A 56,591-nucleotide genomic window follows, 5' to 3' on the forward strand; every position below is an offset into this window, starting at 1 on the left:
AGTCACCCGAGCCTTCAAGCCAGTCAGAGACGTTGTCGTAGGCCAGCTTCGCTTTCGATTCAATCGTTGCTGCGAAGAAGGTGATATTGTCTTCGATCGTACCGTCAGCAGTGATGCTCATGCGACAGGCCAGAACTGGGCGAATTTCGTTAGCGCGCAGAGAACACAGATCGTCAGAAAGCTCGCGCGGCAACATTGGGATGTTGAACCCCGGCAGGTAGTTGGTAAATGCACGAATTTTTGCAATGTTATCCAGCTTACTGCCTTCAGCAATCCAGGCGGTAGGATCGGCAATCGCGACGGTTAACTGCAATTTACCATCCGTTTGTTCTTCGGCGTAAAGTGCGTCATCCATGTCCTGCGTACTGGCGCTGTCGATGGTGACGAAGTTCAGTGCGGTTAAGTCCTCACGCACCAGGCCCTCATCCAGCATCTCAGTGGCAACGCCATCGGGTGCTTCTTTTTCCAGATTATGGCGAGCCAGTGTGACCCACCACGGAACGAAGTGATCGTCAGCGAAGGTAATAAATTGGGTTAATTCGGCGTAGAAGGTGCGGTCGCCTTTTAGCGGGTGGCGGCGCATTTCTGCTACAGCCCAGTCACCTTCTTTAAATTCATGTTCAACGCCACGCGCGGCGCGGCAGGGAATCGCATCTTTCAGCAGCGGATGATCCGGCACAATGGACAGGCGGTCATTCTTCCCCTGAACTTTACCCACGAAGCGCGTCAGGAACGGCTCGATCAGTTCTTCCGGTTCGGCAGATTCGCGATCTTTTTCCGTATGGATAACCGCCACAATGCGGTCGCCATGCATCACTTTTTTCATCTGCGGCGGTGGAATGAAATAGCTTTTTTGTGCATCGACTTCCAGGAAGCCAAAGCCTTTTTCCGTGGCTTTTACCACCCCTTCAGCACGTGGCGTCTGGGAATGTAGTTGCTGTTTAAGCTGCGCTAGCAGCGGGTTGTCCTGAAGCATAATTGTCTATTTTCGTGGCTGAAAGAGCGGCTGACAGTTTTACGCGAATCTGCCAGTCGCAGCAAGCGCTCTTTCAGCAAGTGGATCGGTTAATACGTCTCGCCCAACGCGATCTTCAAACGATTTAGCCATCCGCACAATCCGCTCCAGGCCAGTACGTTTATTGCCTGTTCTGAAGGTATACCCTGATCGAGCAACGGGGTAAGCAGTGCGGCGCTAAAGCGATCGGGCGCCCGGGTTAGCCATTGTACCGCCTGCAGGGTGACGCGCTCAACCGGATGTCGTTGCTCCCAGCGCTGTATTTGGCGCTCATCCTGGCGAAGTACGCTAATCATCTCACTGAGTTCAGTGGCTGAGAGGGCATACTCATTGAAGCAGGACACGCTACCGTTAATCCGCGATGTGAGCAGCGAGGCCAGAGAAAATATCCGTGAGTGCACATCGCTGTGTAATGTGCTGGTAAAAAGCGCTTTAAATAACGGCAGTTCGTCAGGTGAGTGTTGCAATAATGGCCCCAGCGTTTGCAACACAGTGGGAGTATGGCTGACATGTGTTTCTGCGCTGGCAAGATGTTTTTCAAGCGGCAGGTCGGCGGTGTGCCACTGTGCTTCTTCTGCACTAAAGGGGGATGCCTCGGCAAATCGCTGAATATCAAGGCCTGGAATGTGGCGCACAGGATGGCCAAACCAGGCCTGAAACAACGCAACGACGCGGGCCTGAAAGCCGATAAAGCCAACGATTTGATTCATCAGAACAGTGTCGCTGGTCGTGAGGCCAACCGCCTCCAGATGCTGGCGATCGCGTGAGCCGATGACGTCCGGAGAGCTGGCGAGCTGGCGAGCATATTGGGTGATTTGCGCCAGTCGATGGTTGCTTTCCCTGGATGAATTAGGGCCAGGAAGGGGGGCCAGACGTGCAGCATAATGATTACATAAACGCTGTACGCCACAAACCTGTGCGACGGTTAAAGCGGTACTCATACGCTCATAGGCGCTGAACGTGTGCATTGAGTCCAGAGCAACATGCACTGGGAAGAGAAGTTGAGCAAGTTTACGGGCAGGTTCTAACCAGGACTGAAAGGGTAAAAGCACAACGGCAGGTATCGTCAGATCCAGCAAAAATTGGTCCTCTACGTGTGCGGCTTCGGGCACCAGAGGTAGAACATCTTGCGGATATGTACTGGACTGTGTCTCATGATACCAGTGGCTTTTGCCTTCAATTCGGCGTTGTTCCATGGGCGTTCCTTGATCGAAAAAGTGGCGACCCGGATACGTCGTCATACCTGTACGCCGGATCGTTTGCGCTGCGATATCCTGACGTAAGCGAATGAGGTGATGAAAGATTGTTAAGTGATAATAAATATCAGAAAAGCATATATAGCGACGAGCGAGGGAGAAGGGAGAGAAAAATAATGGGCGACGGAGCGTCGCCCATAGAGGAAGTCTGAAAGATTATTTCAGTTCCAGCTCGTTCATTGCGGCGATGCTGAAGCCGCCGTCAACGTGAACGACTTCACCGGAGATACCGGCGGACAGGTCTGAGCACAGGAATGCCGCAGAGTTGCCCACATCTTCAATGGTAACGGTACGACGAATTGGCGTAACCGCTTCGCAATGTGCCAGCATTTTACGGAAATCTTTGATACCGGAAGCCGCCAGAGTACGGATTGGGCCGGCGGAGATTGCGTTCACACGCACGCCTTCAGGACCCATCGCGTTAGCCATATAACGAACGTTGGCTTCCAGAGAGGCTTTCGCCAGACCCATTACGTTGTAGTTCGGGATCGCGCGCTCTGCACCCAGGTAGGACAGCGTCAGCAGTGCAGAACCAGGGTTCAGCATGGAACGGCATGCTTTTGCCATTGCAACAAAGCTGTACGCGCTGATGTCATGAGCAATTTTAAAGCCTTCGCGGGTGACCGCATTCACGTAGTCGCCATCCAACTGGTCAGCAGGTGCGAAACCGATGGAATGTACGAAACCGTCGAATTTCGGCCAGACTTTGCCCAGTTCAGCGAACATGGTGTCGATGCTGGCGTCTTCAGCCACATCACACTGCAGTACGATGTTGGAACCCAGCTGAGCGGCAAATTCTTCCACGCGGCCTTTCAGTTTGTCGTTCTGGTAGGTGAACGCCAGTTCAGCGCCTTCGCGGTGCATCGCCTGAGCGATACCATAGGCGATGGACAGTTTACTGGCAAGACCGGTCACCAGAATGCGCTTACCGGAAAGAAAACCCATAGCTTTAATCCTTATAGTCATTACTTATTTTTTTAGCAATCAATGAGTTATGATTGCAATTTCAAGGTCACTCGAAATTGGTGTGAAATTATATCCCACTCTTTGCCCCTTGTGTCACGATCTTTCTCTGCTATTCACCAGACGGGGAGCAGCAGTAATCGGCATTTCAGAGGGCAGGGAATCGTTGTCAGCACCTGGTGGCCTGTCACTATTCATTGCACGTGAGGAGTATATCACTCCCCCCTGGTTCTGCCTCATCCAACCAGAGAAGAGCCGGGGGATAAGGTGAAAATACAAGGCGTCAGAGGGTTAAAATGGTATGATCTGACCTCTAGTCGATGTTTTAAAACATATCAATGTAAGAACATTCTTAAAACAAAAAATGTGACCATATTCATTTAGTTATGATATATTGTTTTTATCGATCAATATCGATTCATTGATCGATATTATTGATTGATTATGATTAGAAGTGCATTATCAGGACGTTATGATCAATTGGAGTGGTCTTATGCACTATCATTTCATCGCGGAACCGATGAGAGACACAACAGATAAGTTGCTGGGTGTTGAGATGCTCGCCCGCTTCACCTCTGAGACGGTTCATCCGTTACATGCAGATTCCATCATTTCGGCATGGAGTAGCGAACAAAAACGTAATTTCATGCTTGAACAAATTCGGTTAATTGCAGAAAAACGTGATTGGTTCGAGAACAATAATCTGCTCTGTACGCTAAGCCTTATTGATGAAATGGCGCTATTAGCCATTGGCGATCCCGTCATTAAGTCGGCCCTACATTCCATGCCCTTTATTGCGCTGGAACTCTCAGAGCGCTTTCTGTCGAATACAGTTTGCCTGAACAACCTGCTGATTAATTCGCTGAGTGATGGCCCAAATGCCTTGTGGCTGGGCGATCTCGGCTCTGGCAGCATTGGCGCGAGCCCGCTGGTGTGCGGCCGTTTTGACGTTGTGAAAATGGATCGCGACTTCTTCCTGTCACAGGTAGAAAAAACAATATTCCCGGTGTTGATTAAAAATATCAGGGGGTATTGCGACCGCGTTGTGGTTGAGGGGGTAGATACGACCCGTCTTATCGAGGAGCTCCGCACCGCCGGCGTTTGGGCGATGCAGGGTGAAATTTTCCCGTCAGTCACGTTCTCTGAGGTTGACGCGCTACTCTTGCCCCGGTTTTGTCACTGATGACTGAACGGATAGCCCTCCCGTCCTGGTGGGCTATTATTTCATTAACGATCTTTCCGCCAGGCATCGGCGGTAAGCGCCTCGCCAAAATGCCCTGCAATCAGACGACGGGTCAGTTCATGCAGCGGAGAGGCCAGCACATCCGCCGTACTGCCGCGCTCGACAACTTCGCCCTGATGCATGACTAACACCTGGTCGCTGATGTGTTTCATCATCCCAATGTGTTGGGTCACATAGATATACGAAATCCCCTGTTTTTCCTGTAATTCCAGCATCAGGTTGATGAGCTGCGATCGCATCGACATATCCAGAGAGGCCAGCGCTTCGTCGGCGATAATCACTTTGGGGCGCAAAATCAGCGCACGGGCAAGCCCTAGGCGTTGTTTTTGCCCTGGCGCAAGCATATGCGGATAGTAGCTAACATGATCAGGTAGCAGACCCACCATACGCATGGTTTCCACAATCTGTTTGCGGCGCTGTTCTGGCTCCAGATCGGTATTCAGGCGTAACGGAAAATCGAGGATCTGCGAAATACGTTGGCGCGGATTAAGCGACGTGGACGGATCCTGGAAAATCATACGAATACGCTGACTACGAAATGAATAATCGCCATATTTTAGCGGATGATCGTCAATCAGCAGCTCGCCGCTGCTCGGCTCAACCATCCCAGCCAGCATTTTTGCCAGCGTAGACTTGCCTGAGCCGTTCTCGCCAATAATGGCGAGCGTCTGGCGTTCACGCAGCGTAAAGCTCAGCGGTTTAACGGCTTCGACGGTCTGGCGGCGAAATAATCCCGTCCGGTAGCGAAAGGTTTTGCTCAGATTGCGAACTTCGAGCAGGGTTTCTACCATCTCACTCTCTCTCCATGTTCAGGGGGAAATGACAGGCGTAGAGATGATTCTTTGCTCCGGTCAGTCTTGGGGTTTCAATGCATTCGCGCTGCGCATAAGGGCAACGTGGCCCCAGACGACAGCCGATAGGCAACTGTTCTAACAACGGAATTGCTCCTGGCATGGTATTCAGGCGGCTTTTATGCGGCATTGCGCTACCAAAATCAGGAATGGCGCGAATCAACGCTTGCGTATAAGGGTGATGGGGTATCGTCACCAAATCTTTACTGGGCGCGGTTTCCACCGTTTGTCCGCAGTACATTACGTTGATTTTGTCTGCCCATTGGCTGAGCATTTGCAGGTCATGGCTGATCAACAAAATGGTGGTATTGCTGTTTTGATTCAGTCGGGTCAGCAGACGAAAAATTTGCGCCTGGGTTGTGGGTTCCATCGCATTAGTGGGTTCATCAGCGATCAGCAGGCGAGGTTGGTTTGCCAGTGCGATGGCGATCATGACCTTCTGGCACTCGCCGTCGGTCAGTTCATAAGGGAAACTGCGCATTGCATCTTTATGATCTTTTATCCCGACGCGGTGCAACAGTTCAATCGCGCGGCGTTTGCGCCAGCCAATACGTTGCCACCAGCGCCCTTTGTAAGTCCAGGCGGGAATGTTTTGCATCAGTTGGCGTCCAATACGTTCGGACGGATCCAGACAAGACTGCGGCTCCTGAAAGATCATGGACACGTTATGGCCGACCAGCTTACGTCGCTCGCGGGCGGAAAGGCGCAACAGGTCGATATCATCAAAACGCATGCGGTCCGCGGTAACGCGCCAGTTATCTTTGGCGACGCCGCAGATGGCCTTAGCGATCAAACTTTTACCTGAACCCGATTCACCGACCAGTCCACGGATCTCACCTTCGTTTAGCGTCATGCTGACGCGGTCAACCGCTTTCACCCAGTCGTCACCGGTCCTGAATTCGATAGTCAGATTGCGGATATCCAGTAATGGCATTATTCCACCCCCGCAATAATTGCGCGGCGTACGCCGTCACCTAACAGGTTTACCAGCAGCACACTTATCATAATTGCCGCTCCGGGCAGCATGACTGTCCATGGCGCAACATAGATCAACTCCAGCGCATCGCCGAGCATGGCGCCCCATTCAGGCGAGGGCAGTTGTGCGCCGAGATCAAGGAAGCCCAGGGCGGCGATATCCAGAATCGCCATTGACAGTGATCGGGTGATTTCAGTGATAAGACCGGCAGTGATATTCGGCAGAATCGCAAACCACAGGATATTGAGCGTGCTCGCGCCATCCAGACGAGCGGCAATGACATACTCTTTTTCCAGCTCGTCATGCACCATGCTGTAGACAGAGCGCACCATACGCGGTAGCAAAGCCAGCCAGACGGCGAACATCGCATGCGTCAGATGTGGCCCGGCAAAAGCCACCACAATAATGGCCAGCAGTAGCGATGGAATTGACAGCAGGGTATCCAGAATATGGTTCAGCACCGCTGAGCGTAGCCCGTGCGTTGCCCCGGCAACCACGCCCAGCAACAGACCGCAGAGTGTGGCGGCGAGGGTAACGACAAACGCGCCGCCAACGGTCGGGGCCGCGCCGCTGAGCAGTCGGCTTAATACGTCGCGACCCAGATCGTCGGTTCCGAGGAAGAATGACACTTCGCCATAGCGTGACCAGGACGGTGGCAACAGTTGGTAGCCGAGAAATTGCTGATCGATGCCGTAAGGGGCAAACCAGCCACCAAACACACACAGAATGACCAGTCCCGCACAACCGTACAGACCCACCATCGCAGAAGCATCGCCATAAAAATTACGCCATGCGGTGCGTAGCGTTCCGGGCGGGCGCTTCTCGCTATATACGCTATCGTAGGGCATACCATTCCTTATGTTTCAGAGGGTTAGCCATGGCACCCAAAATATCAGAGATGACGTTAACGATAATAACCAGGGAGCCAATCACCATCACACCAGCCGAAATAGCGGCGTAATCTTGCTGGCGAATCGCGTTAATCAACCAACGCCCCAGCCCTGGCCAGCTAAAGACCATCTCGGTGATCATCGCCAGCGTCAGCATGGTGGAAAACTGTAATCCAAGACGAGGAATGACCGGCGGAAGGGCGTTGTGCAATACGTGGCGACGCAGAATGGTGAAGCGTGACAAACCGCGCGTGGCTGCCGCTTTAACATAGTTCTGATCGAAGACCTCAATGGTGCTGATACGCATCAGGCGGATGACCTCCGTCGTGGGCGCGACGGCAAGCGTCAATACCGGAAGCACCATATGACGGATTGCGCTGACCAACATTTCGTCGCGCCAGGGGGAGTCAGAGATCCACGCATCAATAATGGCGAAACCGGTCACCGGTTTTACTTCGTAAAGCAAATCGAAGCGTCCCGAAACGGGTAACCAGCCGAGAGTCAGTGAGAAGAGGAGCGTCAGCAGTAGCGCCAGCCAAAAAACGGGAATAGAAAACCCCATCAGAGCCAATGCGCTGATGCAGCGATCCTGCCATTTATTACGTGTGATGCCGGCCAGCATGCCGATAGGGATCCCGACCATCAGCGCAAACCCAAAGGCCAGAATACACAGTTCCATCGTGGCTGGGAAAACCTCTTTCAGCTGTTCTGAGATTAACTGACCGTTAATGCTGGAAACGCCAAAATCCCAGTGAATCAGACCGTTGAACCAGAATATCCAGGCGTTCCACAGCGATGCGCCTTGTAACGGCGCATGGGGGGTGAAGTAGCTCAGGCTGAACCCAATGAATGTCAGGAAGAACAGGGTGACCAGCAGCAATAAGAAGCGACGCAAGGTGAAGATAATCATGGTTTTTTCACCTCATCAGTCTTTTCCCTGGAAACCCCGGCAAAGGAGGCATTCCCGAACGGACTTAGCACCAGACCTTTGATGTCATAGCGGTAAGCCTGTAGACGCAATGATGAGGCCAACGGCAGGATTGGCAACTCTTGCGCCAGGATATTTTGTGCTTCGTCATAGGCGTCAATACGTGAGGAGAGCTGCTGCGAAGACAATGCTTTGCGCAGTATGTTGTCGAACTGCGGATTACACCAGTGCGCGAAGTTGGTCTGTGAGTTGATAGCGGCACAACTGAGCAGCGGTCGGAAAAAACTGTCAGGATCGTTACTGTCCGTCGCCCAACCGGACAACGTCAGATCATGGTTCATATCCATTAATCGCGCCTCCTGAAAACGACCTTCAACCGGGATGATCTTCACTTTCACACCCACCTGCGCCATATCTGCCTGGATCAGTTCCGCTGTTTTCAGCGGACTCGGGTTCCAGGCCTGAGAGCTGGTCGGGACCCACAGTTGCAACGTCAGGTTCTCCAGTCCCAGTGCTTTTAACTGCTCACGGGATTTAGCCGGGTTGTATTCAGTAATCTTAGCTTCGTTGTCATAAGCCCACGAGGCGCGGGGTAAAATAGATGCCGCAGTTTCTGCTGTACCGTAGTAGATAGACTGCATCAGACGCTGGTTATTAATGGCCAGCGCCAGCGCATGCCGCACGGCAGGGTTATCCAGCGGCGGTTTATTGGTGTTGAATGCCAGATAGGCAATGTTCATTCCAGGACGCAGCGTCAGGCGCAGACGAGGGTCATCACGTAATATGGTGAGCTGACTGGCCGCGGGCCAGGCCAGAACGTCGCACTCCCCGGTCAGAAGCTTTGATAACCGTCCGGTTCCGCCTGAACCGAGATCCACAACGACCTGTGGCATCAGAGGCGTGCCGCGCCAGAATTTCTCGTGGCGTTGTAGCCGAATATATTGTCCCGCGCGGTTTTCTGAAAGCAGGAACGGTCCGGTGCCGACGGGCTGCCTGTCGAGTAATTCCTGGCGATCCTGTTTGGCCAGTTGTGTGGCATATTCAGCCGACATTACGGAGGCATAGTGTGTCGCCAGATGCCACAGGAAGGAGGCATCTGGCTGAGTCAGACGAAATTCAACCGTGTTGTTATCCAGCTTGCGCACGCTTTGCACGTTGTCAGCGAATTGCAGACTATCGAAGTAGGGAAAGCTGCTGCCATTGACGTTGTGCCACGGATGGTGGCGGTCAAAGATGCGCTCGAAGGTAAACACCACATCATCTGCATTTAGCTTACGGGTAGGCGTAAACCAGGCCGTCTTTTGAAACGAGACGTCGCGGCGCAAGTGGAAACGGTAGGTTGCGCCGTTGTCCAGCACTTCCCAGCTCTCAGCCAGTTCTGGCACCAGTCGGTAGGTGTACGGGTCCACATCAAGCAGCCGGTCATAGAGTTGGGCAGCCAGGGTGTCGACAATCAGGCCGCTGCTCGCTTTCTGTGGGTTGAATGTATTGACTTGCCCGCTGACGCAATAGACAAAGCCGCTGTCACGGATATCAGCGTGCGTGGTCTGCAGAGGCGCGGCAACAGCCTGACCACTCAGAAGTCCAGCCATCACGATCAGAGTTGATAAAACCAGGCGCATAATTTTAAGGGACTATGAATAAAGAAGCTATCTTACTAATATTTAATGACATTCGCCATTACCGTTTGAGTTTGGGGGCAACCATACCGTTAGTTGCAAATTCAACGTTGCGGCCTGGTCAATATTCATACCAGCGCTCCACTTTGAATATAACTCATAAACTATCTTAGCATTTTCATGCCTCATCTGACCCATAATAAACGAAGCGCGAGCCTCGTGAGGGTATAGCTATGCCAAATTTATGTGCTGGAGTGGCGTAAGTACCGAACCTTAAGGAAGGGATAGCGTTAAAGAGAATCAGGAAGGGGACAGAAATCATATGCATGCTGAACTATAATCATTCAGGTAGTGGTGTATGTTAATTACAGAGCAACAATGCCAAAATATCTAATTATTTCATCGTATTACTTATCCATTTTTTCTGACGTCTTTATTTTCTACACCCGGCGTATGTTAATGGTTTCTATTGGTTATTACAGGTGATTTGACTATCCGGTTATCAATGACCTTCTTGTGGCCATCTAACCATTAATGGAATGATTACTATGAAGAAATTACTTGGTTTTGCCGTTTCACTGATCTTTTTATCGGGCCCCGTTTTTGCAACGACGGCTCCAGAATGTGTGAAGGTGGACAAAGCACAAATCGAAGCACTATTCGACAAGTGGAATGAATCACTGAAAACGGGTAACGCGAAGACGGTCTCCGAAAATTATCTTAGTGATGCCGTATTACTGCCCACAGTATCGAATAAAGCCCGGTTAACAGATGCTGAACGTGAGGATTATTTTGAACATTTCCTGGCGAAGAAACCGACCGGGAAAATTGACAGTCGAACTATTCGCCTTGGCTGTAATAAGGCGATTGATGCTGGTACTTATACCTTCACCTTCGCAGATAAATCGACCGTTTCGGCCCGGTATACGTTTACTTACGCGTGGGATGGGAAGGCGTGGAAAATTTCCACCCACCATTCTTCAGCAATGCCTGAGGGGTAACAGAACAGATACACAGGGGCGGGGATTCACCGCTCCCTGGTGTATTGCGGGCTTGCTTAGCCAGGGCTAACCGATAATGGCAATCCCAAGCCGTTCCATGATCAAAGAGGCCTGGTAGCTATCTATCTTAACGCCTTGTAAATCGACGCCCCGAACATCTAAATCACCCAGTTCAGAATTGGTCAGATCGCAATGCGTGAAGTTCGCAGCTCGCCAGTCGAACGACGTAAACTCACCACCAGAGAGATCGGAGCCGCTAAATGTTGCGCCGAGTATCTGCGTGCCAATCCAACGGTTTTCCCACAGCTCACACTTTTCTAACACGACTTTTGAAAAATTGGCGTAACTCAGGTTGGTGTTGGTGATGTATGCGCTGCAGAACCAGGTGCGCGTGGTTATCATATTCATAAAACTTGCGCCGCGAAAATCCGCACCTTGAGCGCGGCATTCGCGGATTTCAACACCCAGTGCGCTGACATTTCTGAAGTCTGCCATTGATAAATCACAGCTTTTAAAGATGGCATCCTTCAGGATAGCTCGGCTGAAATGACACCCTTTTTGGCTCTCACGGTCGTAAAACTGACAACCGATAAATTCAGTGCCACTAAGGTCGGTGCCAGAAAAGTCGCAGTTAAAAAACGTGCTGTTTTCAATTTTCGCCCCGGTAAAGCGATTCCTGTCAATTTTTTCGCCTACTAACGCTAGAGTCATAATGCTAATCCTGTTTTTTTATACAGTATTTGCATCATGGTAAACTGATTACAGTCCTCGCGTCAAACGACCAACTTATTCGCCGATAGCGTTAGCCTGACGGGCGTACAGGTAGGCGGTTGCTCTGGACACGCCCAGATGCTGCGCCACCGTATCCATGGATTTTCGTACGTTCAGTAAACCTTCTTTACGCAATTGTTGAATCAGTACCTTTCTGTCTTCTGTTTTCAGCGCTCTCGCCGTTGTTGCGCGTTTAGCTGCAAAATCATCAATACGCTGGCGAATCACTTCATTACTGCCAGGGTCGAGGTGTTCGCTGACAGGTGAGCACTCGGTTTCAGTAAACCGTGCCAGCGCACTCTGCATCCCGCGAAATAGCGTCATATCAACATTCAGGCAAAGCGCCGCGACGTATTTGCCTTGTTCGTCCTTGATGCCAATAGAGGTACTTTTTACCGGGCGACCATCCGCAAACTGATTGCTGTAGTTGGCAACAATGTTGGGAAAATCAGCTGATGCGATCCGTGCCAGGCCAAGCTCCGTTGCGGGCTGGCCAGGTTTGCGGCCGGACAGATTATTGTGTATGGATAAGATCGCATGCTCAGGGTTCTTGAGGTCATGAACCACAACCTCGCAAAACGGAGAGAAGGTGTCGCTCAGTCCTTTGGCGATGATATCAATTTGATTGAGTAGCGAGTTATCGTCGGTTTTTGGCATGCCAGTCTCCTGCAGTGATGCCTGTTGCCATTATGGCGGCCAGTTTACAGCGTCCTGGGGCTTATTTTCCAGACTGGAACAGGCGCATAGCGATAAGGTATCCGCATCGCAGATACCTTAATGAGATTACCCGGCAAGGAATTCACTGTAGCGGCTGATATCAACATTGCCGCCACTGATGATAATGCCGATTTTCTTTCCACGAAGGTCCGATTTTCGCGCTCTTGCGGCGGCAAAACCAAGACAGCCCGTTGGCTCCACGACCATTTTCATTCGTTCCGCGATAAATTTCATTGCGGCAATTAATTCATCATCTGAAACCGTCAGAATATCGTTAACATGTTTCTGGATCAGTGGAAAGGTATGCTGTCCAAGATGTTGGGTTTGCGCGCCATCAGCAATGGTTTTCGGCGTATCGATATGCACAATTTTGCCACTGCGAAACGACTGTTGACCGTCGTTGCCTGCCTCAGGCTCTACACCATAGATAAGACAATCAGGGGACAAGTGTCGCGCGGCCAGTGCGGAACCCGATAGAAGACCGCCACCGCCCAGACAAACAAAAAGGGCATCCAGAGCACCAACTTCTTCAATCAATTCTTTCGTGGCGGTACCCTGGCCTGCAATAACGTGCGGGTGATCGTAAGGTGGGATCAGCGTCAGTCCCTGTTTTTCTGCCAGATCCCGGCCAATTTTCTCACGATCTTCAGTGTAACGGTCGTACATCACGACATGTCCGCCATATCCTTTCGTGGCCGCAACTTTAGCGGCTGGCGCGTCGTGTGGCATGATAATTGTCGCCGGAATACCCAGCAATTTTGCGGACAGGGCAATTGCCTGAGCATGGTTTCCGGATGAAAAAGCCACGACGCCGGCTGCGCGCTGCTGTGGCGTAAACTGGCGCAAAGCGTTCATCGCGCCGCGAAACTTAAATGCCCCCATCCGCTGGAAGTTTTCGCATTTAAAGAAAACGTCAGCGCCAAACTCTTCATTCACCGTTCGTGATGTCATAACCGGTGTCTTGTTAGCATAATCTGCGATGCGCTCAGCGGCCGCGGCAACATCGTGGTAATCAGGTTGTGTCATTTCAGTCATTGTTGTTCACCTGTAGCAGTTAAAAGTCACACTTGTTGTGCTAACGCGATGGCTTCAATTTCTACGGCAAAGCCATAATGAAGCTCTGCAACGCCAGCGACAGCACGGGCTGGACGGGAATCACCGATCCATTCGCCGTAGATCCGATTAAACGTCGGCCACTGGTTAATGTCCGTGACATAGACGCGTACCGATACCAGTTGCTGACGAGAAACACCGGCTCCTGCCAGACAAGCATCAACATTCTGTAGAGCCAGTCTGGTCTGTTCTTCAAAAGACGCATCCGCTTTTCTTTCGCCATTAGCGGTGACAGGAAGCTGTCCGGAAATGAAAACGAATCCTCCGGCAGTCACACTATGTGAGTAATGGCCCGCTGGCGGGAAGCTATCCGTCGTTGTGTTCAGGGTAATATTGGTGGGCATGGTTTAATCTCCAGCTTAAGTAACGATGATTCATTTAGTATAAAATAATACTGTTTGTATTATTTTATACACCATCGACATTAAGGCATCCAGTCTCTTTTTTCAGCGACGCACCCCTGTGGGGTAAGAATGATGAAAGCGCAGAAATAATTTTTTGCTTTTACTCGTGGTCGGGAGCTCAGCTGCAATTCACCATTAATTGTATAAACTGATACGTTATGTATTGATTGTGTTGATGTCCGCAATACCCACTTCTGGCGCGAAGTGGGCAAGGGAAAGATCGGAAAGTAGGCGAGGGAAGTGTTTTATTTGAGCAGCTTTGACATTAAATCAGGGAACGCTGGCACATCTGTGGCCAATGAGAACGCAGGGTTAATAGCCTTACGGGCAATCAGCCCGTCAATAAATGCAAACAGAATGATGGTGATAGCTTCCGGGTCAATATCCCGACGAAACTCTCCTGCGGCGATACCTTGCGCAATTATTCCCGCAATGCTTTGCCGCATGATGTTATCACTGGCGATAAACGCTTCCCTGAGCTCCGGGTTGCGTGCCGATTCGGCCATGATTTCTACCCAAAGGTGGTGCGTGACAGGGTAACCGACATCGCTAATGCAAGAAACGACCTGCTTGCAAAGACGATCAAAAAACGATCCGCTACAGGGCTCATTATGGGCAGCCAGCGCAGTGTTTTGCTCTTCCAGAACGATTGCCCGTATAAGCTCATCCTTACTTTTGAAGTAAGTGTACATGGCTCCCTGGCTGATACCTGCACGCGTGGAAATTTCGCGCACGCTGGTTGCACTGAATCCTTTCTCAGCAAAACAGGCTGCAGCAGCGGTAATCAGCTTATGGTAGGTTTCAGTATTCTTTAGCATATCGACCTTTATCTTTGAATCTATAGCGAAACTTTACCGCGCTTTAAGGCCTGGAACCAGCGATGAGATTTATCGATATCTTGCGTTACTTCATGAGAGGTAATGCGCTGAGCATATTCTTGAGGTTCACCATATCCCACGGCAGATGTTCAGCAATGGTAAGCCCGACGGTCTCGGCGTTTGCCGTGGCAAGATTAACCAGTTTAAGCACATCTTCAATAGTCAGTTTACCCTCGGCCACATCGCCAAAATCATGTTCCCCTCGGCCTGGTTTGGCGAACAAAACAGAACGGAAAAGTGACGGGTCCAGAACATCCAGATCAAGATGAATCGCCAGATATTCAATGTGCTCGCGGGCAATCCACGCCATAACCTCGTTGGCACCGTTTTTGACATCATCAGGGCCAGCCGTCGCAATCCGCTGATGCGCCAGATAGTCGCTTTCGTATTTAAGCGGATCGTGAATACCGGCAATCATAATTTTTGACGGAGAAACCTTGTGTGTGACGTGGTCCACTAAATCTTTATCGCCCGTGCCGATCAGCGCGCCAAGAACATGGGCATGCGCATTTGGATACTGTTCAGCCGTCTGCACGTCGGGGTGAGAGTCGATCCACAGCACGCCCAGCTTATCACCGTACTTATGCAGCAGATGCGCGAAGGGCACCAAAGAAACCAGGCAGTCACCGCCCAATACGACAATCGCGTCGGGATCGTGTTTTTCAATACGCGTCGCGGCATCGTTCAACTGTTTAAGGATCTGTGGTTTACCAGTAATGCCATCGATTACACCCAGCGGTTCACTTTCTGGTAAAGCAACGGGAACATCCTCGACGGGGCCTTTTGCTTCAGGCGAGAGAAAGGACAACAGAAGTGATCCGAGATGATAGGGGGGATTGTTGCCTCCCTGCCACTGGGGGAATGAAAGTCGAAGCGTTTTTTTGGCCATAATTTACCTGCCGTCAGTTTCTAAAGAGGAGCGTCAAGGCGTATCCGTGTTGGTCGCCTTGTGATGATTATATGAATGAACGTTCATTCATTGCAAGGGCAGTATGAAACTTATGCAAGAATGGTGATATGCGGGAACCGTTAAACGGTACTATTTCAATGTGCGTTGTGGAGGATTTTGCACATGAAGGCGCTTAACGGTCGGTAATGCATCGCTAAATCTGGTGTTTTTTAAGCAACGCACGTAGCTGATGGTACGTCAGCCCCAGCAGTTCGGCGGCCTTTTTCTGGTTGAATTTTGCCTGTTGTAGGCTGGTTTGCAGAAACGTCTTTTCTTGCTGCTGCTGGAATGCGCGGAGATCCAGCGGTAACGTTGCCGCTATAGGGTGGGTTTCCTGCTGCTGAACGTCTGTGGTGTGGCGCTTAAACGGATCTATCACTACCTCGTCCAGCGGATATTCGCTGGTACCATGGCGGTATACCGAGCGTTCAACAACGTTTTTCAATTCACGGATATTGCCCGGCCAGCGATAGTGGAGAAGTGTTTCTCTGGCTTGTGTGCTAAAACCGGGAAACAGCGGTAATCCAATCTCGCGGCACATTTGAATCGCAAAATGTTCGGCCATCAACATGATGTCGCTTTTTCGCTCCCGTAAAGGCGGAAGTTGCACGACATCGAAGGCCAGTCTATCCAACAGGTCTGCGCGGAAAGTACCTTCACTGACCATTCTCGGTAAGTCGGCATTGGTAGCACAGACCAGGCGCACGTTAACCTGTAGCGGCTGGCTACCGCCTACGCGCTCGAGTTCTCCATACTCAATAACGCGCAGTAATTTCTCCTGTACCAGCATCGGCGCAGTTGCCAGTTCATCAAGAAAAAGTGTGCCACCGTCGGCACGCTCGAAGCGACCAGGATGGCGTTTTTGCGCCCCGGTAAAAGCGCCAGCTTCGTGGCCGAAGAGTTCTGAATCGAGTAAATTTTCGTTGAGTGCCGCACAATTAAGTGAAATAAACGGTCCTTGCCAGCGCGTGGAAAGGTAGTGCAGACGGTTGGCGATTAACTCTTTTCCCGTGCCACGCTCACCGATAACCAACACGGGTTTTTCCAGGGGGGCCAGATGGGAGACTTGTTCCAGCACTTCAATGAAGCTGTTTGCTTCTCCCAGAAGGGTATCTTTGTATCCTGCCATGATGAAATTCACCATTTGTTAGTGTTATTCACCAATTTACCCTAATTATCTCGTCAGGTAAAATTAGATATTATATTTAAAATCAACAATATATAAAGTTGGCACGACAAGTGCATTATGGAAGCAGCAGGGCATTGCCCGATATCAGAACAGTAAGTGAGGATTACATTATGGGTATTTTTTCTCGTTTTGCCGACATCGTGAACGCCAATATTAATGCGTTGCTGGAAAAGGCCGAAGATCCGCAGAAACTGGTGCGGTTGATGATTCAGGAAATGGAAGACACGCTGGTTGAGGTTCGATCTAACTCAGCGCGTGCACTGGCAGAAAAGAAACAGCTGTCCCGCCGGATTGAACAGGCCAGTGCGCAGCAGGCGGAGTGGCAGGAAAAAGCTGAGCTGGCGCTGCGTAAAGAGAAAGAAGATCTGGCGCGTTCTGCATTAATTGAAAAGCAGAAACTGACCGATTTAATTGCTTCTCTGGAGCATGAAGTGACGCTGGTTGACGATACGCTGGCGCGGATGAAAAAAGAGATTGGTGAGCTGGAAAACAAACTCAGTGAAACCCGGGCTCGTCAGCAGGCATTGATGTTGCGTCATCAGGCGGCGAGTTCTTCCCGCGATGTCCGTCGTCAGTTGGATAGCGGCAAACTGGATGAAGCAATGGCCCGCTTTGAATCTTTTGAGCGCCGCATTGATCAGATGGAAGCGGAAGCCGAAAGCCATAACTTCGGTAAGCAAAAATCTCTGGATCAGCAATTTGCTGACCTGAAAGCAGATGATGAAATCAGCGAGCAGCTGGCGCAGCTTAAAGCCAAAATGCAGCAAGACAAGCAATAATAACTACTGGCGGCGCCCGAACGCGCCGCCGCTCATCACCTGTAAGGAGTACTCATGAGCGCGCTATTTCTGGCCATTCCGTTAACTATCTTTGTGCTGTTCGTTTTGCCGATCTGGCTGTGGCTGCATTACAGCAACCGTTCCAGCCGTGGTGAACTGTCGCAAAGCGATCAGCAACGTCTGGTGGAACTCAACAATGATGCACAGCGTATGCGTGAACGTATTCAGGCGCTGGAAGATATCCTTGATGCCGAACATCCAAACTGGAGGGACCGCTAATGGGGGGCGTTAATCTGAACAAAAAACTGTGGCGTATCCCGCAGCAGGGCATGGTTAAAGGGGTCTGTGCCGGTATTGCGCACTATCTTGATGTCCCCGTGAAGCTGGTAAGGATCCTGGTGGTACTGTCAGTCTTTTTTGGTCTGGCCTTTTTCACCGTAGTTGCCTACATCGTGTTGACGTTTGTGCTGGACCCAATGCCAGACAACGTCGCATCTGGCGAACAACAGCCATCGAGCGGAGAACTGCTGGATTCCGTCGATCGTGAACTGGCCGCGAGTGAAAAGCGTTTGCGTGAAATGGAGCGTTATGTGACATCGGATACCTTCACATTGCGCAGTCGTTTCCGTCAATTGTGAGGATTGAAATGAATAATCGCTGGCAACGTGCCGGGCAAAGGGTTAAGCCGGGCTTTAAAATAGCAGGCAAGCTGGTGCTTCTTACTGCACTTCGCTACGGCCCTGCGGGCGTTGCGGGGTGGGCGGTGAAATCCGTGGCCCGCCGTCCGTTAAAAATGTTGCTGGTGTTGGTACTGGAGCCGTTATTGAGCAAGGTTGCCAGGAAAATTTCCCAACGCTATAGCCAGTGATAGTACGCTCGCAATATTTCCTTAAGATCAAGTATATAGTGTTAGGTGACTTTCCATCATTTAACGGAACGATACTATGTTGAAAAAAGGCGTATTCGCGCTGGCGCTGGTCATCGGCATGCCGGTGTTTGCGGCGGAGCACTGGATTGATGTTCGTGTTCCTGAACAATATCAGCAGGAACACGTTCAGGGGGCCATCAACATCCCTTTAAAGGATTTGCAGGCTCGAATTGCGGCAGAAGTCCCTGATAAGACCGACACCGTGAAGCTGTATTGCAACTCAGGTCGTCAATCCGGGATGGCAAAAGACATGCTGACCGGGATGGGCTATACACAGGTAACCAACGAAGGCGGCATCAGCGGGATTCATCTTCCTAAAGTAGAGAATAAATAATCCGCAATTGCTTTCTTTTGGCTAAAGGCGACATGAACGATGTCGCCTGATTTCTTTCAGGGAGTTGATAACCCAGTATTAAACCTTATGTTTACTCCCTGTTTGTTATAATTTCTTCGGTTCCTTCAGCATAACGGGATGGCGATGAAGCGACTTAAAAATGAACTCAACTCGCTGGTTAATCGCGGCGTAGATCGGCATCTGCGCCTGGCTGTCACCGGACTTAGCCGCAGCGGTAAAACAGCGTTTATTACCGCAATGGTAAACCAGTTACTCAATATTCATGCCGGTGCTCGTCTGCCGTTGCTCAGCTGTGTGCGTGAAGAGCGTCTGCTTGGCGTAAAGCGGGTTCCTCAGCGCGATTTTGGTATTCCGCGCTTTACCTATGACGAGGGACTGGCCCAGCTTTATGGCTCTCCGCCAACCTGGCCGACGCCGACGCGTGGCGTCAGTGAAATTCGCCTGGCGTTGCGCTACAAATCCAACGATTCTTTGCTGCGTCACTTTAAAGATACGTCCACGTTGTACCTGGAGATCGTCGATTATCCGGGGGAATGGCTGCTTGATTTACCAATGCTGGCCCAGGATTACCTTGGCTGGTCACGGCAAATGACCGGATTATTGCAGGGGCAGCGAGGTGAATGGTCGGCCAGATGGCGGCAGCTATGCGAGGGGCTTGACCCGCTGGCGCCTGCTGACGAAAACCGTCTGGCGGACATCGCCGCGGCGTGGACAGATTATCTGCATCAGTGCAAACAGCAGGGATTGCATTTTATTCAGCCCGGGCGCTTTGTGCTGCCGGGGGACATGGCTGGCGCACCTGCGCTGCAATTTTTCCCGTGGCCGGATGTTGATGCCTTTGGCGAGTCAAAACTGGCACAAGCGGATAAACACACCAATGCAGGCATGTTGCGCGACAGGTTTAATTACTACTGCGAAAAGGTCGTGAAAGGGTTCTACAAGAATCACTTCCTGCGCTTTGATCGCCAGATTGTGTTGGTCGATTGCCTGCAACCGCTTAACAGCGGACCACAGGCGTTTAACGATATGCGACTGGCGCTGACACAACTGATGCAAAGCTTTCATTATGGGCAGCGCACGTTGTTCCGCCGGTTGTTCTCGCCGGTAATCGATAAGTTGCTGTTCGCTGCCACCAAGGCCGACCACGTTACGATCGATCAACATGCCAATATGGTGTCGTTGTTGCAGCAATTGATTCAGGATGCCTGGCAAAATGCTGCGTTTGAAGGCATCAGTATGGACTGTCTGGGACTGGCATCGGTGCAGGCAACCACCAGCGGGCTGATTGATGTGAAGGGCGAGAAGATCCCCGCGCTGCGCGGCAATCGTCTGAGCGACGGCGAGCCGTTGACCGTCTATCCGGGAGAGGTCCCTGCGCGTTTACCGGGCCAGGCATTTTGGGACAGCCAGGGTTTCCAGTTTGAAGCCTTTCGCCCGCAGGTCATGGATGTGGATAAACCCTTACCGCATATTCGCCTGGATGCCGCGCTGGAGTTTTTAATAGGAGATAAATTGCGATGAGCGAGCCGTTAAAACCGCGTATCGATTTCTCAGGTCCACTGGAAGTGGAACCAAACACGGCATTTAAAGCACAGCAAATGTTCAACGATACCGAAGCGCAGACTTTTTCTCCGGCGACAGTGGATGAACCGCTGGAAGACGAAGGTCAGGCTGAAGCCGTTATTGATGCCGCATTACGTCCTAAACGCAGCCTGTGGCGCAAAATGGTGATGGGCGGGCTGGCACTGTTTGGTATCAGTGTGGTTGCTCAGGGCGTGCAGTGGACGATGAACGCCTGGCAGACTCAGGACTGGGTCGCGTTGGGGGGCTGTGCTGCGGGTGCGCTGATTATTGGCGCAGGCGTGGGGTCGGTGGCAACCGAGTGGCGTCGGCTGTGGCGTTTACGTCAACGCGCGCACGAGCGTGATGAAGCGCGTGATCTGTTACACAGTCACGGAACCGGGAAAGGCCGCGCATTTTGTGAGCAGTTGGCGCAACAGGCGGGTATCGATCAGTCTCACCCTGCGCTACAACGCTGGTATGCCTCTATCCATGAAACGCAAAATGATCGGGAAGTTGTGAGCCTGTATGCCCACCTGGTGCAGCCAGTGCTGGATGCGCAAGCACGACGTGAGATCAGTCGTTCTGCGGCAGAATCCACGCTGATGATTGCGGTCAGCCCGTTAGCGTTGGTGGATATGGCGTTTATTGCCTGGCGAAATCTGCGGTTGATTAACCGTATAGCGACGCTGTATGGCATCGAACTCGGCTATTACAGCCGCCTGCGTCTGTTTCGTCTGGTACTGTTAAATATCGCTTTTGCCGGGGCCAGCGAGCTGGTGCGGGAAGTGGGGATGGACTGGATGTCGCAGGATTTAGCGGCCCGGTTATCTACGCGTGCCGCGCAGGGTATTGGCGCGGGCTTGTTAACCGCGCGTTTGGGGATTAAAGCGATGGAGCTGTGCCGTCCATTACCGTGGATTGATGATGATAAACCGCGACTGGGGGATTTCCGCCGTCAGTTGATCGGTCAGGTGAAAGAGACCTTACAAAAGAACAAATCCCCGCGTGAAAGTTGAGTAAAAACGGGCGCCGATCGTATAACTTTACGCCCCGGCGCCCAATTTTCCAGCGTGCTGTCAATATTTGTTGACAGAATCCTTCCTGCTAACCCAATACTGGCTTATCATCTAACACATGATCCCTTGTCCAGGTGAAGGTTCCTATGCGTTTGGAAGTCTTTTGTGAAGACCGTCTTGGTCTGACCCGCGAATTGCTCGATTTACTGGTGCTGAGAAGCATTGATTTACGCGGTATCGAGATTGACCCCATCGGGCGAATTTACCTTAATTTTGCGGAACTGGAGTTCACTAACTTCAGCAGCCTGATGGCTGAAATCCGCCGCATCGCAGGGGTAACAGACGTCCGCACCGTGCCCTGGATGCCTTCCGAACGCGAACATCTGGCGCTTAGCGCGTTGCTTGAAGCATTGCCTGAACCCGTTCTTTCCCTGGATATGAAAAGCAAAGTGGAGATGGCAAACCCGGCAAGTTGCCAGCTTTTTGCCCATCCCCAGGAGCGGATGCGCAACCACACGGCGGCACAGCTCATTAATGGGTTTAACTTCCAGCGCTGGCTGGAAAGTAATCCGCAGGATTCCCATAGTGAACATGTTGTGATTAACGGGCAAAACTTCCTGATGGAGATTACGCCAGTCCATTTGCAGGGTGAAAACCAGGAGCAGATGCTGACGGGAGCCGTTGTCATGTTGCGTTCCACCCTCCGCATGGGCCGTCAATTGCAAAACATGACCACCCAGGATCTGAGCGCATTCAGCCAGATTATTGCCGTTAGCGCCAAAATGAAACACGTTGTTGAACAGGCGCGCAAGCTGGCGACGCTGAGTGCGCCGCTGCTGATCACCGGGAATACTGGCACCGGCAAAGATCTCTTTGCACATGCCTGCCATCTGGCGAGTCCACGTGCGTCAAAACCCTACCTGGCGCTGAACTGCGCGTCTATTCCTGAAGATGCGGTAGAAAGTGAACTGTTTGGTCACGCCCCGGAAGGTAAAAAAGGGTTCTTTGAGCAGGCGAATGGCGGTTCAGTGCTGTTGGATGAGATTGGCGAAATGTCGCCGCGCATGCAGACGAAATTGCTGCGCTTCCTCAATGACGGGACGTTCCGTCGCGTGGGCGAAGATCATGAAGTTCATGTTGATGTTCGCGTAATCTGCGCGACGCAAAAGAACCTGGTGGAACTGGTGCAGAAAGGTCTTTTCCGCGAGGATCTCTATTATCGTCTGAATGTCCTGACGCTTAATCTGCCGCCGCTACGCGATTGCCCACAAGATATTATGCCGCTCACCGAGCTGTTTGTGGCACGTTTTGCCGACGAGCAGGGTGTACCGCGTCCGAAGCTGTCCGCCGATCTCAGCACGGTGCTCACCCGCTACGGCTGGCCGGGTAATGTGCGTCAGCTTAAAAATGCTATCTATCGGGCGTTAACTCAGCTTGAAGGCTATGAACTGCGTCCGCAGGATATCTTATTGCCGGATTATGATGCAGCGACAGTTGCCGTCGGAGAAGAGGTGATGGAAGGGTCGCTGGATGAAATCACCAGCCGCTTTGAACGTTCCGTGTTGACGCAGCTTTATATGAATTATCCCAGCACGCGTAAACTGGCCAAACGCCTGGGGGTTTCACATACCGCAATCGCCAATAAGTTACGCGAGTATGGTCTGAGTCAGCAGAAGAAAAGCGAAGAGTCATGATGCAAATAAAAATGCCTCCATCCGGAGGCATTTTTGTATTCAGGGCAACTTAGGCTTTCAGCACGGCCAACGCTGCATCATAGTCAGGCTCGTTGGTAATTTCATTTACCAGTTGGCTGAACACGATGTTGTCATTTTCGTCGATAACGACAACGGCACGAGCAGCCAGACCTTTCAGCGGACCTTCGGCAATTTCAACACCGTAGTTTTTCAGGAATTCAGCGTTACGCAGGGTGGACAGCGTGATAACGTTGCTCAGACCTTCTGCGCCGCAAAAACGAGAGTGGGCGAATGGCAGATCGGCTGAAATGCACAGTACGACGGTATTGTCGATTTCTGTCGCCAGTTGGTTAAACTTACGTACTGATGCCGCGCACACGCCGGTATCGATGCTTGGGAAAATATTCAGCACTTTGCGCTTGCCTGCGAACTGGCCCAGCGTAACGTCAGACAGGTCTTTAGCCACAAGGGTAAAAGCCTGAGCTTTGCTTCCAGCCTGAGGAATAGAGCCGGCGACTGCAACCGGGTTGCCCTGGAAATGAACGGTTTGTGACATGGTTATCTTCCTGTTTACATATAGTTAACGTCAAGGCTAGTTTATGCCATCAGCAGTTAACACGGCAAACGCTATTTGCGGATATCCGCTTCAGGGACTGCATTAAGGAAAACAAATGAGATCAGTTAAGGTGTATGAGGAAGCCTGGCCGTTACACACTCCCTTTGTGATTGCCCGCGGGAGCAGGACCGAAGCGCATGTGGTGGTGGTTGAACTGGAAGAGAATGGTGTAAAAGGGATTGGAGAATGTACGCCTTATCCTCGCTATGGCGAAAGCGATGCGTCGGTACTGGCTCAAATCATGAGTGTTGTGCCGCAACTGGAGCACGGTTTGACGCGTGAAGCGCTGCAGGCATTGCTGCCCGCGGGGGCGGCGCGTAATGCCGTTGACTGTGCGCTTTGGGATCTCAATGCGCGTCAGCAACAACAGTCTCTGGCCGACTATGTTGGTACTGAACTGGATGCAACAGTAACGACCGCGCAAACCGTCGTGATCGGCACGCCGGAGCAGATGGCGGCGAGCGCGACCGCGCTATGGGATAACGGTGCCCGATTGCTGAAAGTCAAACTGGATGCACACTTAATCAGCGAAAGGATGGTTGCGATCCGGGCGGCTGTGCCTGAGGCGACAATCATTGTCGATGCTAATGAGTCCTGGCGTGCTGAAGGGCTGGCCGCACGCTGCCAGTTAATGGCGGATTTAGGCGTTGCGATGCTGGAGCAGCCTCTGCCGGCTAATGATGATGCCGCGCTGGAGAATTTCGTGCATCCGCTGCCTGTCTGTGCCGATGAAAGCTGCCATACCCGCAGCAGTCTGAAAGCGCTGCATGGCCGCTATGAAATGGTGAATATTAAACTGGATAAGACAGGCGGTCTGACGGAGGCGCTGGCGCTGGCGACCGAGGCTCGCGAGCAGGGATTTGCGTTGATGCTCGGCTGTATGTTGTGTACATCAAGGGCGATCGGCGCTGCATTGCCGCTTACGCCACAGGTCAGCTTTGCCGATCTGGATGGCCCAACCTGGCTGGCCCGAGACGCGGAGCCTGCCTTGCATTTTACCACCGGACAGCTTCATCTCAAGGATGCCAGCGCAAAAGATTAGACATTGCCAGCAGGTATTTTTCGCTCGCTTCATCCGATGAAATGGGCGGAAATTCTGCAGTAATGCAATGTAGGTTTAGATCGGCGCACCAGCTACCAAAAGAGCCTGGCGTTTCATAACCGACGCTGGTTACCAGCGGCAATTCGAACGACTGCGCCAGCCACGCGCCTAATTCGCTATGTCTGGGATCTTCAATACAGGCCAGCGGATCGTGGAAAGAAACTACCCATGCAGGATGAATGTGGTGAATAAGTTGGCATAGTGCCTGGGTCTCAGGCTCTGATCCCGGATGATCGCCGGTTAATAACACCACATCACGCTCTTCTGCGCTGCTGTTCCAACGATATACCGTTTCACCGGATTTCCAGTTTGCCGCCGGAAAGTTACGGTTCAGATCGACGCCGTTCGCATTGGCGCGCAGTCCAAGCTGGCAACCGTCAGGGTTTACAGCCAGCACGACATGATGACGACGCAGGGAAGGGTTGAGCGTACGTAAGGCACAGGACAGGGTGACGACTGATGAGTTTTCATCACCGTGAGTACCAGCCAGTATCAAACCGCTTTCACGATCGGCAGCCGACGCCGGGAACCAGATTAGCGGTGCGCCCAATAGTGAACGTCCGTAATGTTCAGTTCCTGGCGGAAATGCGCCGCGCTCGGCACGGGGACGGGTAACGGTCATAGTCATCTCTGAATGCTGAATGGTTACTCGCAGTGTTGTGCAAAATGTATGGATAATCAAATCGTTTTCACACACTTATCTTTTCAGGTGTAATATCACTTTCCTGTCGGAAGTTAATTGCATTTCCTGCTGGCGATACAAATAATTACTCATTCACTTAGTGGCCAGATTTGAGGGTATTTTATGAGGCATTCTGTTTCAGTAACCTGTTGTGCGCTGTTGGTTAGCAGCATTTCTGTATCCTATGCTGCGGATGTTCCCAGCGGGACGGTACTGGCAGAAAAGCAAGAACTGGTGCGTCATATAAAAGATGAGCCCGCGTCACTCGATCCGGCAAAAGCCGTTGGGCTTCCAGAAATTCAGGTTATTCGCGATTTATTCGAAGGGCTGGTAAATCAGAATGACAAGGGTGAGATTATTCCCGGTGTTGCCACACAGTGGAAGAGCAATGATAACCGCATCTGGACGTTTACGTTGCGCGATAATGCACAATGGTCCGATGGTACGCCGGTAACGGCACAGGATTTTGTCTACAGTTGGCAGCGTCTGGTGGACCCGAAAACTCTGTCGCCGTTTGCCTGGTTTGCCGCGCTTGCAGGGATCAACAATGCCCAGGCGATCATCGATGGCAAAGCCACACCCGATAAGTTAGGTGTCAGCGCGGTGGATGCACATACCTTCAAAGTGCAGTTGGACAAACCGCTCCCCTGGTTTGCCAACCTGACAGCGAGCTTTGCGTTTTATCCCGTTCAAAAAGCGAATGTTGAAAGCGGTAAAGAGTGGACGAAACCCGGCAACCTTATCGGTAATGGTGCTTATGTGCTGAAAGACCGTGTGGTTAATGAGAAACTGGAAGTTGTGCCGAACACTCATTATTGGGACAACGCCAAAACGGTGCTGCAAAAAGTGACTTTCCTGCCGATTAACCAGGAGTCTGCTGCGACCAAACGCTATCTTGCTGGCGATATTGATATTACAGAGTCCTTCCCGAAAAATATGTATCAGAAGCTATTGAAGGATATTCCAGGCCAGGTTTATACCCCGCCGCAGCTTGGTACTTATTACTATGCGTTTAATACGCAAAAAGGGCCGACCGCCGATTCACGCGTGCGTCTGGCGCTCAGTATGACTATCGATCGGCGTCTGATGGCGGAGAAAGTATTAGGGACTGGAGAAAAACCCGCATGGCATTTCACGCCGGATGTGACGGCAGGATTTATCCCGGAACCTTCTCCGTTTGAACAAATGAGTCAGGAAGAGCTTAACGCTCAGGCGAAAACGCTGCTGCGTGCGGCGGGTTATGGTCCACAGAAACCGCTGAAATTGACGCTGTTGTATAACACCTCTGAAAATCATCAGAAGATTGCTATTGCTGTGGCTTCCATGTGGAAGAAAAATCTTGGCGTGGATGTGAAACTACAGAACCAGGAATGGAAAACGTATATCGATAGCCGTAATACCGGTAATTTTGATGTGATCCGCGCATCCTGGGTGGGCGATTACAACGAGCCATCCACATTCCTGTCGTTATTAACCTCGACCCATACGGGCAATATTTCTCGCTTTAACAATCCGGCATACGATAAAGTGTTGACTCAGGCGACGCTGGAAAATACAGAGAAAGCACGGAACGCCGATTATAACGCAGCAGAAAAAATCCTAATGGAACAAGCGCCTATTGCGCCGATTTACCAGTACACCAACGGGCGTTTAATTAAACCGTGGCTGAAAGGGTATCCGATTACCAACCCGGAAGATGTGGCCTATAGCCGCACAATGTATATTGTTAAGCACTAGTTGCGTACATTCTCCTGTTAACCTTCGTTAACCTCGCCAAAAACCAGAACTGGCGCTGATTTCAGCGCCATCACCTCTCGTTAACCTTTATTAACCGCTTCAGGAAACCCCATTTTTTTGACGGTATAAATGACGTATTAAACGAATTACCGTCATAGTCCATCATCAATAACGGTATTTATTGATACGGGATACCGTCAATGCTTACCGATACAAAGCTCAACAACCCACCGCACTGGCGCAGCGTGAAAATTCGACATGTATGAAAGCGGCAGGGGGGAGAATTTATAAACTATGATTGTTTTTATGATTACTAAGCTGACGAAGTATTAGGTCTAATGTATTATTAAATAATATTAACATCCCCAAACTATCAGGTGATGTAATTAAATTAATTATAAATGTTATCTTTATATTAAGGAACCAGTTTGAAAAAGAAAACTAGTTGTTTAGTTATTAGCAGTATCCTGGGTAGTGCGGGAATGTTGACTTCGCCAGCGGTTTGGGCTGACTGTACAGACCCCACTGGTGCGACGGTAACGTGTAATAACAACGTGACGGTACCACAACAGTTTCAAACTTATCAGCAACGCGTGATTATTGAGTCAGGCACGCAGTTTAAAACGACGGGAGGGAGTGCAGCTGTCCACTTTTCCAGTCATGAAGCAAATCTACAGAATAACGGCAGCATTTCTTCAGACGACGACGGTATCCAGTTCTTTTCCACAAATCAGTCGCAGGTCATTAATAGCGGTACAATTAGTACCCCAGCTAACAACAAAAATGCCATAAACGTGGCAGAGGTATCCGATAGCGCGCTGGAGAATAAGGGGACGCTGACCACGACCGGCGCCGCTGGTAATGGGATCTTGCTGAATGCTGTCTCGCGGATGTCCGTTAAGAACTCGGGGAGTATCACCACATCAGGTGCTGGCGGGGATGGCATTCACGCGAACTCCACTGGAAGCAGCCAAATCGCCAACCAGGGTAATATCACCGTTAATGGAACTGGCAGCAACGGTATTTATGTCGGGAGTAAGGTCAAGGATACGACCATTCAAAACCTTGATGGCGGTGCTATTTACGCGCCAAATGGGAATGGTATTACCGTTGACGATTCAGCGGCGATTAGTACGTTGCTCAATACGGGTATCATTGATGGCGGCGTTGCCGGCGTATATCTTGGCGGAACGTCTCAGACCGGTACGCTAGTCAATATGGGGACGATTATTGGCGGCGACAGTGGCAACGCGGTCGTGTTAGAGAATTCTTCCGTGGTAAATCAGTTCGAAAATAAAGGATTGATTGGCGCGTTAACCGGTGATGCTATTCAAGTGGCCAGTACAAGCACAATAGTGGGCGGTATCAATAACGAAGGGATTATTATTGGGCGTGTTAATGCCCCGAACAGCGCGATGAGTAACAGCGGTATTTTCGAGTTACTCAGCAGCCAGCAACCCTCAACCGTAAATACTTACGTACAAAATAGCAACGGTGTCCTGGCGTTGCAGGCAGACAGCACCAGCAGCTATGGTCAGCTGAATGTTGCCGGTAACGCTGCACTGAATGGACGGACGCTGGTGATAACCCAGGGTAGCACTAGCTTCGCTGATGGCGATGAGTTGGTTGATGTCGTTACGGCCAGTAAGATAACAGGCACACCCTCGGCGGTACTGGATGATTCGCTTCGTTATCAGTTTATTTCGGTGCAAACCGGCACCAGCTACTCGCTGAAAATTGCCGAGACGAATCTGACTACCGTCGGTAATGCCATTACTACCACCAGTGATAATCCATCATTAGTCGGCGTCGGGACCGTGCTGGATAACCTCATTAATAATAGTTATACCGCGCCTCAGAACTGTACCGGTGCGCTGGCGAGTACCGTATGCGCGATCACCTCGTCATTTAATGCCAGTCAGGTTCACAAAAATGTGGTTCAACTTGCCCCGTTGATGGATGGCAGCATGCCGTACATTGAAATGAATAATCTGCGTGCGTTTGGCGACATCGTCAGTGGTCGTCAGGAGTCCGTACGCGGTCAGGGTTATACCAACGAGTTTAATCCGGAGAAATATCTGTGGATACGCCCCGTTGGGCGCTGGGATAACCAGTCCAGCCGTGGAGATTACGCTGGGTATAACGCAGATACACGTGGGTTCGCCATTGGTGCCGATGGTCTCATTTTAGAGAGAACCCGACTGGGTCTGGCTTTGGGCATGAGTCGCACAGATGTTAACGATAATTCTGACGATATCAGACATGACGCACGTGTGGACAGCTGGAACTTTCTTGCATATGGCGGATATGACTTTACCCCAGATACGGGGATGACCTGGCAGACTGGCTTCGGGCGAAATAATACAACGGGTAACCGTTACCTGAATATTGAAAACCCTAACGATGGCAGCACTGCTTACAATGGTGTGGCGCATTCTGACTACGATAGTGATACCTTCCAGGCCGGGCTTGGATTCCAGAGCACCTTCCACCCGCAGGACAATGTGATGCTCACTCCTGAGCTGCGTACAGATTACTATCGCGTGAAGGATAAAGGTTATCAGGAGAGTGGCGCAGAGGATGTTGGGCTGAAAGTAGGTGGGACCACCACCGAAGCGCTGGTGGTTTCTGGTAAGTTGAAAGCGGGCATTAAGCTATCGGAGATTGTTGATGTGCACGGTTATGTTGGGGCTGGTTACGATACAAAGAACGATCGCAGCAAAACCACGATAGCATTTATCGGAGCCGCCGACTCGCCATTTACCTATCACGGAATGAGTGAAAGCCCCTGGATTGCTATGGCGGGTGCTGGGGTAACGGCAAAGTTCAGCGATGCGCTTGACGGCACGGTACAATACGATGCCAATCAGCGAACTAAATTCACCAGTCAGAGCATTAGTTTGAAGCTTCGTTACGCGTTCTGAATGCCGTTGAACGCAATGATTAGCCAGCGACTGATTCTCGCTGGCTTTTTTATTTGATGACTCTACTCTGCATATTTAAGCCGTGATATCGACGCGTCAAATGCCAGGAGCGAGTATCCTGGAAAGCGGCAACCCGACCACATTGAAGACACTAAACCAGAGAAGATCATACGTCCGGGGGCTGATGCTCCCGACAAATTAACATCGAATCATCCTCACTCAACGGTTCTTTTGTTAAATTACAAAATCCCTGACCATTCACTTTTTGGTGGAATCGACAGCTCTGGCACAGACCAAATCCCGGCACATTACTGGTGCGCTGAATGCCTCGCAGGAGATCGAAGAGTAGCTCCTTGAGTAAACCTGCGCGCTCACCCATTGCCGATTCGCCCGTCACCAAAAATGAGGGGGGAAGCAGGGCATCCAGCAGATTTTTGGCCGATTCGGTGAGCTGCAGATGAACGCTACGCTTATCCCTGGCATCCTGCGTGCGTACCACCAGTCCTTTTGATTCCAACAACTTTAGCGATTGTGACACCGTTCCTTTGGTGAGGCCGAGGTAGTCCGTCACGGCGAGAGGCGTATTGGAATAGCGATTACAGCGTGCGAGATACATCAACGCACTGAGCTGTACTGGCTGAAGATCAGCCAGTAAAGGATGCTGGCGAAACCACATCCGCGTCAGACCAGACAGCCGGTCCAGTACGTCAAAAAGCGACATGTCATGCATAACAAAATCCTCCTCGACATATAGTATCGACTAAAAACTATATTGACAAAGCATAAAACTGGCGTAGCATGAATTATAGTATCGAGTCGATACTATAATTCAAAGGAGAGGTATCATGACCAAAGCCCGTTTTTATCATGCTGGTTGCCCGGTTTGCGTTTCCGCTGAAGAAACACTGCTGCAGCATCTGTCCCCCGATGTGGAAATCGAGGTTATTCATTTGGGAGAACAACCCGATCACGTTGCAGAGGCGGAGCGAATCGGAGTGAAGTCTGTTCCTGCACTGGTGATCGACGGCAATGTGCTGCATATCAACTTTGGCGCACCTATTGAAGCGTTGAAATAGCGTCGCATGTTCGGGAAGTCGCGTGAGCTATTTCCCGAACGGCGTTGACATGGGGAAGGGGACATTTATGTGTGCTGCAGAAAAGTACCATCCTGTCGATTGCGATCTGCATGACTATCTGGAGATTGCCTGTCTTTATCACTATTTGCTGCGCATTGAACTGACTACTGGGGAACACTTTGATGCCAGGGCCGTGACGACATGTACCACAGTAGACAAAGAGGAATTCTTGCTTGTGGAGTGCCATGAACACCATCATAGAATTCGCCTGGACTCTCTGTCAGCCATTACCCCATTGACGGCTGTCGCCACGTTTAGCACCGTGATATTCCGTTGAATCTGTACGTAAAAAGATGCGCTACCGTTACACGGTGTAAATGCGGATGTCATGCGCCTGAAAAGCGGTGCCGTACTGTTTGCTGATGTTTTCCTCCACGACAATGACATCGATGTTACTGCTGGCGGTGACAACATAACGTGCGACGGCAGGGATCTTATCCGCCGTCAGTGCGACGATAGTTTCGTTACACTGCTTAATTACCGCTTTTTTAAACTCACAATCGGCGTAATCGAACCCGGTTAATCCGGATTCCGGAGCCATCGCGCAACCACCAATAAAACCTTGATCAAATAAAATATCCTGTACCTGGGCAATGGCTGTCGGACCTACGCAGCCACCGGACGATCGCTGCACTGGCCCACCTAACATGATGACCTCGAATAGCGGTTTTTTCAGCAGTACGGCGGCAATATCAGGTGAATTTGTCACGACGGTTAATGCCAGCTCAGCGGGAAGGGCTTCAGCCATTGCCAGGTTGGTTGTTCCTGTGTCGATAAAAATGCAGCTCCCGGATTTCACTAGCCGGGCGCATCTTTGCGCGATGCTGCTCTTTTTAGCGGTATTCATATTCTTGCGTACTGCGATGTCCGCTGACTCCGGTAGTGAAATGACAGCCCCGCCATAGACTTTCTTGCAAACACCTTCTTTGCACAATTCATGTAAATCACGGCGGATCGTATGTTCTGATACTCCCAAACGGGCGGCCAGTTCAGTACAGATCACTCTGCCGTTTTCCTGCAGGATCTGATAGATAAGCGCCTGGCGTTGATCCGGGAATGCAGCGTAATCGAGCATGAGAACTCCATAAAAATAAACATCGAGCAATAACGTGCATGATCGTGCATTATGGTGCAGGATGTCAATATCCCTTAGCGGGGGCGTACCGTTCAGAATAAAACGATAAGAGGATCGCGATGAAAATTGCACACATGGCTTTATGGACCCGGGATCTTGAGCGACAAGCCCGGTTCTGGGTGTCGTTTTTTGATGGTGTGATAAACGAAAAATACTGCAGCAAAACCAATCCCGGGTTTGAATCTTATTTCGTCAACATTGGTGAGGACATTGCGATTGAGTTAATGACCAAACCGGGACTGACTCACCCTGTACCTGACAATAACACTTCAGGGTGGGTGCATCTTGCTCTCTCTGTTGGTGGCGCGGAGCATGTTGATGCTCTGGCAATACGCGCAAACGAACAGGGCATCCTGGTCTCCGGGCCACGAACCACCGGTGACGGGTATTACGAGGCCGTCATTCAGGACCCCGACGGTAATTTAATCGAGATTGTCGAGTAATACGTAAATCAGGCCGGATTGCAAAATTGTCCGCGCAGGATCTGTGTTAGTTGTTCAAATACCAGCCTCACTCTGGCCGGTAGCAGTGGGAGATGTGGACGAAAAATATAGAGTTGCCAGGGCTGATAGTTAAGTTCTGGCAGCAGGTTAACCAGTTCGCCATTTTGCAAATAAGGCCGAACAGAGATATCTGCCAGCTGCCCAACCGTTCTTCCCGCGAGGGCGGCGGCCAGTTCGCTCTCAATATCGGAGGCGATAAATACCGGGTTTGCCGGAAAGAAACTGTTGCCATCGGCAAACTGCCATGGCCAGACGCGCCCTGAATTACTGTTGGTCAGGGCACTGAGCGGGTAGTTATGTTGCAAATCCTGGCGGTTCTTCGGTTTGCCCATTTTTTCAACTAAGTGGGGAGAGGCAACGATATTGACACCTACCGGGCAGATTGTTTTCACGATAAAACGGTTATCCGGGACGGTGCCAATACGAATACCCATGTCGATCTGCTCGTCAATAATATTCAGATGTCTGCCGGTATTGTGCCACTCGATGCTGATTTCGGGATAACCGGCAAGGCCATGCAGCAACTGGCGAATAATCTCACGGTTTTCGAATAGCGGGGGTAGGGTAATGCGTACTTTCCCTGCTATCTCCTGCGGATTGTGACGTTTACCTTCTGAGAATAGCGCTTCGCTTTCAGCCAGCAGACGCTCTGCTTTTGGCCAGAACTGCTGACCAAACGGCGTCAACTTCATCTGTCGTGTATTGCGCAGAAACAACATTTCGCCAAGGCTTTGTTCCAGTTCAGCAATACCCCGGGTGATTTGTTGGGGGGCCAGGCCGAGTGTTGCGGCAGCCTCTCTGAACTTCAGCGTTTCGGCTGCCGTACAAAATATCTTTAATGCGTCGAGTTTATCCAGCATACCGGGTGCACTTTTACGGGAAGATTATCCCTTCATTATATCAATATATGGAATTCTAAAAGCATAAACGATTCATATACGAGTGATAATTATGGCGTAATAATCATGCTCATTGAGGTTCGGGTGGCGTAATACCCCGGATGTCTAACACTTAAAACAATGAACAGGAGGGCGTATGGTGCAACGTACATGGCTAATCACCGGTGTCAGCAGTGGGTTTGGTCGCGAGATGGCGCAGCAACTTCTTGAACGCGGTGAACGCGTGGTGGGGACCGTACGCGATCGCGCTAAAGTTAGCGATCTCCTGAGTCGCTGGCCCGTGACATTTGATGCACCGCAAGTGGATGTGACGGATAGCGCTGCACTGCGTCACACAGTGGATAGTGCCTGGCAGCGCTATGGACGAGTTGATGTGGTCATCAGTAATGCGGGATACGGCCTGTTTGGTGCTGCGGAAGAGTTGAGTGACGAGCAAGTCCGTCAGATGCTTGAGACAAATTTGTTGGGGTCCATTCAGTTAATCCGCTGCGCGTTGCCACATATGCGAAAACAAGGCGGTGGACGTATCATCCAGATCTCCTCTTATGGCGGACAGGTCGCATTTGCCGGAAACTCCCTGTATCACGCGACTAAATGGGGGATTGAAGGGTTTGTCGAGTCGGTTGCCCAGGAAGTTGCTGCGTTTGATATCGGAATGACGATTGTTGAACCCGGCGGTGCACGGACTGAATTCCGTTATGGTAGCGCCCAGATTGCCACACTGATGCCGGAATATGACGCGACACCTGCGCACAGTTTTCTGAAAATGCTTGATCCTGTTAATGGACTTGCGCCTGGCGATCCGGCGCGTATGGCCGCGCAAATCATTGCCAGTGCCGACCTCGTTCCTGCGCCATTGCGTATGGTGCTCGGTTCGCAGGCGCTGCAAAGTACGCTCTCGGTGCTGCGTCAACGTATTGCTGACTTTGAGACCCAGCATGCGCTTGCGGCATCTACAGATTTCCCAGCCGGTGAATAGCGCCTGCCGTAGCGCTATTCATGAGTTGTCTTCATAAGTTTGTCCTTATTTAACCCTCTAATCGTCGATACGCTGAGCCTCTATAATTTTAGCGTTTTCAGCATTCGGCGGCAGAGACTGTCGCCTCCCCGGAGAATCGAACATGTCAAATCATTTGAATGTCAAACAGCAGGCAGTCGTCCCCATTGCAGCCTTCACGGCCACAGGACAGCCAGATAAGCTGGAGGCAGCGCTTAATGCAGGGTTAGATGCAGGACTAACCCTGAATGAAGTGAAAGAGATTTTACAGCAGCTTTACGCATACTGTGGTTTTCCCCGCAGTCTGAATGGCCTGTCGTGCCTGATGTCGGTAGTGGAAGACCGCAAAGAAAAAGGGATTGTGGATCCAGAAGGGAAATCCGCTACGCCGCAACCTGCTGACTGGAACAGCCTGCTGGCGGGAAGCCAAACGCAAACCCAACTGGTTGGACAGCCGGTTAGCGGCCCGTTATTTGATTTTGCCCCTGCCATTGATACCTGGCTTAAAGCACATCTGTTTGGCGATATTTTTCAGCGTGATGTGCTGGACTGGCCGACCCGTGAACTGGCAACCGTCTCTGCGTTAGCCGTACTGGGCGGCGCGAACAGCCAACTGAAAAGTCACTTTGCTATCAGCCTGAATGTTGGGTTCCGCCCTGAGCAACTTATCGAGTTTATTACGCTACTTGAGCAGCACTGTGGTGCTGAGATTGCGGAAAATGCCCGTGCAGTTCTTGATGAATGTATTTCAGGAACACAGTCAGCTAAAACCCCTACGGGAGTCATGATGAACGAACAATTTGATGGCAACAGCGTCTTTCCCCGGGGAGAGAAAAATGAAGCCTATGCGAAGTACTTCACTGGAACCAGCTATCTGACCATGCTTTCAATGGAAGGTGTGGTGATTGGTAACGTGGCATTTGAACCTGGCTGCCGTAATTTTTGGCACATTCATCATCAGGGCGGTCAAATTCTGCTGGTGACTGGCGGCAGAGGCTGGTATCAGGCGTGGAATCAACCCGCGCGAGAACTGAAAACGGGTGATGTGGTTCATATTCCGGCGGGAATGAAACACTGGCACGGTGCTGCGCGTGATAGCTGGTTTGCTCATATTGCGGTGGAAATCCCGGCTGCAGGCGCATCGAATGAATGGCTGGAGCCGGTCGCTGACGCCGAGTACAACCTGTTGCCCTGAGCTATGCTGGTTGAGGTGCACGTTATCCCTGAGGAGATCTAAATGGTCATGAACGTGAAGGGTTATGCCGCGTTGGCGGTGAAAGAAGATCTGGTCCCGCACAGTTTTGTTCGTCGGGATCCGCGTGAAGATGATGTCGTTATTGAAATATTATTCAGTGGGGTGTGTCACTCCGACATCCACAGTGCCTACAATGACTGGGGCGGCGCTACGTATCCGATGGTTCCCGGCCACGAAATAATAGGGCGAGTAGTCCATGTCGGGAAATCGGTAACAAAATTCGCGGTCGGCGATCTTGCCGGCGTGGGGTGTATGGTTGATTCATGCCAGCACTGTAGCGCCTGCGAACAGGGTCTTGAGCAATATTGCGAAGAGGGGAACACCCTTACGTATAACGATACTGACCGTCATGATGGACTGCCTACTTTCGGCGGCTATTCTGACAAGATTGTCGTGACCGAGAAGTTCGTCGTGAAGGTGCCGGAAGGAATCGACTTACGTGGTGCTGCACCGTTGTTGTGCGCCGGTATCACCACATGGTCGCCGTTGCGTCACTGGCAGGTTGGGCAGGGGAGTAAAGTCGCTGTTGTTGGGTTGGGTGGACTGGGTCACATGGCGATCAAGCTTGCTAAAGCATTGGGGGCTGATGTTACGTTGTTCACGCGGTCGCCAGGCAAAGAAGCTGATGCCAGACGCTTGGGAGCCAGTCATGTTGTGCTTTCAACAGACAGCGAGCAGATGAAAGCCGCGGCGAATCAGTTTGACCTGATTATTGATACCGTTCCATACGTGCATGATCTGAACCCATATATTCCAACGCTGGCGCTTAGCGGAACGTTGGTGCTGGTGGGGTATCTGGGGCCGTTGGATCCGTTCCTGAACACGGTTCCGCTGATCCTCGGTAGAAGAGCCGTTGCGGGTTCGGTGATTGGGGGGATTGCGGAAACTCAGGAGATGATGGATTTCTGCGGTCAGCATGGCATTACGGCCGATGTTGAGGTTATCAATATTCAGGATATTAATACCGCATGGCAACGGATGTTGAAAAGCGATGTGAAATACCGCTTTGTCATTGATATCGCGTCACTGAAATAAATGCAACCAAGACGCGGATATCCGCGTCTTGGTTTTGGTTAGTGGGCAGAAGGTTGTGCCTCGGCGTTATCCATATACAACGTCTGACTGGGGAACGCAAAGTCAGCTCCGTTTTCCTGAACTATTGTAATAATTTTCAAGTACACATCTTGTTGTACAGCAAGCCATTCCTGCCACACGGTGGTTTTCGTGAAGCAATACACCATGATATTCAGTGATGAATCGGCAAACTCATTAAAATAGACCAGCAGGGTTTGCTTTTGATCTATTCCGGGATGACTTTGCAGCATTTTTCTGACCGACTCGACAACTGCGCCAATTTTATCTGCATCTTCATAACGTAACCCGATCACCGTTTTGATTCGTCGATTACTCATCCGCCCCGGGTTTTCTACACTGATGGAAGAGAAAATTGAGTTCGGCACATATAACGGACGGTGGTCGAAGGTGTTTATTTTGGTCATTCTCCAGCCGATTTCCGTCACTGTACCTTCGATATTTCGGTCCGGAGAGCGGATCCAGTCACCGATGCTAAACGGTCTGTCGAAGTAGAGCATAATGCCAGAGAAAAAATTACTCAGGATATCTTTACCTGCCATACCGACAGCGATACCGCCGATGCCGCCGAACGTTAACAGCCCTGACAGGCTCATGCCGAAATGCTCACCGTACAGCAAGATGATAGCGACGACGATGGTAATCTTAATGATGCGCGACATGATCCGCGCACTGGTGATATCTCTGCCCTTGGTAATCTGCGTTTTTTCAAACTGGTTGATGACCAGAAAGAGTTTTATCGTCAGGATCAACGCAATCAACGAGGTACAGATAAAGTCGACCACGCTTGGGGAAATAAATTTCAGCTTATAGCTATCGATGACGTTATTGGCAATAGTGCCAAACGTACCAATGATAATGGCATAAACAAAAAACTGTGCTGCATGGAATATAAATCCTTTGCAGTGTTTTTCACTACGATGAAACCAGACGCTCATCAGGACTAACGCTGCACAGCTGCAGAGAATTACCGTTAAATTAAACGCATTATTTATAAACAGTTCAGCGATCATGATTCTCCCAGGTTACTCCGTGTTAGCTAAATATCATCTGACATCCTTCATCAGCGGATATTTTACCCAGTTCAGGCTGTCAGATCATTCATCAAAAGGAGAGAGAAATAATACAATCAGCGTTATTTTCAGGCGAATAGTGCGCATGTCAAGTCTGAGTGTGGCGTATGTAGCAGACAGTGAGTTGATGTCATGGTATTGTTGCTGCAAAGTAACACGGTTTTCATCTGCAAAAGGACGATATTATGATCATGGCTAAGCTGAAGACAGCGAAGGGACGGAAGTTTCTGTTATGTCTGCTTGGGGTATTTATTATTGCGGCATCGGTTGTGACGCGCGCGACGATTGGTGGCGTCATTGAACAGTATGACATTCCGCTTTCCGACTGGACAGCCTCGATGTATGCCATTCAATCCGCAATGATTTGCGTCTACAGTATGGTTTTTACTATTTTGCTGGCTATTCCGCTCGGTATCTATTTCCTCGGAGGCGAGGAGAAGCACTAAGTACATGTCATGCCGGATGACATCGCCATCCGGCATTGTGCTGCAGGATTAATCGTCTTCTTCGTCGTCCAGTTCAACCGGGGTCTGGTACTGATCCGGTTTGATAACCAGCAGGTCGCAACGCAGATGGTCGATAACCTGTTCTGCGGTATTCCCCAGAAACGCAGCTGATATGCCGGTGCGCCCAACGGTGCCGAGTACCACGATACCCGCCTGTAAATGCTCAGCTAAATCCGGGATGACCTCTTCAGGCAATCCTTTTTCAACGTGTGTAACTTTTTCATCAATACTGAATTTTTGGCGTAATGCCTTCATGGCCAGCAGATGCTGTCCACGGATGGCGTCGTTGTACACGCTGGGATCAAATTCAGGTAGCTCAATCGCAATGTTGATAGGCGTTACAGGATAGGCGCCCACCAGGTGTACTTCGGTATGGTTAACCTGTTCTGCAAGCTGCAACGTTTCTTTGACCAGTTTTTCGTTGAGTGCATTGTGATAGGCCTCTTCACTGGCGAGATTCACCGCCACCAGCGCTTTACCACCTTCCGGCCACGGCTGATCTTTGACCATCCACACCGGGCTTGGACATTTACGCAATAAATGCCAGTCGGTTGGTGTGAAAATAACGGCTTCAAGGCGGTCGTGCTGGTGTGCCATTTTGAGCACCAGGTCATGCTTAGCGCTGATCACTTCCTGAATGATGGCTTCGAAGGGACGGTTGTGCCAGACCACTTTAATATCAAGCGGGATCCCTGCTTCGATATAGTATTTCGCTTGTTCACGTATCCATGCTGTTCGCTGGCTGATGACCCCCTGACGCATTGCCGTACGCTCGTCCGGCGACAGCAGGGTGGTCATTTCGTAGGAAAAGTCATAGATCGGCAAAAAGGCTTTAATTTTGCCACCAATCCGTTGATGCAAATAAACAGCTCGCCGTAATGCTGGTTGATCGTCCTGGTTTGGATCGATGACTACCAGCATGTTTTGATACATAGCCATACAGGGTCTCCTTACAACTGTCACCGCAGTTTGTATTTAAAAGAGTAACCCAATAATGTGGATTGAAACAGGGGAGAACCTCTTGCCAGATCAATAAACTGGGGAAATCTCCAGCTTTTCCCCACATCCCGCTCAATTTAAACCATTTTTCGTTGTTTCTATTGTGCTCGTGCGTTACACGGGAAAGGTTTGGGCGCGTGGACGTTTCAACTGCCCGGCAATCTCTTTTAGTGTTAAGAGTGCCCGGTGAAGTTGTTCGATCTCCGGCCCACCAATGCACAGTCGGATACCTGACTGCTCGGATAACGGATTGACTTCTGTTGATGCGGGTGAGGTAACTTTGATCCCTGCCGCTAAGGCTGCTTCATAGAATGGCTGTACGCTTTCGCGAGCCAGTGGCAACCAGAGGTGAAAACTGGGATGCCCGGAGCGATAAAGATGCTCACCCAAAATAGAAAAGGCTAATTCATAGCGGCGAACTGTTTCGTGTTCTATCGCAGAGGTTACGGTTTCCGCAGTACCATCAAGTAACCATTGCTCCATGATCGCGCAACTTATCGGGGAAACCATCATTGCCGTTGCTCTGAGCATGGATTCAGCGCGGGAATATAGCTGTTCAGGTAGCAGAAGCCCGCCGATGCGTAGTGTGGGATTCAGTATTTTAGATAAGCTATTAACATACAAAGTGATATCTGGTGCTAGTCGGGCAATTTGTGGGAGTTCAATATTACGGGTGAGTCGATAGACATCATCTTCGATAATAAATAATGCGTTTGCGCGGCAAACGCGTATCAGGTCTTTTCGCCGGGCAAGACTCATTATGCGTGTTGAAGGGCTTTGTAGCAGGGGAGTGACATACACCGCACTGCGTTTATCATCGCTGGCATCCAGCATTTTCTCCAATACTGAAACATCCATCCCTTCGTCATCCATCGGAATGCCAACCAGTTTCAGTTTTAACAGCCGTGAAAGTTGGATCAGTCCGGAATACGTTTGCGCCTCCACATAAAGTGTCCCAAAAGGTTCGCATACCGTCGATAACGCCACTGAAAGCGCATGTTGCGCTCCGCTGGTAATAATGAGTTGGCGATAATCAGTGGGCATGCCCAGCCTGTTGAACCAGCGAGCCATCAGGCGGCGGTGTTCGTCATGACCGGCTGCTGGCGCGTAGGTGTTGAACATATCCATATCCGGACGGCGAGCGATCGCTGAAAGTGTCGCGCTGAGTGAACGCGAGCTTAGCGCAGCCGGGGGCGTATTTTGTGACAAATCGATGACGGTCTGACCACGCGAATTTGCCAGTGCCACAAACATCCCGCTTCCTTTCACACTTCTGACAAGTCCACGCTTCTCAAGGATCCCATAGGCTTTCGTTACGGTGCCAAGCCCGATACCCAATGTGTCCGCTAAATTACGGTGGGCTGGTAAGCGGGCGCCATGCTGAAGCGATCCTGAAAGGATATCTTCGGCCAGGGCCTCAACTAATTGTTCTGTTGGAGATGTTGCATTGCTGGACAGTCTCGGCTGCCAGGGAGAACGCTCGCGCATCGGATCACCATAAGTGTAATGTGACACTATTTATATTTACTAATAGTGTCACGCATTCTATTCTGACGCCAGTATCAAAATGGGTCAAAACAGGCATCGGGTATGAGTGTGAAAAGTATGAGTGAAAGTATAGATGGCGCAGGATCTGCAGATGATCCGACAGCTTTTGATAGTATTAGAAAAGACGTTGTCCGTGGTTTAAAAGACGGTTTTCCCGTTTTACTTGGCGTGATCCCTTTTGCGCTGGTTTTGGGGGCTCAGGCCAGCCATAAAGGACTCAGTGGTTTAGCTGTTCCGCTAATGACGGGATTAAATTTCGCTGGTGGCTCTGAATTTGCAGCAATACAAATCTGGACGTCACCTCCCCATATTTTTCTTATTATGGCAGTCACATTCCTGGTTAATAGCAGACATATTCTGATGGGCGCAACTCTTGTTCCGCTGTTGATGCGTTTTCCTAAGCGTAAAGTTTTACCTGCACTTTTTTTTATGACTGATGAAAGTTGGGCGTTAAGTTATAGTGATGCACATAAAAGAAGCATTAATAATGTTCCTCATTTTAGCATGCCTTATTATTTAGCTGCTTCTTTTTCTTTTTATATTATGTGGGTAGGTTGTACCACGTTAGGTGCGTTAATCGGTCCCGTGCTTGGCGATGTTCATCGTTACGGTTTTGATATGGCGTTTCCCGCCGTATTCCTTGTGCTTGTCAGGGGTATGTGGAGCGGCTTTCGCAAAGCGATACCGTGGTTTGCCAGCCTGATTGTTGCGGTTGCGGTTTATCATTACGTCCCCGGTGTCTGGTATGTCATGGCAGGTCCGTTGGTGGGATTAGTGGTTGCCTGGTTGCAGGGAGATAAATAATGCCAGACCAGCAAACGCTGTTCGCCATCCTCCTGATGGCTCTGACCACCTATGCGACACGTATTGCGTCGTACATGATATTGCGCAACCGGGCGTTATCCCCCAGATCGATGGCGGTTCTTAAATCATCTCCAGGATGCGTCATGCTGGCCTTTATTGCACCTTATTTTGCGTCCGGAAACCCTGCCGATCTTATCGCATTAGGTTTAACACTGATCGCCGCATTACGTTTTCCTATGCCTGTCACCGTTGCTATTGGTGTGCTGACTGCTGCTCTCCTGCGTCATTATCTCGGCTGATAATATTGGATTATTTACAGAAGTAAACGTCTGACCATGGAATGGTCTGGTTATTTAATTGGATCACCTCAGAGGTTTTTTATGCAACCAGGCAGTAAAGAGTGTTTAACCGTAGTTATTGCGACAGCACTAATGATGGGGATGTTTATATTGAGTACGCTTATAGCATTTATATTTTAATTAAATCAGAACAGAAATGCCTTCTGCCAAACTATTAAATTGGGGTAATTTAGCAATTTGACAGAAGGTTAACTGAGAAGGTTACGCAACGTTACGCGTGTGGCCAGCAAGGACGGCCAGCGCGTCGCTATTCTCAATAGTGATATATTTGCCTTTCACCGCCAGCATACCGCTTTTCTGGAAGCGACCCAGCAGGCGGCTGATGGTTTCAACCGTCAGGCCGAGGTAATTCCCGATATCGCCACGGGTCATCGTCAGACGGAATTCGCGCGGAGAGAAGCCTCGCTGGGCAAAACGGCGGGACAGATTGTAGATGAAGGCCGCCAGGCGCTCTTCAGCATTCTTCTTCGACAGCAGCAGGATCATGTCCTGGTCGCCTTTGATTTCGCCACTCATCAGACGCATCATCTGCTGACGCAGGTTCGGCATTTTACCGGACAGGTCATCCAGGGTTTCGAAAGGAATTTCGCATACCATTGACGTTTCCAGCGCCTGGGCAAAGCTTGGGTGATGACCGCTGCCAATTGCGTCAAAACCAACCAGGTCACCCGCTAAGTGGAAACCGGTGATTTGCTCATCGCCTTGTTCGGTAATGGTATAGCTTTTTATCGTTCCGGAACGGATAGCATAGAGTGACTTAAGCTCGTCACCTGCTTTAAAGAGCGTTTGCCCCTTTTGGATAGGCTTTTTGCGCTCGATAATGTTATCGAGCTGGTCAAGCTCATGCTCGTTAAGTGTGAACGGGATGCAAAGCTGGCTGATGCTGCAATCCTGGCAATGGATAGCACAACCGCCAGACTGAATGCGCCGTATAATTCGCTTTTCCGGGATCATAGGTCTGCTCAAGCCGTAATTGATATTTGTCAATTTTAACATCTTTTTGGTGAGCACGTAAGCCTGAGCTACTCCCAATAGAGAATAATTCAGGCATAAGCGAGTTGAATGTTTGTATCTATATGATTAACCGCACTTTATTTGTGGGTGCATTGTGTGGAAGTGTGATGAATAAGGCATTAATTGCCTGGATTCTAGAGTAACAGATAGCCTTCATGGCGCAATAACCACTCTTTTCGCTGCACACCACCCGCATATCCAGTCATTGTGCCATTCCGTCCAATCACGCGGTGGCATGGGACGACGATGCTGACAGGATTGGAACCATTAGCCGCGCCAACGGCTCTGGCGGCACCGGGGCGCCCCAGCTGTTCAGCCAGTTGTCCATAATGCATGACCTGCCCGCAGGGGATAGTACGCAACGCTTTCCAGACCTCGCGTTGGAAAGGGGTTCCCGCGGTTGCGGTTTCAAGCGTGTCTATAATGCTGAGATTTCCCGCAAAATACTCTGCCAGCTTATCGCTTAACCCTCCGGGGTTTTTGGCAGCAATACGCTGATAGCCCTCAGAACGATAATGAATATCCAGCAATTGCTCCATACGATCGCGATGTTGATCCCATTCAACCGCACGCAGGCGAAATTGCTCATCACAAATTACCCACAACGGGCCAAGGGGCGTTGCAATGGTGTCTTCAAGTAAGTTCAGCATCCGTTTCTCTCATTACTGGCGGGGTTACACATTATCATGTCAATGATAGTCGCAGCTATACCCCCAAAAACGGATCTTAACTTGTGGGGGTAAGGGAATGTCGAACGGTGCGTTATTGGAAATAACCGTAAACCGTTGTCGGTATAATAGTGCGCGGTTATGATAATGACCGTCGCATAATCGCTGGAGGATGAAACATGAACCTTGATGAAGCATCGCTGTTTCTTGACGCCATGGGGGATGTTCAACCACTGAAGGGATGCGCCGATGTTCACTGGCAGCCAACGCGTAATCTTCGCGCCCCGGCACGTATTGATACGCTGCAGTTGGATAACTTTCTCTCGACAGGTTTTTTGGATATCGTCCCGCTGAGCGTTCCACTGGCGTTTCGTCGCGAAGGGCTACAGCATGGCGTGACTGACAAGCTGCGAACCGGGAAATATCCGCAACAAGCAAGCCTTAATCTTGTGCGACAGCCCGTTGAAACCTGCCGCCAGATGCTATTTAGTTTTGTTTTACAGGCGCAGCAGGATGGGTTGCGCAATGTCCTGGTGATTCACGGCAAGGGGCGTGATGATAACTCCCATGCCAACATCGTTCGTAGCTACGTCGCGCGTTGGTTAACGGAGTTTGATGATGTGCAGGCTTTCTGCGCCGCCCTGCCGCATCATGGCGGCAGCGGGGCATGTTATGTGGCGTTACGTAAAACGGCGCAGGCGAAACAGGAGAACTGGGAACGCCACGCTAAACGTAGTCGCTAGACAGGGCAGTCATCAGGCAGCCAGCACTCTGTTTCTGCCTTCATTTTTGGCTTTGTACAATGCGTCGTCCACGCGCTTAAATAACTCATCAATGCTTTCATTGGCTTCGTGTCGCGCCACACCAATACTGACGGTAAAGCGGGGAAGGCCAGGGAGGCTTACCTTGGCTACCGTCGCGCGTATGACTTCAGCGAGATTAAGGGCTGCCTCTAAAGACGTTCGTGGCAAAAGCAGTACAAACTCTTCTCCCCCCCAACGAAAAACCAGATCGTCTTTTCTTGCACAGGATTCCAGGGTGCGTGCCAGCGCGCAAAGTACATCATCCCCTTTTAAATGCCCGAAAAGATCGTTAATGCTTTTAAACCGATCGGTGTCGATTAGCAGCAAACTGTAATCCTGCGTTAACGATGTTGCGTGTGTCTGCTCTGGCTCAGTGATCTGATAAAAATGCCGCCGGTTGAGTAACCCGGTTAACGCGTCATGCAAGGCGGCGCGTTCCAGTTCCAGTTCCAGACGTTTTTGCTCGGTAATATCGTGAACAATGCACAGCATCAGCTTATTGCCGTAGATTTCGATAGGACCAGCATAGGTTTGTACGTGACGGGTGCTTCCGTCGGCAAGTCTGTGGACAAAATGTAAGGGCTTATGGCCACCAGGCAGATGCGCAATTTTATGCATTACCGGCAATATATGGCGCCCCAGCATATTGATTTCCCAGGTATGCTTCTGACACATCACGTCATGATCATAGCCATAGAAATTCAGGGCACTGAGGTTTGCATCCACAATCAATCCGTCGCGTGACGGATCGATGAGCAACATTGGTGCTGAGTTAGTCTGGAAAAAACGGGCATAGAATCCTTGTTTTTTCCGCTGATAGGTGGCAGAGCGGCTGGCTTTCAGACCTTGCGCTGTCGGTGTTTCAATGCCTTCATAGAGGATAACATCACCTACATCCTGAAGCGTCCTGATGGACAAACGACAGGCCAGCGCGATTTCTTCGCTTTCGCGGTAAACCGTGAGGATCTCCACAATGTCATGATGATTGCGCAAATCGCTGAGATACATAGGTAAATCATTTTGTGCGTGCGTGGAGAATGTGCCTTTTCTGAGAGGGGGGAAACACGGGGCCTGCATCAGTTCCCGTGCAACGGTATTGGCGAACACCAGTTCTTCGGTATGTGGCGAAACGATCCAGACCGGAATGGTTAATAAATCCAGTGAATGCAGCTCGTTTATGCTCATCGATAATCCCGTTATCTTCATATGCTGTGTTGCCGGTTTATTGGCGAATTTTTTTAATTATGTAATCTCACAATGTTATTGATTGTCGGTGAGACAAGGGTTGTACCGTTGGTTTTACTGTTGTGGCGTTTTCCGTTTGTATCAATTCATAGATTTTATGTGCTGGCAGCGGTTTCGCATACAGGAAGCCTTGCAGCACACCGCAGCCCATCTGGGTTAACAGTGTTTCCTGCTCCTGGGTCTCTATCCCCTCCGCCACAACGCACATATTCATAGAGTGCGCTATGTCAATAATAGTAGACACGATTTTTGTATTTTTGCTGTTCTCACTAATATCTTTGACAAATATTCTGTCTATTTTTAATTCTCGCGCCGGAAGTGATTTCAGCATCAATATATTTGAATAACCGGTGCCAAAATCATCAATAGAAACGGTGATCCCCAAATCGGCAAATGCGTTCAGGACTTCCACGCTGCGTTTTAAATTTTTAAGTGCCGTACTTTCAGTCAGTTCCAGCGTGAGATGTGCTGGTGAAAGCTGATATTGCGTCAGGGCGTTGCAGACTATATCGACAATATCAGGTTGTTCAAACTGGGCGGGTGACAGATTAACGGCAAGGGTCCACTGCGTGTAGCCTTGTGACTTCCATTGATATAACTGGCGGCATGCCTGCTGGAGAACCCAGGTGCCGACAGGAATAATCAGGCCTGTTTCTTCAAGTGCGGGCAGGAATTCAGCCGGCAGCAGAATGCCGCGTTCAGGATGATGCCAGCGTAGCAACGCCTCAAAACCTGTCAGAGAGTGATCCCCGGCGGTGTATTTAGGTTGATACCATAATTCGAATTGATTCCGCTCAAGTGCTTGTGACAGTTCCTGCAGGAACGTTGGCGGCGTATCGGCGATAGCCTCCATCTCTGGGGTATAAATCGCCCAGCCGTTTCTGCCAGCCTGTTTGACATGATACATCGCAGTATCGGCTTTTACTTTTAGCTCATGTAACGTTGAGCCGTGTTCGGGATAAAGACTGCTTCCCGCGCTTAACGAAACACGAATGGTATGTCCAAACAGTGTAAAAGATTCTTTGACGGCGCTGGCAATGTGGGTCATCAGCGCCGAAATGGCTTCCCGGTTGCTGTTTGGCACCAGCAGGATAAATTCATCGCCGCCCAGCCTCGCCAGCGTCATGGTGTCATCAAGGCAGCTGTATATGCGTTTTGTGCTGGCGATAAGCAACTGATCGCCAATGTGATGGCCCCAGGTGTCGTTTACGATTTTGAATCGATCAAGGTCGATAAAGACCAGGGCGAAGTGTTGTTGATGCAGTTTGGAATGACGCAGGCAGGTCTGTAAGCAGGCGTCTATTTGCGTGCGATTGGCAAGGCCGGTCAGCGCATCGAAGTGGACCTGGTGCTCAAGCTGGCAGTTCAGTTGATGCAGATTATCGGCCAGTCTTGAGGTACGTAGCTGAGAATCCACCATCGAAATAACCAGCATAATACCCAGAATCACCAGCGTGACGGCGCAGACCCAGATAGAGAGTTCCAGTGTGCTCAGTCCATCATGCGCAGTGTGTCCGAAATGAGTGAAGGTGGCCGCCCCCATCCCGGTGTAATGCATTGAGGCAATCGCCAGTGCCATTACCAGAGCGGCAATAAGTCGGTTTATTAATGCGCGTCGGGTATTTTGCCGCAAATGAAAAGCTAACCACAGGCCGATCCCTGACGCGATAATGGCAATGACCACGGAAAGTAAAATGAGTGAGAACTGCCAGCGGATAGCAACATGTTCAACGATAGCGACCATGCCAACGTAGTGCATGGCCACAACACCGGTGCTTAATAGGCTTGTTGCAACAATAAGCCGCCTGGTCGAAAGCGTTTGACCTGATATTGCAATATTGATGGCAAGCGTCGCGGAAATGAGTGCGATCAAAAAAGAAAATGCCGTGAGCGAAAAGTGATAATTAATCGGCATACTCATTTTCATGGCCAGCATGCCAATAAAATGCATCGACCAGATCCCCATCCCCAGCGTTGCCCCGCCAGATAAACGCCAGAAAGTCGATTCCCGACGACTGGAGATCGCCACTTTCCCTGCGCTATCGAGGGCAATAAACGAAGCAATGAATGCGACAACAAAGGAAATCCCAATCAGTACAGGGTCCCACGACACGTGCAACATCTTACTACCCATCGATAAAAAACCGTGATGATAAATCTAGCAGATTCTGTCCAGTTAACCTGGTAAAACCCGGCGCGTTCTTATTTTCCTGTCAGCAGTATTAGTCTGAGCCGCTATAACGGTGGAATATGTGATGTTCGCTTATGAAAACATTCACCATATTTATGGTTTGGTGTATTTTTGCTCGCATCATGCACTGGGTGACAATAGTCTGGCTACTGGCGTGAATGCCAGCTTATGCGGGATAAACAACCAGACTAATGTAAACTGGTAGTGTGATAGTGTGCTTTAAGTGAAAAGGCGACATGCTCTCATTGAAAATGGAACTTTCGGTATCGCGGAATGGCAATCTGCATTGCAGGTGCTATAAAAAATAATACTCCGCGTTATTCTTTGGCTGGTGGGATTAAAATGTTAAATAATATAAGCGTCAGAACGTTTATTATTTTATTTCTGGTATGTACCGTAGTGGCCCTCAATGTCGTAGAGGTAATATTATCTGCAGGGTTTGATGTCATTATTGGCACTGATGTAGTTTGTACTATTTCACTATTATATTTATGGTGGTATATGACAAAATATCTCGTCGTGCCGATTAATACGGTAAAAGAAAGCATTGAAGAGGTGACCGCAGGGAATCTGGCGATGAGTATTCCTGAGTTCGGTAATAACTGTGCAGGCAGACTTATTCCGGGAATTAACAGTCTGGCGAGTAATATTTCTACGTTAGTCAGTGAGATCAGAACCTCTTCGCGGACCGTGATGACGCTTTCCGAACAGCTCGCAGAGCGTAGCGCCGAATTGTCAGTAAAAACGGAACAGCAGTCTGGCGCGTTAATGCAAACAGCTGCAAATATGGATGAGATAGCGGTTAGTACGCGCAATAATGCAGATAATACGCAAATGGCGAGCGCCCAGGCAAATATTGCGACACAATCGGCTCGCCAGGGGGGCGATTTAATGGTGCAGGTCGCCACCAATATGCGCTCGATCACCGACTGTGCTCAGCAGATGACTGAAATTATCGCGTTAATCGATGGTATTGCATTCCAGACGAATATTCTGGCATTGAATGCGGCGGTTGAGGCGGCGAGAGCCGGCGAACATGGCAAAGGTTTTTCTGTCGTTGCAGGTGAAGTGAGAATATTGGCACACCGTAGCGCAGAAGCGGCAAAAAGCATTAAACGGCTTATCGATGAAACGCATTACAATGTCCAGCAGGGGGCGGCGGTTGTACGTGAAGCCGAAAAGAACATGCAGGATATTGTGGGGGGGGCAGGGCAGCTAAATCAACTGATGGCGGAGATATTAACAACCACACGGGAACAGGAAAACGGGATCACCAGAATTACCCAGGCTCTGACCGAACTGGAAAACGTGACGCAAAGTAATGTCAGCATGGTCGATGAGTTATCTGATTCGTCCGGCATCCTGAAAACTCAGGTGAATGATCTTCTGTCACGTACACATAAATTTCGCTTAAGTAAAAATATGTCTGTCGAAACAACCACGATCTTGCATCGGGATCCCCCTGTTTCCGGACTACGTCAACGGGTTAAATACGGTTCTTCATTTTAAGATTCAACATCTGCTCGCCACAGCGCCGAACCCGTCGGCGCTTTTTATTTTCCTGAACACTTTTATGAATCATTTCAGCATAATGGGACAATGCGATATTGCTTAACATATACTGAAGACTAGACTAACGAAAAGTTTGAATGTTTATGGAGGCGCTGTGGAAGCCATTAAGGGAACCGAAGTTAATGTGCCGGATGCCGTGTTTGCCTGGCTGCTGGATGGTCGCGGTGGCGTGAAACCGCTGGAAGACAACGATGTTATCGACAGTGCGCATCCGTGCTGGCTGCATCTTAATTACACCCATTCTGATAGCGCGCAATGGCTGGCGACAACGCCTCTGCTTCCTAATAATGTGCGTGATGCGTTGGCGGGAGAAAGTACTCGCCCACGCGTAAGCCGGGTCGGGGAAGGGACGCTGATTACGTTACGCTGTATTAATGGCAGCACCGACGAACGCCCTGACCAACTTGTCGCCATGCGCTTATATATGGATGAACGCCTGATTGTCTCAACGCGTCAGCGTAAAGTGCTGGCACTGGATGATGTGGTGAGTGACTTGCAGGAAGGGACGGGACCGTCTGACTGTGGTAGCTGGCTTGTGGATGTTTGTGATGCCTTAACCGATCATGCCAGTGAGTTTATCGAACAATTGCATGACAAAATTATCGATCTGGAAGACAACCTGCTGGACCAGCAGATCCCACCTCGCGGTTTTCTGGCATTACTGCGCAAGCAACTGATAGTCATGCGGCGTTATATGGCCCCTCAGCGCGATGCTTATGCGCGCCTGGCGAGTGAACGTTTACCGTGGATGACTGACGATCACCGACGTCGGATGCAGGATATCGCCGACAGGTTGGGAAGAGGGCTGGATGAGATCGATGCGTGCATCGCCCGGACGGGCATTATGGCGGATGAAATTGCTCAGGTTATGCAGGAATCTCTGGCGCGAAGAACCTATACCATGTCGTTGATGGCAATGGTTTTTCTGCCCAGTACATTTTTAACCGGCCTGTTTGGCGTCAATCTCGGGGGGATTCCCGGTGGCGGCTGGCAGTTTGGTTTTTCACTATTCTGTATTCTGTTAGTTGTCCTGATTGGTGGTGTTACTTTATGGTTGCATCGTAGTAAATGGTTGTAACAACTACGTTTTTTAGCGACTTTCGTGAGTGAAAACGGCGAAGTTTTTGAGCGAGGTCAATAAACCATCTACCTATTCGGGGCAATATCTCTCTCGCAGGTGAATGCAACGTCAAGCGATGGGCGTTGCGCTCCATATTGTCTTACTTCCTTTTTTGAATTACTGCATAGCACAATTGATTCGTACGACGCCGACTTAGATTAGTCGGCTTTTTTTTGCCTGCAGGAAACCAGCGTCTACCCTAAAAGGGTCAGTCTGACTCACTGGAGGGTAATATGACCTGCTTATTCGCCCCGTTGCAGTTGCAACGCCCCCATTCCGATACTGTCCCCACCGACCCGGTTCCGATTCCCGATCCAATACCTCGTCCGCAACCTATGCCGGACCCGTCGCCGGATGAAGAGCCGATTAAATTGTCGCATCACGGGCGCAGATCTGCGAGGATACGCGCCTGCTGAATGTGAGTTTTTACCGCGAGATTAAATTGTGACCGCTTTTTCAACCCTGAATGTTTTGCCTGCCGCCCAACTCGAGAATCTTAATGAGCTGGGTTATCTTGAAATGACGCCTGTTCAGGCCGCTGCCTTGCCGGCAATCCTGGCAGGAAAAGATGTTCGCGTGCAGGCAAAAACCGGCAGTGGCAAAACGGCCGCGTTTGGTCTTGGCCTGTTACAACACATTGATGCTGCACTGTTTCAGACTCAGTCGCTGGTACTGTGCCCAACCCGCGAACTGGCTGACCAGGTTGCCGGTGAATTGCGTCGTTTGGCGCGTTTTCTGCCAAATACCAAAATTTTAACGCTGTGCGGTGGCCAGCCCTTTGGCGCTCAGCGTGATTCTCTGCAACATGCCCCACATATTATTGTTGCCACGCCGGGACGTTTACTCGACCACCTGCAAAAAGGCACCGTCTCCCTTGATGCGTTGAATACGCTGGTGATGGATGAAGCCGATCGGATGCTGGATATGGGATTTAGTGATGCCATTGATGATGTGATCCGCTTTGCGCCAGCGTCACGTCAGACATTGCTGTTTTCCGCAACCTGGCCGGAAGCGATTGCCGCGATCAGTGGTCGCGTACAGAATAATCCGTTAACGATTGAGATTGATACGGTCGATGCGTTGCCAGCGATTGAACAACAATTCTTTGAAATCTCCTCACACGGCAAAATTCCGCTGTTGCAAAAATTGCTTAGTCAGCATCAGCCGGCATCATGTGTGGTTTTCTGTAACACCAAAAAAGATTGTCAGGCCGTTTGTGATGCACTGAACGCAGCAGGGCAAAGCGCATTATCGCTTCACGGCGATCTTGAGCAACGCGATCGGGACCAGACGCTGGTACGTTTTGCCAACGGCAGTGTTCGTGTGCTGGTTGCCACCGATGTAGCGGCGCGTGGGCTGGATATTAAATCGCTCGAGCTGGTGGTTAACTTTGAACTGGCATGGGATGCGGAAGTTCATGTGCACCGTATTGGACGTACTGCCCGTGCGGGTAACAGTGGCCTGGCGATTAGCTTCTGTGCGCCGGAAGAAGCGCAACGTGCCAATATTCTGTCCGAGATGCTGCAACTGAAGCTGAACTGGCTACCCGCACCGGGTAATGGCTCAATTCTGCCGCTGGAGGCCGAGATGGTGACGCTGTGCATCGATGGCGGTAAAAAGGCCAAAATGCGTCCCGGCGATGTTCTCGGTGCACTGACCGGCGATATTGGTCTGGATGGCGCCGACATCGGCAAAATTGCCGTTCATCCGGCGCATGTCTACGTGGCCGTTCGCCAGTCTGTGGCACATAAAGCGTGGAAGCAGCTGCAGAATGGTAAGATCAAAGGCAAGAACTGCCGGGTTCGTTTATTAAAATAAATGCCCGTAGGCGTGCCTGATGGCGCTCCGCTTATCAGGCCTACAGCGCTTGTGCACGTTGTAGGCCTGACAGAGGTTTACTTCACTTCCACCACGTTCAGACGCAACTCATCTAACTGGTTTTCATCTTCTTCCGGCTGCCAGCCTGCTGGTTGCAGTGGGATCTCTTCACGATCGAATGCCAGATCACCGCCATCTACCACTTCTGAACCGTGCTTGATGCCTTTAAAATCGAACAGATTAATATCGCTCAGGTGAGAAGGCACCACATTCTGCATCGCACTGAACATCGTTTCAATACGACCTGGATAGCGTTTGTCCCAGTCACGCAGCATATCCGCGATCACCTGACGCTGCAGGTTAGGCTGTGAACCACACAGGTTGCACGGAATAATCGGGAAACCTTTCGCTTCAGAGAAACGCTCGATATCTTTTTCGCGGCAATAGGCCAGCGGACGGATCACAATATGCTTACCATCATCGCTCATCAGCTTCGGCGGCATACCTTTCATTTTTCCGCCGTAGAACATGTTTAAAAACAGCGTTTGCAGGATGTCGTCGCGATGGTGCCCCAGCGCAATTTTGGTGGCGCCTAATTCGGTTGCTGTACGGTACAAAATGCCGCGGCGCAGACGGGAACAGAGAGAGCAGGTCGTTTTGCCTTCAGGAATTTTATCTTTGACGATCCCGTAGGTGTTTTCTTCGACAATTTTATACTCAACACCCAGTTGTTCCAGATACTCCGGCAGGATGTGCTCCGGGAAGCCCGGTTGTTTTTGATCCAGATTTACGGCGACCAAAGAGAAACTGATCGGGGCACTTTGCTGCAAATTCCGCAGGATTTCCAGCATGGTGTAGCTATCTTTCCCACCGGAAAGACACACCATAATGCGATCGCCGTCTTCGATCATATTGAAATCGGCAATAGCTTCACCCACGTTACGACGCAGGCGTTTCTGTAATTTGTTCAGGTTGTATTGTTCTTTCTTGCTAATATCTTGATTTTGCGACATTTAATAGAGGCTCAATTCGTAGTGTGGCATCAGAAAAGTATGCATCACGCCGGATAGTCCGGCAAAAAAAGTCTGATATAAAAACTGTGGCGTGTATGGTACGGATAAGCGGGAAAAATGTCAGCACATTTAGGTCAGGAATCGCGGGGTAAAAGAGGGAGAAACAAAAAGCCCGCAACGGTGTGCGGGCCAGACAGCTTAGCGAACCACCAGAACTGAACACTCCGCGTGACGCACCACGGCTGCGGCGTTAGAGCCCAGTAGATAAGTGGTGATGTCCGGTCGGTGTGAGGCAATAATGACCATATCTGCCGGTAATTTTTTCGCGATCTCCAGGATTTTATCTTTTGGCGCACCTTCAGCAACGTGAACATGCACTCTGTCCGTTGGGATATTGAACTTCTTGATAATCTCTTCCAGTTGAGATTTAGCTTCGGCTTTCAGATCGTCCATGGCCGGTAACTCTGCCGAGTAGGCCAGTCCCAAAGAAGCGTAATAGGGCAGTGACGGAATAACGGTCAGAAAATGCACCTGCGCATCGTCAATTTTTGCCTCTGCTTCAACATGGGCAATAACGCGTTGAGTTAATTCTGAGTCTGAAATATCGATGGGTACAAGAATCGTTCTGTTCATAAAACCTCCTGTTTAAGTATCCACGTAAAGCTTACCGCGTAATGGCACTTTATGTACAATGACAAAGATCACATTTTGGCATCACTTTATTTTGATTTCAGGAAATTTCCCTTTTATAACGCCATCATAAAATCGACCTTTAGAGACTACGCTCAGGAAATCTCGAAAAATACGCGCGGGGACATGTTGGTATTGCAGCGTAGACAATTGATGAAAGCGAATTTCAAGTGTGCGAGAGGATTCGTCATAGCCGACGGATGCAATACGGGATGATTTAACGGGGTGATGATTCATTGCAGGTATCCTCTACTACAGGTGTTAATGCAAGATATCATCTATCAAAGGTGTGTTTTAACGCAACAGATATAACGTTTTGATCTGGATAAAACAGAATTGCTATTAATGAAAGGATAGCCCGCTGTTGCCAGCGGGCTGACAGAGACAGATTAGAACTGGTAAACCATACCCAGTGCTACAGTGTCATCGGTAGAGATGTCGTTCTGGGTGTAGAAGCTGTCGTCTTCGTCCAGCAGGTTGATTTTGTAATCAACATAGGTGGAGAAGTTTTTGTTGAAGAAGTAAGTCGCACCTATAGAAGCATATTTCACCAGATCTTTGTCTGTGCTGGTTCCTGCTGGGCTTGCTACAGTACCTGGCATGGTCAGATCCTTACCTTTAGACATCAGGAAAGACACTTCCGGACGCAGACCAAAGTCGAACTGGTACTGTGCAGTGACTTCGAAGTTCTGAGTTTTGTTGGCAATAGTATTGTCGTAACCGTCTGAGCCGCCATACGGGGTCATATTGCGGGTTTCAGAGTACATGGTTGCCAGATAGATGTTGTTCGCGTCGTATTTCAGACCGGCAGTCCACGCGTCAGCTTTATCGCCACCTGCGGTAGAATGGTTTACCTGCTCGTTGGTACGATCGGAAGAGGTATATGCTGCACCGAAGCTTACGCCCATACCCAGATCGTAGGTAGAGGAGATACCGAAGCCGTCACCGTTGGAGTTCTTCACATTACGGTCACCACTATTATTGGTGCCTTCCTGCCCGTTTTGACTTTCGTTCGCGCCCTGATACTGCAGCGCAACGTTCAGACCGTCAACCAGACCGAAGAAGTCAGTGTTACGGTAGGTCGCTACGCCGTTAGCACGACCGGTCATGAAGTTATCAGCCTTGGTATAGGAGTCTCCACCGAATTCTGGCAGCATATCGGTCCAGCCTTCTACGTCGTACAGTACACCGTAGTTACGACCGTAGTCGAATGAACCGTAGTCGCCAACTTTAATACCGGCGAAGGCCAGACGAGTCCAGGAATCACCTTTATCGCCGCTTTCAGTACCGTTAGCCTGAACCTGATATTCCCACTGGCCATAACCGGTGATCATATCGTTAACCTGAGTTTCACCTTTGAAGCCCATACGCATATAAGTCTGATCGCCATCGCTGTTGGCGTCGTCGGAGAAGTAATGCAGGCCGTCTACTTTACCGTAGAGATCCAACTTGTTGCCATCTTTATTATAAACTTCAGCAGCGTGAGCAGCGCCAGCAGCTAACAGTGCAGGAATTACGAGTGCCAATACTTTTCTGTTCATTGAAATAATCCTTTAGTTTTTTTATTAACCTGTGACTACCCGTGTAGGGAGTAAAAGCATGCTAAAGGAGAAGTTCCGTAAAGAGATAAATATGAATTGTTACGTCTTAAGTAAAACCTTAAATAAATAATTCCGCTGAAATGGTGATAATTATCATGAATGTTTTGTTGTGAACATATATAAAATAAAAATTATACAAGGGGATTTTATTGCGTTACTCTGCGCAGGTTATATGCCTTTATTGTCACGATTTAATTTATTTTCGTTGGTGTGTTGGCAGGCATGCTCACTACCCAGCGAATAAATTGACAAGCCCGAACAATTGTTCGGGCTTTTTTTTGACTCCAGGTTAATACCTAACTGAGCGTATTAATCAGTACTGCTTTTTTCTGTTTTTCCTGCCAATTGTGCCAGGAAATCGTAGCGTTTTTGCAAATCAGCCGTCGCGTCT

At 50.2% G+C, this 56,591-nt stretch carries 59 protein-coding genes and 1 pseudogene (2 of these 60 cut by a window edge); 28 read left to right on the forward strand and 32 right to left on the reverse strand.

Annotated elements, in window-relative coordinates:
• The 3 genes from FDX19_RS04365 to fabI form a co-directional block, all read right to left on the reverse strand.
• Positions 1-976, reverse strand: partial view of an exoribonuclease II gene (locus tag FDX19_RS04365; RefSeq protein WP_137381728.1) — the 5' portion only. Its footprint begins 959 nt before the window's first position; the window shows 976 of its 1,935 coding nt (coding positions 1-976); its start codon is at positions 974-976; its stop codon lies beyond the left edge, outside the window.
• An 89-nt stretch (positions 977-1,065) separates the two neighbouring features.
• The gene (locus FDX19_RS04370) at positions 1,066-2,211 is read right to left on the reverse strand and encodes a carboxymuconolactone decarboxylase family protein (RefSeq protein WP_137381729.1); all 1,146 of its coding nucleotides are present in this window, start codon (positions 2,209-2,211) and stop codon (positions 1,066-1,068) included.
• 216 nt (positions 2,212-2,427) lie between these two features.
• A complete protein-coding gene (fabI, locus tag FDX19_RS04375; RefSeq protein WP_005126472.1) occupies positions 2,428-3,216 on the reverse strand; it encodes an enoyl-ACP reductase FabI in 789 nt (262 codons plus the stop codon).
• A gap of 511 nt (positions 3,217-3,727) precedes the next feature.
• Between fabI and FDX19_RS04380 the strand changes: the two genes are divergently transcribed.
• Positions 3,728-4,417, forward strand: a complete 690-nt coding sequence (locus FDX19_RS04380; protein WP_137381730.1) for an EAL domain-containing protein — start codon at positions 3,728-3,730, stop codon at positions 4,415-4,417.
• Positions 4,418-4,461: 44 nt separating this feature from the next.
• On the opposite strand, the gene sapF is transcribed toward FDX19_RS04380, so the two are convergent.
• Genes sapF through sapA form a run of 5 tightly spaced genes read right to left on the reverse strand, consistent with a single transcriptional unit; the run spans position 4,462 to position 9,744 of the window.
• Positions 4,462-5,268 carry a peptide ABC transporter ATP-binding protein SapF gene (sapF, locus tag FDX19_RS04385; RefSeq protein ID WP_005126478.1) on the reverse strand — a complete coding sequence of 269 codons (807 nt, stop codon included), beginning with the start codon at positions 5,266-5,268 and terminating at the stop codon, positions 4,462-4,464.
• A gap of 1 nt (position 5,269) precedes the next feature.
• Positions 5,270-6,262, reverse strand: coding sequence for a peptide ABC transporter ATP-binding protein SapD (gene sapD, locus FDX19_RS04390; protein ID WP_003020556.1), 993 nt, complete (start codon positions 6,260-6,262; stop codon positions 5,270-5,272).
• Entirely contained in the window at positions 6,262-7,152 is an 891-nt protein-coding gene (gene sapC, locus FDX19_RS04395) for a peptide ABC transporter permease SapC (RefSeq protein WP_137381731.1), read from the reverse strand. The genes sapD and sapC overlap by 1 nt, the downstream gene beginning before the upstream one ends.
• Positions 7,139-8,104, reverse strand: a complete 966-nt coding sequence (gene sapB / locus FDX19_RS04400; RefSeq protein WP_137381732.1) for a peptide ABC transporter permease SapB — start codon at positions 8,102-8,104, stop codon at positions 7,139-7,141. Before sapB ends, sapC begins: the two co-directional genes overlap by 14 nt.
• Positions 8,101-9,744 carry an ABC transporter substrate-binding protein SapA gene (gene sapA, locus FDX19_RS04405; RefSeq protein WP_137381733.1) on the reverse strand — a complete coding sequence of 548 codons (1,644 nt, stop codon included), beginning with the start codon at positions 9,742-9,744 and terminating at the stop codon, positions 8,101-8,103. The genes sapB and sapA overlap by 4 nt, the downstream gene beginning before the upstream one ends.
• A gap of 545 nt (positions 9,745-10,289) precedes the next feature.
• On the opposite strand from sapA, the gene FDX19_RS04410 reads away from it, so the two are divergent.
• Positions 10,290-10,742, forward strand: a complete 453-nt coding sequence (locus FDX19_RS04410; RefSeq protein WP_137381734.1) for an SgcJ/EcaC family oxidoreductase — start codon at positions 10,290-10,292, stop codon at positions 10,740-10,742.
• Between the two features lie 66 nt (positions 10,743-10,808).
• On the opposite strand, the gene FDX19_RS04415 is transcribed toward FDX19_RS04410, so the two are convergent.
• The 7 genes from FDX19_RS04415 to pspF form a co-directional block, all read right to left on the reverse strand.
• The gene (locus tag FDX19_RS04415) at positions 10,809-11,453 is read right to left on the reverse strand and encodes a QnrB family quinolone resistance pentapeptide repeat protein (protein ID WP_137381735.1); all 645 of its coding nucleotides are present in this window, start codon (positions 11,451-11,453) and stop codon (positions 10,809-10,811) included.
• A gap of 75 nt (positions 11,454-11,528) precedes the next feature.
• Positions 11,529-12,170, reverse strand: a complete 642-nt coding sequence (locus FDX19_RS04420; RefSeq protein WP_137381736.1) for a transcriptional regulator — start codon at positions 12,168-12,170, stop codon at positions 11,529-11,531.
• 126 nt (positions 12,171-12,296) lie between these two features.
• Positions 12,297-13,265, reverse strand: a complete 969-nt coding sequence (locus FDX19_RS04425; RefSeq protein ID WP_137381737.1) for a threo-3-hydroxy-L-aspartate ammonia-lyase — start codon at positions 13,263-13,265, stop codon at positions 12,297-12,299.
• Positions 13,266-13,291: 26 nt separating this feature from the next.
• Positions 13,292-13,687 carry a RidA family protein gene (locus FDX19_RS04430; RefSeq protein WP_137381738.1) on the reverse strand — a complete coding sequence of 132 codons (396 nt, stop codon included), beginning with the start codon at positions 13,685-13,687 and terminating at the stop codon, positions 13,292-13,294.
• A gap of 305 nt (positions 13,688-13,992) precedes the next feature.
• Positions 13,993-14,565 (reverse strand): TetR/AcrR family transcriptional regulator, encoded by a 573-nt coding sequence (locus FDX19_RS04435; RefSeq protein WP_137381739.1) that lies wholly within the window; start codon positions 14,563-14,565, stop codon positions 13,993-13,995.
• Between the two features lie 85 nt (positions 14,566-14,650).
• A complete protein-coding gene (locus FDX19_RS04440; protein ID WP_137381740.1) occupies positions 14,651-15,514 on the reverse strand; it encodes an arginase family protein in 864 nt (287 codons plus the stop codon).
• A gap of 214 nt (positions 15,515-15,728) precedes the next feature.
• The gene (pspF, locus tag FDX19_RS04445; RefSeq protein WP_170974343.1) at positions 15,729-16,718 is read right to left on the reverse strand and encodes a phage shock protein operon transcriptional activator; all 990 of its coding nucleotides are present in this window, start codon (positions 16,716-16,718) and stop codon (positions 15,729-15,731) included.
• Positions 16,719-16,873: 155 nt separating this feature from the next.
• On the opposite strand from pspF, the gene pspA reads away from it, so the two are divergent.
• The 8 genes from pspA (at position 16,874) to tyrR (ending at position 23,098) form a co-directional block, all read left to right on the forward strand.
• On the forward strand, positions 16,874-17,542 hold the full coding sequence (pspA, locus tag FDX19_RS04450) for a phage shock protein PspA (RefSeq protein WP_003020532.1): 669 nt from the start codon (positions 16,874-16,876) through the stop codon (positions 17,540-17,542).
• A 54-nt stretch (positions 17,543-17,596) separates the two neighbouring features.
• The gene (pspB, locus tag FDX19_RS04455) at positions 17,597-17,821 is read left to right on the forward strand and encodes an envelope stress response membrane protein PspB (RefSeq protein ID WP_048211519.1); all 225 of its coding nucleotides are present in this window, start codon (positions 17,597-17,599) and stop codon (positions 17,819-17,821) included.
• Positions 17,821-18,180 (forward strand): envelope stress response membrane protein PspC, encoded by a 360-nt coding sequence (pspC, locus tag FDX19_RS04460; RefSeq protein WP_137381742.1) that lies wholly within the window; start codon positions 17,821-17,823, stop codon positions 18,178-18,180. The genes pspB and pspC overlap by 1 nt, the downstream gene beginning before the upstream one ends.
• An 8-nt stretch (positions 18,181-18,188) precedes the next feature.
• On the forward strand, positions 18,189-18,410 hold the full coding sequence (gene pspD / locus FDX19_RS04465) for a phage shock protein PspD (RefSeq protein WP_137381743.1): 222 nt from the start codon (positions 18,189-18,191) through the stop codon (positions 18,408-18,410).
• A 76-nt stretch (positions 18,411-18,486) separates the two neighbouring features.
• On the forward strand, positions 18,487-18,804 hold the full coding sequence (gene pspE / locus FDX19_RS04470) for a thiosulfate sulfurtransferase PspE (RefSeq protein WP_137381744.1): 318 nt from the start codon (positions 18,487-18,489) through the stop codon (positions 18,802-18,804).
• A 144-nt stretch (positions 18,805-18,948) separates the two neighbouring features.
• The gene (locus FDX19_RS04475) at positions 18,949-20,346 is read left to right on the forward strand and encodes a YcjX family protein (protein WP_137381745.1); all 1,398 of its coding nucleotides are present in this window, start codon (positions 18,949-18,951) and stop codon (positions 20,344-20,346) included.
• A complete protein-coding gene (locus FDX19_RS04480; RefSeq protein WP_137381746.1) occupies positions 20,343-21,404 on the forward strand; it encodes a YcjF family protein in 1,062 nt (353 codons plus the stop codon). Before FDX19_RS04475 ends, FDX19_RS04480 begins: the two co-directional genes overlap by 4 nt.
• Positions 21,405-21,550: 146 nt before the next feature.
• Complete coding sequence (gene tyrR / locus FDX19_RS04485; protein WP_137381747.1) at positions 21,551-23,098, forward strand: transcriptional regulator TyrR; 1,548 nt, start codon at positions 21,551-21,553, stop codon at positions 23,096-23,098.
• Positions 23,099-23,147: 49 nt separating this feature from the next.
• On the opposite strand, the gene tpx is transcribed toward tyrR, so the two are convergent.
• A complete protein-coding gene (tpx, locus tag FDX19_RS04490) occupies positions 23,148-23,654 on the reverse strand; it encodes a thiol peroxidase (protein ID WP_040230898.1) in 507 nt (168 codons plus the stop codon).
• A 115-nt stretch (positions 23,655-23,769) separates the two neighbouring features.
• Between tpx and ycjG the strand changes: the two genes are divergently transcribed.
• Positions 23,770-24,756 carry an L-Ala-D/L-Glu epimerase gene (ycjG, locus tag FDX19_RS04495; RefSeq protein WP_137381748.1) on the forward strand — a complete coding sequence of 329 codons (987 nt, stop codon included), beginning with the start codon at positions 23,770-23,772 and terminating at the stop codon, positions 24,754-24,756.
• Here the strand turns inward: ycjG and mpaA are convergent.
• Positions 24,731-25,438 carry a murein tripeptide amidase MpaA gene (mpaA, locus tag FDX19_RS04500; protein WP_137381749.1) on the reverse strand — a complete coding sequence of 236 codons (708 nt, stop codon included), beginning with the start codon at positions 25,436-25,438 and terminating at the stop codon, positions 24,731-24,733. The genes ycjG and mpaA overlap by 26 nt on opposite strands.
• A gap of 183 nt (positions 25,439-25,621) precedes the next feature.
• Between mpaA and mppA the strand changes: the two genes are divergently transcribed.
• Both mppA and FDX19_RS04510 read left to right on the forward strand, forming a co-directional pair.
• The gene (gene mppA / locus FDX19_RS04505; protein WP_137381750.1) at positions 25,622-27,235 is read left to right on the forward strand and encodes a murein tripeptide ABC transporter substrate-binding protein MppA; all 1,614 of its coding nucleotides are present in this window, start codon (positions 25,622-25,624) and stop codon (positions 27,233-27,235) included.
• Positions 27,236-27,663: 428 nt separating this feature from the next.
• The gene (locus FDX19_RS04510) at positions 27,664-30,159 is read left to right on the forward strand and encodes an autotransporter domain-containing protein (RefSeq protein WP_137381751.1); all 2,496 of its coding nucleotides are present in this window, start codon (positions 27,664-27,666) and stop codon (positions 30,157-30,159) included.
• A gap of 166 nt (positions 30,160-30,325) precedes the next feature.
• Here FDX19_RS04510 and FDX19_RS04515 read toward each other — a convergent pair whose 3' ends face one another.
• Positions 30,326-30,889 (reverse strand): MarR family winged helix-turn-helix transcriptional regulator, encoded by a 564-nt coding sequence (locus tag FDX19_RS04515; RefSeq protein ID WP_137381752.1) that lies wholly within the window; start codon positions 30,887-30,889, stop codon positions 30,326-30,328.
• A 115-nt stretch (positions 30,890-31,004) separates the two neighbouring features.
• Here FDX19_RS04515 and FDX19_RS04520 point away from each other — a divergent pair, with 115 nt between their 5' ends.
• Positions 31,005-31,235 carry a glutaredoxin domain-containing protein gene (locus tag FDX19_RS04520; RefSeq protein ID WP_005126617.1) on the forward strand — a complete coding sequence of 77 codons (231 nt, stop codon included), beginning with the start codon at positions 31,005-31,007 and terminating at the stop codon, positions 31,233-31,235.
• Positions 31,236-31,257: 22 nt separating this feature from the next.
• Positions 31,258-31,572: a Rho-binding antiterminator gene (locus tag FDX19_RS04525; RefSeq protein ID WP_249357520.1), complete on the forward strand. Its 315-nt coding sequence runs from the start codon at positions 31,258-31,260 to the stop codon at positions 31,570-31,572.
• A gap of 27 nt (positions 31,573-31,599) precedes the next feature.
• Here FDX19_RS04525 and FDX19_RS04530 read toward each other — a convergent pair whose 3' ends face one another.
• Complete coding sequence (locus tag FDX19_RS04530; protein ID WP_137381753.1) at positions 31,600-32,370, reverse strand: DeoR/GlpR family DNA-binding transcription regulator; 771 nt, start codon at positions 32,368-32,370, stop codon at positions 31,600-31,602.
• A gap of 119 nt (positions 32,371-32,489) precedes the next feature.
• Here FDX19_RS04530 and FDX19_RS04535 point away from each other — a divergent pair, with 119 nt between their 5' ends.
• The gene (locus tag FDX19_RS04535; RefSeq protein WP_137381754.1) at positions 32,490-32,873 is read left to right on the forward strand and encodes a VOC family protein; all 384 of its coding nucleotides are present in this window, start codon (positions 32,490-32,492) and stop codon (positions 32,871-32,873) included.
• A gap of 8 nt (positions 32,874-32,881) precedes the next feature.
• Here FDX19_RS04535 and FDX19_RS04540 read toward each other — a convergent pair whose 3' ends face one another.
• Complete coding sequence (locus FDX19_RS04540) at positions 32,882-33,793, reverse strand: LysR family transcriptional regulator (protein ID WP_137381755.1); 912 nt, start codon at positions 33,791-33,793, stop codon at positions 32,882-32,884.
• Positions 33,794-33,968: 175 nt separating this feature from the next.
• On the opposite strand from FDX19_RS04540, the gene FDX19_RS04545 reads away from it, so the two are divergent.
• From FDX19_RS04545 to FDX19_RS04555, 4 genes and pseudogenes are all read left to right on the forward strand, one after another.
• Positions 33,969-34,811 carry an SDR family oxidoreductase gene (locus FDX19_RS04545; RefSeq protein WP_137381756.1) on the forward strand — a complete coding sequence of 281 codons (843 nt, stop codon included), beginning with the start codon at positions 33,969-33,971 and terminating at the stop codon, positions 34,809-34,811.
• A 142-nt stretch (positions 34,812-34,953) separates the two neighbouring features.
• Positions 34,954-35,559 (forward strand): annotated as a pseudogene (locus FDX19_RS25400) (carboxymuconolactone decarboxylase family protein); the annotation flags it as partial.
• Between the two features lie 57 nt (positions 35,560-35,616).
• A complete protein-coding gene (locus FDX19_RS25405) occupies positions 35,617-36,024 on the forward strand; it encodes a cupin domain-containing protein (protein ID WP_249357525.1) in 408 nt (135 codons plus the stop codon).
• 42 nt (positions 36,025-36,066) lie between these two features.
• Positions 36,067-37,119 (forward strand): NAD(P)-dependent alcohol dehydrogenase, encoded by a 1,053-nt coding sequence (locus FDX19_RS04555; RefSeq protein WP_137381758.1) that lies wholly within the window; start codon positions 36,067-36,069, stop codon positions 37,117-37,119.
• Positions 37,120-37,157: 38 nt separating this feature from the next.
• Here the strand turns inward: FDX19_RS04555 and FDX19_RS04560 are convergent, their stop codons facing one another.
• The gene (locus FDX19_RS04560; protein ID WP_137381759.1) at positions 37,158-38,189 is read right to left on the reverse strand and encodes a mechanosensitive ion channel family protein; all 1,032 of its coding nucleotides are present in this window, start codon (positions 38,187-38,189) and stop codon (positions 37,158-37,160) included.
• 245 nt (positions 38,190-38,434) lie between these two features.
• On the opposite strand from FDX19_RS04560, the gene FDX19_RS04565 reads away from it, so the two are divergent.
• Complete coding sequence (locus FDX19_RS04565) at positions 38,435-38,695, forward strand: DUF2534 family protein (protein ID WP_048211538.1); 261 nt, start codon at positions 38,435-38,437, stop codon at positions 38,693-38,695.
• 48 nt (positions 38,696-38,743) lie between these two features.
• On the opposite strand, the gene uspE is transcribed toward FDX19_RS04565, so the two are convergent.
• Both uspE and FDX19_RS04575 read right to left on the reverse strand, forming a co-directional pair.
• Complete coding sequence (uspE, locus tag FDX19_RS04570; RefSeq protein ID WP_005126626.1) at positions 38,744-39,694, reverse strand: universal stress protein UspE; 951 nt, start codon at positions 39,692-39,694, stop codon at positions 38,744-38,746.
• Between the two features lie 174 nt (positions 39,695-39,868).
• Entirely contained in the window at positions 39,869-41,242 is a 1,374-nt protein-coding gene (locus FDX19_RS04575; RefSeq protein ID WP_137381760.1) for a PLP-dependent aminotransferase family protein, read from the reverse strand.
• Between the two features lie 102 nt (positions 41,243-41,344).
• Between FDX19_RS04575 and FDX19_RS04580 the strand changes: the two genes are divergently transcribed.
• Positions 41,345-42,106, forward strand: a complete 762-nt coding sequence (locus FDX19_RS04580) for an AzlC family ABC transporter permease (protein WP_161958606.1) — start codon at positions 41,345-41,347, stop codon at positions 42,104-42,106.
• Positions 42,106-42,405, forward strand: a complete 300-nt coding sequence (locus FDX19_RS04585) for an AzlD family protein (RefSeq protein WP_137381761.1) — start codon at positions 42,106-42,108, stop codon at positions 42,403-42,405. The genes FDX19_RS04580 and FDX19_RS04585 overlap by 1 nt, the downstream gene beginning before the upstream one ends.
• A gap of 261 nt (positions 42,406-42,666) precedes the next feature.
• Here FDX19_RS04585 and fnr read toward each other — a convergent pair whose 3' ends face one another.
• Both fnr and ogt read right to left on the reverse strand, forming a co-directional pair.
• Positions 42,667-43,419: a fumarate/nitrate reduction transcriptional regulator Fnr gene (gene fnr, locus FDX19_RS04590; protein WP_003020397.1), complete on the reverse strand. Its 753-nt coding sequence runs from the start codon at positions 43,417-43,419 to the stop codon at positions 42,667-42,669.
• Between the two features lie 194 nt (positions 43,420-43,613).
• A complete protein-coding gene (gene ogt, locus FDX19_RS04595; RefSeq protein WP_121584698.1) occupies positions 43,614-44,129 on the reverse strand; it encodes a methylated-DNA--[protein]-cysteine S-methyltransferase in 516 nt (171 codons plus the stop codon).
• A 197-nt stretch (positions 44,130-44,326) separates the two neighbouring features.
• Here ogt and smrA point away from each other — a divergent pair, with 197 nt between their 5' ends.
• Positions 44,327-44,890 carry a DNA endonuclease SmrA gene (gene smrA / locus FDX19_RS04600; protein WP_137381762.1) on the forward strand — a complete coding sequence of 188 codons (564 nt, stop codon included), beginning with the start codon at positions 44,327-44,329 and terminating at the stop codon, positions 44,888-44,890.
• Between the two features lie 12 nt (positions 44,891-44,902).
• On the opposite strand, the gene FDX19_RS04605 is transcribed toward smrA, so the two are convergent.
• Positions 44,903-46,135, reverse strand: a complete 1,233-nt coding sequence (locus FDX19_RS04605; protein WP_137381763.1) for a sensor domain-containing diguanylate cyclase — start codon at positions 46,133-46,135, stop codon at positions 44,903-44,905.
• A gap of 67 nt (positions 46,136-46,202) precedes the next feature.
• The gene (locus FDX19_RS04610; RefSeq protein WP_137381764.1) at positions 46,203-48,317 is read right to left on the reverse strand and encodes a bifunctional diguanylate cyclase/phosphodiesterase; all 2,115 of its coding nucleotides are present in this window, start codon (positions 48,315-48,317) and stop codon (positions 46,203-46,205) included.
• A 411-nt stretch (positions 48,318-48,728) separates the two neighbouring features.
• On the opposite strand from FDX19_RS04610, the gene FDX19_RS04615 reads away from it, so the two are divergent.
• From FDX19_RS04615 to dbpA, 4 genes are all read left to right on the forward strand, one after another.
• Positions 48,729-49,895: a methyl-accepting chemotaxis protein gene (locus tag FDX19_RS04615; protein ID WP_249357521.1), complete on the forward strand. Its 1,167-nt coding sequence runs from the start codon at positions 48,729-48,731 to the stop codon at positions 49,893-49,895.
• 157 nt (positions 49,896-50,052) lie between these two features.
• Positions 50,053-51,036, forward strand: coding sequence for a zinc transporter ZntB (zntB, locus tag FDX19_RS04620; protein WP_005126644.1), 984 nt, complete (start codon positions 50,053-50,055; stop codon positions 51,034-51,036).
• Between the two features lie 275 nt (positions 51,037-51,311).
• Positions 51,312-51,494, forward strand: coding sequence for a hypothetical protein (locus FDX19_RS25620; protein WP_137381765.1), 183 nt, complete (start codon positions 51,312-51,314; stop codon positions 51,492-51,494).
• A 28-nt stretch (positions 51,495-51,522) separates the two neighbouring features.
• Positions 51,523-52,896: an ATP-dependent RNA helicase DbpA gene (gene dbpA, locus FDX19_RS04630; RefSeq protein WP_137381766.1), complete on the forward strand. Its 1,374-nt coding sequence runs from the start codon at positions 51,523-51,525 to the stop codon at positions 52,894-52,896.
• Between the two features lie 77 nt (positions 52,897-52,973).
• Here the strand turns inward: dbpA and ttcA are convergent, their stop codons facing one another.
• From ttcA to nifJ, 5 genes are all read right to left on the reverse strand, one after another.
• A complete protein-coding gene (gene ttcA, locus FDX19_RS04635; protein WP_048211549.1) occupies positions 52,974-53,909 on the reverse strand; it encodes a tRNA 2-thiocytidine(32) synthetase TtcA in 936 nt (311 codons plus the stop codon).
• Positions 53,910-54,107: 198 nt separating this feature from the next.
• Positions 54,108-54,542: a universal stress protein UspF gene (uspF, locus tag FDX19_RS04640; protein WP_003833207.1), complete on the reverse strand. Its 435-nt coding sequence runs from the start codon at positions 54,540-54,542 to the stop codon at positions 54,108-54,110.
• Between the two features lie 81 nt (positions 54,543-54,623).
• The gene (locus tag FDX19_RS04645) at positions 54,624-54,836 is read right to left on the reverse strand and encodes a KTSC domain-containing protein (RefSeq protein WP_016153189.1); all 213 of its coding nucleotides are present in this window, start codon (positions 54,834-54,836) and stop codon (positions 54,624-54,626) included.
• A gap of 152 nt (positions 54,837-54,988) precedes the next feature.
• Entirely contained in the window at positions 54,989-56,140 is a 1,152-nt protein-coding gene (gene ompC, locus FDX19_RS04650; protein ID WP_137381767.1) for a porin OmpC, read from the reverse strand.
• 369 nt (positions 56,141-56,509) lie between these two features.
• A protein-coding gene (gene nifJ, locus FDX19_RS04655; protein WP_137381768.1) for a pyruvate:ferredoxin (flavodoxin) oxidoreductase crosses the window boundary here: on the reverse strand, positions 56,510-56,591 show its 3' end. The gene runs 3,443 nt beyond the window's last position; only the last 82 of its 3,525 coding nucleotides appear in the window; the start codon falls outside the window, past its right edge; its stop codon occupies positions 56,510-56,512.

The sequence above is a fragment of the Citrobacter sp. wls619 genome, assembly GCF_005281345.1.
Taxonomy (GTDB): Bacteria; Pseudomonadota; Gammaproteobacteria; order Enterobacterales; family Enterobacteriaceae; genus Citrobacter.

Coding starts and splice junctions, on each gene's coding strand:
- FDX19_RS04555 (WP_137381758.1), top strand. CDS start 36,067: ATGGTCATGAACGTGAAGGGTTATGCCGCGTTGGCGGTGAAAGAAGAT.
- FDX19_RS04480 (WP_137381746.1), top strand. CDS start 20,343: ATGAGCGAGCCGTTAAAACCGCGTATCGATTTCTCAGGTCCACTGGAA.
- ttcA (WP_048211549.1), bottom strand. CDS start 53,909: ATGTCGCAAAATCAAGATATTAGCAAGAAAGAACAATACAACCTGAAC.
- pspF (WP_170974343.1), bottom strand. CDS start 16,718: ATGGTGAATTTCATCATGGCAGGATACAAAGATACCCTTCTGGGAGAA.
- smrA (WP_137381762.1), top strand. CDS start 44,327: ATGAACCTTGATGAAGCATCGCTGTTTCTTGACGCCATGGGGGATGTT.
- FDX19_RS04615 (WP_249357521.1), top strand. CDS start 48,729: ATGTTAAATAATATAAGCGTCAGAACGTTTATTATTTTATTTCTGGTA.
- ompC (WP_137381767.1), bottom strand. CDS start 56,140: ATGAACAGAAAAGTATTGGCACTCGTAATTCCTGCACTGTTAGCTGCT.
- pspC (WP_137381742.1), top strand. CDS start 17,821: ATGGGGGGCGTTAATCTGAACAAAAAACTGTGGCGTATCCCGCAGCAG.
- FDX19_RS25405 (WP_249357525.1), top strand. CDS start 35,617: ATGAACGAACAATTTGATGGCAACAGCGTCTTTCCCCGGGGAGAGAAA.
- mppA (WP_137381750.1), top strand. CDS start 25,622: ATGAGGCATTCTGTTTCAGTAACCTGTTGTGCGCTGTTGGTTAGCAGC.
- sapF (WP_005126478.1), bottom strand. CDS start 5,268: ATGGTAGAAACCCTGCTCGAAGTTCGCAATCTGAGCAAAACCTTTCGC.
- FDX19_RS04530 (WP_137381753.1), bottom strand. CDS start 32,370: ATGCTCGATTACGCTGCATTCCCGGATCAACGCCAGGCGCTTATCTAT.
- FDX19_RS04430 (WP_137381738.1), bottom strand. CDS start 13,687: ATGCCCACCAATATTACCCTGAACACAACGACGGATAGCTTCCCGCCA.
- pspD (WP_137381743.1), top strand. CDS start 18,189: ATGAATAATCGCTGGCAACGTGCCGGGCAAAGGGTTAAGCCGGGCTTT.
- FDX19_RS04535 (WP_137381754.1), top strand. CDS start 32,490: ATGAAAATTGCACACATGGCTTTATGGACCCGGGATCTTGAGCGACAA.
- uspE (WP_005126626.1), bottom strand. CDS start 39,694: ATGGCTATGTATCAAAACATGCTGGTAGTCATCGATCCAAACCAGGAC.
- FDX19_RS25620 (WP_137381765.1), top strand. CDS start 51,312: ATGACCTGCTTATTCGCCCCGTTGCAGTTGCAACGCCCCCATTCCGAT.
- FDX19_RS04540 (WP_137381755.1), bottom strand. CDS start 33,793: ATGCTGGATAAACTCGACGCATTAAAGATATTTTGTACGGCAGCCGAA.
- sapC (WP_137381731.1), bottom strand. CDS start 7,152: ATGCCCTACGATAGCGTATATAGCGAGAAGCGCCCGCCCGGAACGCTA.
- FDX19_RS04370 (WP_137381729.1), bottom strand. CDS start 2,211: ATGGAACAACGCCGAATTGAAGGCAAAAGCCACTGGTATCATGAGACA.
- mpaA (WP_137381749.1), bottom strand. CDS start 25,438: ATGACCGTTACCCGTCCCCGTGCCGAGCGCGGCGCATTTCCGCCAGGA.
- ogt (WP_121584698.1), bottom strand. CDS start 44,129: ATGCTGAACTTACTTGAAGACACCATTGCAACGCCCCTTGGCCCGTTG.
- FDX19_RS04545 (WP_137381756.1), top strand. CDS start 33,969: ATGGTGCAACGTACATGGCTAATCACCGGTGTCAGCAGTGGGTTTGGT.
- FDX19_RS04610 (WP_137381764.1), bottom strand. CDS start 48,317: ATGTTGCACGTGTCGTGGGACCCTGTACTGATTGGGATTTCCTTTGTT.
- sapD (WP_003020556.1), bottom strand. CDS start 6,262: ATGCCATTACTGGATATCCGCAATCTGACTATCGAATTCAGGACCGGT.
- FDX19_RS04440 (WP_137381740.1), bottom strand. CDS start 15,514: ATGGCCAAAAAAACGCTTCGACTTTCATTCCCCCAGTGGCAGGGAGGC.
- fnr (WP_003020397.1), bottom strand. CDS start 43,419: ATGATCCCGGAAAAGCGAATTATACGGCGCATTCAGTCTGGCGGTTGT.
- sapB (WP_137381732.1), bottom strand. CDS start 8,104: ATGATTATCTTCACCTTGCGTCGCTTCTTATTGCTGCTGGTCACCCTG.
- FDX19_RS04575 (WP_137381760.1), bottom strand. CDS start 41,242: ATGCGCGAGCGTTCTCCCTGGCAGCCGAGACTGTCCAGCAATGCAACA.
- FDX19_RS04605 (WP_137381763.1), bottom strand. CDS start 46,135: ATGAGCATAAACGAGCTGCATTCACTGGATTTATTAACCATTCCGGTC.
- ycjG (WP_137381748.1), top strand. CDS start 23,770: ATGAGATCAGTTAAGGTGTATGAGGAAGCCTGGCCGTTACACACTCCC.
- sapA (WP_137381733.1), bottom strand. CDS start 9,744: ATGCGCCTGGTTTTATCAACTCTGATCGTGATGGCTGGACTTCTGAGT.
- FDX19_RS04585 (WP_137381761.1), top strand. CDS start 42,106: ATGCCAGACCAGCAAACGCTGTTCGCCATCCTCCTGATGGCTCTGACC.
- FDX19_RS04520 (WP_005126617.1), top strand. CDS start 31,005: ATGACCAAAGCCCGTTTTTATCATGCTGGTTGCCCGGTTTGCGTTTCC.
- pspA (WP_003020532.1), top strand. CDS start 16,874: ATGGGTATTTTTTCTCGTTTTGCCGACATCGTGAACGCCAATATTAAT.
- FDX19_RS04435 (WP_137381739.1), bottom strand. CDS start 14,565: ATGCTAAAGAATACTGAAACCTACCATAAGCTGATTACCGCTGCTGCA.
- tpx (WP_040230898.1), bottom strand. CDS start 23,654: ATGTCACAAACCGTTCATTTCCAGGGCAACCCGGTTGCAGTCGCCGGC.
- FDX19_RS04415 (WP_137381735.1), bottom strand. CDS start 11,453: ATGACTCTAGCGTTAGTAGGCGAAAAAATTGACAGGAATCGCTTTACC.
- fabI (WP_005126472.1), bottom strand. CDS start 3,216: ATGGGTTTTCTTTCCGGTAAGCGCATTCTGGTGACCGGTCTTGCCAGT.
- FDX19_RS04515 (WP_137381752.1), bottom strand. CDS start 30,889: ATGCATGACATGTCGCTTTTTGACGTACTGGACCGGCTGTCTGGTCTG.
- FDX19_RS04410 (WP_137381734.1), top strand. CDS start 10,290: ATGAAGAAATTACTTGGTTTTGCCGTTTCACTGATCTTTTTATCGGGC.
- FDX19_RS04380 (WP_137381730.1), top strand. CDS start 3,728: ATGCACTATCATTTCATCGCGGAACCGATGAGAGACACAACAGATAAG.
- FDX19_RS04560 (WP_137381759.1), bottom strand. CDS start 38,189: ATGATCGCTGAACTGTTTATAAATAATGCGTTTAATTTAACGGTAATT.
- FDX19_RS04580 (WP_161958606.1), top strand. CDS start 41,345: ATGAGTGTGAAAAGTATGAGTGAAAGTATAGATGGCGCAGGATCTGCA.
- FDX19_RS04420 (WP_137381736.1), bottom strand. CDS start 12,170: ATGCCAAAAACCGACGATAACTCGCTACTCAATCAAATTGATATCATC.
- tyrR (WP_137381747.1), top strand. CDS start 21,551: ATGCGTTTGGAAGTCTTTTGTGAAGACCGTCTTGGTCTGACCCGCGAA.
- FDX19_RS04645 (WP_016153189.1), bottom strand. CDS start 54,836: ATGAATCATCACCCCGTTAAATCATCCCGTATTGCATCCGTCGGCTAT.
- pspE (WP_137381744.1), top strand. CDS start 18,487: ATGTTGAAAAAAGGCGTATTCGCGCTGGCGCTGGTCATCGGCATGCCG.
- FDX19_RS04475 (WP_137381745.1), top strand. CDS start 18,949: ATGAAGCGACTTAAAAATGAACTCAACTCGCTGGTTAATCGCGGCGTA.
- FDX19_RS04425 (WP_137381737.1), bottom strand. CDS start 13,265: ATGACTGAAATGACACAACCTGATTACCACGATGTTGCCGCGGCCGCT.
- pspB (WP_048211519.1), top strand. CDS start 17,597: ATGAGCGCGCTATTTCTGGCCATTCCGTTAACTATCTTTGTGCTGTTC.
- FDX19_RS04565 (WP_048211538.1), top strand. CDS start 38,435: ATGATCATGGCTAAGCTGAAGACAGCGAAGGGACGGAAGTTTCTGTTA.
- uspF (WP_003833207.1), bottom strand. CDS start 54,542: ATGAACAGAACGATTCTTGTACCCATCGATATTTCAGACTCAGAATTA.